General features: G+C 60.8%; 49 protein-coding genes and 1 pseudogene (1 of these 50 cut by a window edge). 22 read left to right on the plus strand and 28 right to left on the minus strand.

Annotated elements, in window-relative coordinates; genetic code table 11:
• The 4 genes from benB to AC1RDQ_RS21295 form a co-directional block, all read left to right on the plus strand.
• Positions 1–281: the 3' portion of a benzoate 1,2-dioxygenase small subunit gene (gene benB / locus AC1RDQ_RS21280; protein ID WP_102672557.1), read on the plus strand. It extends 208 nt beyond the left edge of the window; only the last 281 of its 489 coding nucleotides appear in the window; the start codon falls outside the window, past its left edge; it ends in the stop codon at positions 279–281.
• A gap of 10 nt (positions 282–291) precedes the next feature.
• Positions 292–1,305: a benzoate 1,2-dioxygenase electron transfer component BenC gene (benC, locus tag AC1RDQ_RS21285; RefSeq protein WP_492588035.1), complete on the plus strand. Its 1,014-nt coding sequence runs from the start codon at positions 292–294 to the stop codon at positions 1,303–1,305.
• 157 nt (positions 1,306–1,462) lie between these two features.
• Positions 1,463–2,236 carry a 1,6-dihydroxycyclohexa-2,4-diene-1-carboxylate dehydrogenase gene (locus AC1RDQ_RS21290; RefSeq protein WP_090454739.1) on the plus strand — a complete coding sequence of 258 codons (774 nt, stop codon included), beginning with the start codon at positions 1,463–1,465 and terminating at the stop codon, positions 2,234–2,236.
• Between the two features lie 42 nt (positions 2,237–2,278).
• Positions 2,279–2,977 carry an alpha/beta hydrolase gene (locus AC1RDQ_RS21295; RefSeq protein WP_057715465.1) on the plus strand — a complete coding sequence of 233 codons (699 nt, stop codon included), beginning with the start codon at positions 2,279–2,281 and terminating at the stop codon, positions 2,975–2,977.
• Between the two features lie 3 nt (positions 2,978–2,980).
• Here the strand turns inward: AC1RDQ_RS21295 and AC1RDQ_RS21300 are convergent, their stop codons facing one another.
• Positions 2,981–3,343: an NUDIX hydrolase gene (locus AC1RDQ_RS21300; protein ID WP_492588036.1), complete on the minus strand. Its 363-nt coding sequence runs from the start codon at positions 3,341–3,343 to the stop codon at positions 2,981–2,983.
• A 217-nt stretch (positions 3,344–3,560) separates the two neighbouring features.
• Here AC1RDQ_RS21300 and AC1RDQ_RS21305 point away from each other — a divergent pair, with 217 nt between their 5' ends.
• Complete coding sequence (locus AC1RDQ_RS21305; protein ID WP_057715463.1) at positions 3,561–3,749, plus strand: SPOR domain-containing protein; 189 nt, start codon at positions 3,561–3,563, stop codon at positions 3,747–3,749.
• A gap of 129 nt (positions 3,750–3,878) precedes the next feature.
• Here the strand turns inward: AC1RDQ_RS21305 and osmE are convergent, their stop codons facing one another.
• Positions 3,879–4,229, minus strand: coding sequence for an osmotically-inducible lipoprotein OsmE (gene osmE / locus AC1RDQ_RS21310; RefSeq protein WP_492588037.1), 351 nt, complete (start codon positions 4,227–4,229; stop codon positions 3,879–3,881).
• A 13-nt stretch (positions 4,230–4,242) separates the two neighbouring features.
• Complete coding sequence (locus tag AC1RDQ_RS21315) at positions 4,243–4,482, minus strand: hypothetical protein (protein ID WP_057715461.1); 240 nt, start codon at positions 4,480–4,482, stop codon at positions 4,243–4,245.
• 381 nt (positions 4,483–4,863) lie between these two features.
• On the opposite strand from AC1RDQ_RS21315, the gene AC1RDQ_RS21320 reads away from it, so the two are divergent.
• Complete coding sequence (locus tag AC1RDQ_RS21320; RefSeq protein ID WP_057715459.1) at positions 4,864–5,199, plus strand: hypothetical protein; 336 nt, start codon at positions 4,864–4,866, stop codon at positions 5,197–5,199.
• 94 nt (positions 5,200–5,293) lie between these two features.
• On the opposite strand, the gene AC1RDQ_RS21325 is transcribed toward AC1RDQ_RS21320, so the two are convergent.
• Entirely contained in the window at positions 5,294–5,854 is a 561-nt protein-coding gene (locus tag AC1RDQ_RS21325) for an RrF2 family transcriptional regulator (protein WP_090454745.1), read from the minus strand.
• Between the two features lie 313 nt (positions 5,855–6,167).
• Here AC1RDQ_RS21325 and AC1RDQ_RS21330 point away from each other — a divergent pair, with 313 nt between their 5' ends.
• From AC1RDQ_RS21330 to AC1RDQ_RS21345, 4 genes are all read left to right on the plus strand, one after another.
• Positions 6,168–7,370, plus strand: coding sequence for an NAD(P)/FAD-dependent oxidoreductase (locus AC1RDQ_RS21330; RefSeq protein WP_492588039.1), 1,203 nt, complete (start codon positions 6,168–6,170; stop codon positions 7,368–7,370).
• 138 nt (positions 7,371–7,508) lie between these two features.
• Positions 7,509–8,798 carry an NAD(P)/FAD-dependent oxidoreductase gene (locus tag AC1RDQ_RS21335; protein ID WP_492588040.1) on the plus strand — a complete coding sequence of 430 codons (1,290 nt, stop codon included), beginning with the start codon at positions 7,509–7,511 and terminating at the stop codon, positions 8,796–8,798.
• A gap of 25 nt (positions 8,799–8,823) precedes the next feature.
• The gene (locus AC1RDQ_RS21340) at positions 8,824–9,378 is read left to right on the plus strand and encodes a helix-turn-helix domain-containing protein (protein WP_008000492.1); all 555 of its coding nucleotides are present in this window, start codon (positions 8,824–8,826) and stop codon (positions 9,376–9,378) included.
• 20 nt (positions 9,379–9,398) lie between these two features.
• Complete coding sequence (locus AC1RDQ_RS21345; RefSeq protein ID WP_492588041.1) at positions 9,399–10,745, plus strand: glutamine synthetase family protein; 1,347 nt, start codon at positions 9,399–9,401, stop codon at positions 10,743–10,745.
• 183 nt (positions 10,746–10,928) lie between these two features.
• Here AC1RDQ_RS21345 and AC1RDQ_RS21350 read toward each other — a convergent pair whose 3' ends face one another.
• The 5 genes from AC1RDQ_RS21350 to AC1RDQ_RS21370 all read right to left on the minus strand — a co-directional run bounded on the left by AC1RDQ_RS21350 (position 10,929) and on the right by AC1RDQ_RS21370 (position 15,122).
• Complete coding sequence (locus AC1RDQ_RS21350) at positions 10,929–12,293, minus strand: purine-cytosine permease family protein (protein WP_492588042.1); 1,365 nt, start codon at positions 12,291–12,293, stop codon at positions 10,929–10,931.
• A gap of 5 nt (positions 12,294–12,298) precedes the next feature.
• The gene (locus AC1RDQ_RS21355) at positions 12,299–12,976 is read right to left on the minus strand and encodes a cysteine hydrolase family protein (protein WP_492588043.1); all 678 of its coding nucleotides are present in this window, start codon (positions 12,974–12,976) and stop codon (positions 12,299–12,301) included.
• Between the two features lie 90 nt (positions 12,977–13,066).
• A complete protein-coding gene (locus AC1RDQ_RS21360) occupies positions 13,067–13,216 on the minus strand; it encodes a hypothetical protein (protein WP_167362844.1) in 150 nt (49 codons plus the stop codon).
• 166 nt (positions 13,217–13,382) lie between these two features.
• Complete coding sequence (locus AC1RDQ_RS21365) at positions 13,383–14,426, minus strand: LLM class flavin-dependent oxidoreductase (protein WP_046043514.1); 1,044 nt, start codon at positions 14,424–14,426, stop codon at positions 13,383–13,385.
• A 210-nt stretch (positions 14,427–14,636) separates the two neighbouring features.
• A complete protein-coding gene (locus tag AC1RDQ_RS21370) occupies positions 14,637–15,122 on the minus strand; it encodes a flavin reductase family protein (protein WP_057715451.1) in 486 nt (161 codons plus the stop codon).
• Positions 15,123–15,445: 323 nt separating this feature from the next.
• Between AC1RDQ_RS21370 and AC1RDQ_RS21375 the strand changes: the two genes are divergently transcribed.
• Positions 15,446–16,852: a purine-cytosine permease family protein gene (locus AC1RDQ_RS21375; protein WP_492588044.1), complete on the plus strand. Its 1,407-nt coding sequence runs from the start codon at positions 15,446–15,448 to the stop codon at positions 16,850–16,852.
• A 69-nt stretch (positions 16,853–16,921) separates the two neighbouring features.
• On the opposite strand, the gene AC1RDQ_RS21380 is transcribed toward AC1RDQ_RS21375, so the two are convergent.
• The gene (locus AC1RDQ_RS21380; protein ID WP_429522048.1) at positions 16,922–17,542 is read right to left on the minus strand and encodes a glutathione S-transferase family protein; all 621 of its coding nucleotides are present in this window, start codon (positions 17,540–17,542) and stop codon (positions 16,922–16,924) included.
• Positions 17,543–17,871: 329 nt separating this feature from the next.
• Here AC1RDQ_RS21380 and AC1RDQ_RS21385 point away from each other — a divergent pair, with 329 nt between their 5' ends.
• Positions 17,872–19,197, plus strand: coding sequence for an OprD family porin (locus AC1RDQ_RS21385; RefSeq protein WP_492588045.1), 1,326 nt, complete (start codon positions 17,872–17,874; stop codon positions 19,195–19,197).
• Between the two features lie 81 nt (positions 19,198–19,278).
• On the opposite strand, the gene AC1RDQ_RS21390 is transcribed toward AC1RDQ_RS21385, so the two are convergent.
• Both AC1RDQ_RS21390 and AC1RDQ_RS21395 read right to left on the minus strand, forming a co-directional pair.
• Positions 19,279–20,610 carry an ATP-binding protein gene (locus AC1RDQ_RS21390; protein WP_057715447.1) on the minus strand — a complete coding sequence of 444 codons (1,332 nt, stop codon included), beginning with the start codon at positions 20,608–20,610 and terminating at the stop codon, positions 19,279–19,281.
• The gene (locus AC1RDQ_RS21395; protein ID WP_008023822.1) at positions 20,607–21,347 is read right to left on the minus strand and encodes a response regulator; all 741 of its coding nucleotides are present in this window, start codon (positions 21,345–21,347) and stop codon (positions 20,607–20,609) included. Before AC1RDQ_RS21395 ends, AC1RDQ_RS21390 begins: the two co-directional genes overlap by 4 nt.
• A 306-nt stretch (positions 21,348–21,653) precedes the next feature.
• Here AC1RDQ_RS21395 and AC1RDQ_RS21400 point away from each other — a divergent pair, with 306 nt between their 5' ends.
• The 3 genes from AC1RDQ_RS21400 (at position 21,654) to AC1RDQ_RS21410 (ending at position 23,583) form a co-directional block, all read left to right on the plus strand.
• Entirely contained in the window at positions 21,654–21,917 is a 264-nt protein-coding gene (locus tag AC1RDQ_RS21400; protein ID WP_057715446.1) for a DUF2790 domain-containing protein, read from the plus strand.
• A gap of 48 nt (positions 21,918–21,965) precedes the next feature.
• Positions 21,966–22,220: a hypothetical protein gene (locus tag AC1RDQ_RS21405; protein ID WP_090454765.1), complete on the plus strand. Its 255-nt coding sequence runs from the start codon at positions 21,966–21,968 to the stop codon at positions 22,218–22,220.
• 145 nt (positions 22,221–22,365) lie between these two features.
• Positions 22,366–23,583: a cytochrome c biogenesis protein DipZ gene (locus AC1RDQ_RS21410; protein WP_492588046.1), complete on the plus strand. Its 1,218-nt coding sequence runs from the start codon at positions 22,366–22,368 to the stop codon at positions 23,581–23,583.
• A gap of 9 nt (positions 23,584–23,592) precedes the next feature.
• On the opposite strand, the gene AC1RDQ_RS21415 is transcribed toward AC1RDQ_RS21410, so the two are convergent.
• Positions 23,593–24,585: an AraC family transcriptional regulator gene (locus tag AC1RDQ_RS21415; RefSeq protein WP_492588047.1), complete on the minus strand. Its 993-nt coding sequence runs from the start codon at positions 24,583–24,585 to the stop codon at positions 23,593–23,595.
• 178 nt (positions 24,586–24,763) lie between these two features.
• Here AC1RDQ_RS21415 and AC1RDQ_RS21420 point away from each other — a divergent pair, with 178 nt between their 5' ends.
• Together AC1RDQ_RS21420 and AC1RDQ_RS21425 are read left to right on the plus strand one after the other, a co-directional pair.
• Positions 24,764–25,033 carry a DUF4242 domain-containing protein gene (locus AC1RDQ_RS21420; protein ID WP_057715442.1) on the plus strand — a complete coding sequence of 90 codons (270 nt, stop codon included), beginning with the start codon at positions 24,764–24,766 and terminating at the stop codon, positions 25,031–25,033.
• 45 nt (positions 25,034–25,078) lie between these two features.
• Positions 25,079–25,891: a class I SAM-dependent methyltransferase gene (locus AC1RDQ_RS21425; protein WP_057715441.1), complete on the plus strand. Its 813-nt coding sequence runs from the start codon at positions 25,079–25,081 to the stop codon at positions 25,889–25,891.
• A 133-nt stretch (positions 25,892–26,024) separates the two neighbouring features.
• On the opposite strand, the gene AC1RDQ_RS21430 is transcribed toward AC1RDQ_RS21425, so the two are convergent.
• Positions 26,025–26,411 (minus strand): DUF488 domain-containing protein, encoded by a 387-nt coding sequence (locus AC1RDQ_RS21430; protein ID WP_489327422.1) that lies wholly within the window; start codon positions 26,409–26,411, stop codon positions 26,025–26,027.
• Between the two features lie 2 nt (positions 26,412–26,413).
• Positions 26,414–27,136, minus strand: a complete 723-nt coding sequence (gene pcsA, locus AC1RDQ_RS21435) for a phosphatidylcholine synthase (RefSeq protein WP_057715439.1) — start codon at positions 27,134–27,136, stop codon at positions 26,414–26,416.
• 257 nt (positions 27,137–27,393) lie between these two features.
• Between pcsA and AC1RDQ_RS21440 the strand changes: the two genes are divergently transcribed.
• Positions 27,394–28,125: a tellurite resistance TerB family protein gene (locus AC1RDQ_RS21440; RefSeq protein ID WP_492588048.1), complete on the plus strand. Its 732-nt coding sequence runs from the start codon at positions 27,394–27,396 to the stop codon at positions 28,123–28,125.
• Here AC1RDQ_RS21440 and AC1RDQ_RS21445 read toward each other — a convergent pair.
• Entirely contained in the window at positions 28,122–28,565 is a 444-nt protein-coding gene (locus AC1RDQ_RS21445; RefSeq protein WP_057715437.1) for a cupin domain-containing protein, read from the minus strand. The two genes, AC1RDQ_RS21440 and AC1RDQ_RS21445, sit on opposite strands and share 4 nt — an antisense overlap.
• Positions 28,566–28,728: 163 nt before the next feature.
• Here AC1RDQ_RS21445 and AC1RDQ_RS21450 point away from each other — a divergent pair.
• Positions 28,729–28,872: pseudogene (locus tag AC1RDQ_RS21450) on the plus strand (DNA polymerase ligase N-terminal domain-containing protein); the annotation flags it as partial.
• A 175-nt stretch (positions 28,873–29,047) separates the two neighbouring features.
• On the opposite strand, the gene AC1RDQ_RS21455 reads toward AC1RDQ_RS21450, so the two are convergent.
• From AC1RDQ_RS21455 to potE, 6 genes are all read right to left on the minus strand, one after another.
• Positions 29,048–29,722 carry a DUF3313 domain-containing protein gene (locus AC1RDQ_RS21455; RefSeq protein WP_057715435.1) on the minus strand — a complete coding sequence of 225 codons (675 nt, stop codon included), beginning with the start codon at positions 29,720–29,722 and terminating at the stop codon, positions 29,048–29,050.
• Positions 29,723–29,772: 50 nt separating this feature from the next.
• On the minus strand, positions 29,773–31,041 hold the full coding sequence (locus AC1RDQ_RS21460; protein WP_492588049.1) for an OmpP1/FadL family transporter: 1,269 nt from the start codon (positions 31,039–31,041) through the stop codon (positions 29,773–29,775).
• A gap of 377 nt (positions 31,042–31,418) precedes the next feature.
• On the minus strand, positions 31,419–31,958 hold the full coding sequence (locus AC1RDQ_RS21465; protein WP_057715431.1) for a hypothetical protein: 540 nt from the start codon (positions 31,956–31,958) through the stop codon (positions 31,419–31,421).
• Positions 31,958–32,359: a hypothetical protein gene (locus AC1RDQ_RS21470; protein ID WP_442100070.1), complete on the minus strand. Its 402-nt coding sequence runs from the start codon at positions 32,357–32,359 to the stop codon at positions 31,958–31,960. The genes AC1RDQ_RS21465 and AC1RDQ_RS21470 overlap by 1 nt, the downstream gene beginning before the upstream one ends.
• A 181-nt stretch (positions 32,360–32,540) precedes the next feature.
• Positions 32,541–34,826, minus strand: coding sequence for an Orn/Lys/Arg family decarboxylase (locus AC1RDQ_RS21475; RefSeq protein ID WP_057715430.1), 2,286 nt, complete (start codon positions 34,824–34,826; stop codon positions 32,541–32,543).
• Positions 34,827–34,842: 16 nt separating this feature from the next.
• Positions 34,843–36,228 carry a putrescine-ornithine antiporter gene (gene potE, locus AC1RDQ_RS21480; protein WP_090454781.1) on the minus strand — a complete coding sequence of 462 codons (1,386 nt, stop codon included), beginning with the start codon at positions 36,226–36,228 and terminating at the stop codon, positions 34,843–34,845.
• Positions 36,229–36,410: 182 nt separating this feature from the next.
• Between potE and AC1RDQ_RS21485 the strand changes: the two genes are divergently transcribed.
• Together AC1RDQ_RS21485 and AC1RDQ_RS21490 are read left to right on the plus strand one after the other, a co-directional pair.
• Positions 36,411–36,740 carry a hypothetical protein gene (locus AC1RDQ_RS21485; RefSeq protein ID WP_492588050.1) on the plus strand — a complete coding sequence of 110 codons (330 nt, stop codon included), beginning with the start codon at positions 36,411–36,413 and terminating at the stop codon, positions 36,738–36,740.
• Positions 36,741–36,862: 122 nt separating this feature from the next.
• Complete coding sequence (locus AC1RDQ_RS21490; RefSeq protein WP_046040328.1) at positions 36,863–37,279, plus strand: organic hydroperoxide resistance protein; 417 nt, start codon at positions 36,863–36,865, stop codon at positions 37,277–37,279.
• Between the two features lie 155 nt (positions 37,280–37,434).
• Here the strand turns inward: AC1RDQ_RS21490 and AC1RDQ_RS21495 are convergent, their stop codons facing one another.
• From AC1RDQ_RS21495 to AC1RDQ_RS21520, 6 genes are all read right to left on the minus strand, one after another.
• A complete protein-coding gene (locus AC1RDQ_RS21495; RefSeq protein ID WP_057715427.1) occupies positions 37,435–37,944 on the minus strand; it encodes a copper chaperone PCu(A)C in 510 nt (169 codons plus the stop codon).
• Position 37,945: 1 nt separating this feature from the next.
• A complete protein-coding gene (locus tag AC1RDQ_RS21500) occupies positions 37,946–38,551 on the minus strand; it encodes an SCO family protein (RefSeq protein ID WP_057715426.1) in 606 nt (201 codons plus the stop codon).
• A 328-nt stretch (positions 38,552–38,879) separates the two neighbouring features.
• Entirely contained in the window at positions 38,880–39,764 is an 885-nt protein-coding gene (locus tag AC1RDQ_RS21505) for a ChaN family lipoprotein (protein ID WP_057715425.1), read from the minus strand.
• A 52-nt stretch (positions 39,765–39,816) separates the two neighbouring features.
• Positions 39,817–40,584 carry a heme ABC transporter ATP-binding protein gene (locus tag AC1RDQ_RS21510; protein WP_492588051.1) on the minus strand — a complete coding sequence of 256 codons (768 nt, stop codon included), beginning with the start codon at positions 40,582–40,584 and terminating at the stop codon, positions 39,817–39,819.
• Positions 40,584–41,567, minus strand: coding sequence for a FecCD family ABC transporter permease (locus AC1RDQ_RS21515; protein ID WP_492588160.1), 984 nt, complete (start codon positions 41,565–41,567; stop codon positions 40,584–40,586). Before AC1RDQ_RS21515 ends, AC1RDQ_RS21510 begins: the two co-directional genes overlap by 1 nt.
• Positions 41,568–41,710: 143 nt before the next feature.
• Positions 41,711–41,896 carry a hypothetical protein gene (locus tag AC1RDQ_RS21520; protein ID WP_492588052.1) on the minus strand — a complete coding sequence of 62 codons (186 nt, stop codon included), beginning with the start codon at positions 41,894–41,896 and terminating at the stop codon, positions 41,711–41,713.
• A gap of 96 nt (positions 41,897–41,992) precedes the next feature.
• Here AC1RDQ_RS21520 and metE point away from each other — a divergent pair, with 96 nt between their 5' ends.
• Positions 41,993–44,281 (plus strand): 5-methyltetrahydropteroyltriglutamate--homocysteine S-methyltransferase, encoded by a 2,289-nt coding sequence (gene metE / locus AC1RDQ_RS21525; RefSeq protein ID WP_492588053.1) that lies wholly within the window; start codon positions 41,993–41,995, stop codon positions 44,279–44,281.
• Positions 44,282–45,124 lie beyond the last annotated feature (843 nt).

The raw sequence follows: 45,124 nt of genomic DNA on the forward strand, positions 1-45,124 counted from the left end.
GCGTCTTCCGCATCAAGACCGAGCGCTCCAGCGCCAGCGTGCCGGACACCCGCACCTCCCACAACATCAGCAACATCGAGCTGCTCGAACAGGCCGACGGACTGTGCAAGGTGCGCTTCAACTGGCACACCCTGAGTTTTCGCTACAAGACCGTCGACAGCTATTTCGGCAGCAGTTTCTACACCCTCGACGTGCGCGGTGAAAACCCGCTGATCCTGGCCAAGAAAGTGATTCTGAAGAACGATTACGTTCGCCAGGTCATCGATGTCTACCACTTGTGAGACTGCCGTCATGACCCATTCCATTGCGTTCAATTTTGAAGACGGCGTCACCCGGTTCATCGACGCCAACGTCGGCGAAACCGTGGCCGATGCCGCGTACCGCCAGGGCATCAACATCCCGCTGGACTGCCGCGACGGTGCTTGCGGAACCTGCAAGTGTTTTGCCGAAGCCGGCACCTACGATCTGGGCGAGGAGTACATCGAAGACGCCCTCAGTCCTGAAGAGGCCGCGCAGGGTTTTGTCCTGACCTGCCAGATGCGCGCCCAGAGCGATTGCGTGGTGCGGGTGCCGACGTCCTCCGAGGTTTGTCGCACCCGTCAGGCCAGCTACGACGCGACCATCAGTGCCGTGCGCCAACTGTCCGACAGCACTATCGCGCTGTCGATCAAGGGCGAATCCCTGAGCAAACTGGCGTTCCTGCCGGGGCAATACGTGAACCTGGGGATTCCCGGCAGCGAGCAGACCCGTGCCTATTCGTTCAGCTCGTTGCAGCGCGACGGTGAGGTCAGTTTCCTGATCCGCAACGTGCCGGGTGGCCTGATGAGCAGCTTCCTCACCGGCATGGCCAAGGCCGGCGACTGCATGAGCCTGGCCGGTCCCTTGGGCAGCTTCTACCTGCGCGACATCCGTCGGCCGTTGTTGCTGCTGGCCGGTGGCACCGGGCTGGCGCCGTTCACCGCGATGCTGGAGAAGATCGCCGAGCAGGGCAGCGATCACCCGCTGCATCTGATCTACGGCGTGACCCACGATTTCGACCTGGTGGAACTCGACCGCCTCGAAGCCTTTGCCGCGCGCATCCCCAACTTCACCTTCAGCGCCTGCGTCGCCAGCCCCGAGAGCCAACACCCGCTCAAGGGCTATGTGACCCAGCACATCGAGCCCAGGCATTTGAACGATGGCGACGTCGACGTCTACCTGTGCGGCCCGCCGCCGATGGTCGAAGCCGTCAGCCGGTACATTGGCGAGCAAGGCATCAAACCGGCGAATTTCTACTACGAAAAATTTGCTGCCAGCGCGGCGTGAGTCGCAGGCGATTTCCCTTGCTTGGTAAATACCCCCTGTGGGAGCGAGCTTGCTCGCGATAGCGGTCTGGCAGTCACCAGATATGTTGACTGGAAGGACCTCTTCGCGAGCAAGCTCGCTCCCACAGTTGAACGGCAACCTTCTTCATGAGGTACACATGAACAGATTTCACGAAAAAGTCGCCCTGATCACCGGTGCCGCCCAAGGTATCGGGCGGCGGGTGGCCGAGCGTATGGCCGCCGAAGGGGCGAAGCTGATCCTGGTGGATCGCTCCGACCTGGTGTTCGAAGTCCAGCAACAGTTGGCGCCAACCACCCAGGTACTGGCCCTGACCGCCGACCTTGAGCAATACGAGGAATGCAGTCGGGTGATGCAAACCGCCGTCGAGCGCTTCAGTCGCCTCGATGTGCTGGTCAATAACGTCGGCGGGACGATCTGGGCCAAGCCGTTCGAGCACTATGAAGCGTCACAGATCGAGGCCGAGGTTCGCCGTTCGCTGTTCCCGACCTTGTGGTGTTGCCATGCCGCGCTGCCGTTCATGTTGCAGCAGGGCAGCGGTGCGATCGTCAACGTTTCCTCCATCGCCACCCGCAGCCTCAACCGCGTGCCCTACGGTGCGGCAAAGGGTGGGGTCAATGCCTTGACCGCTTGTCTGGCGTTCGAAACCGCCGGTCGCGGCGTGCGAGTCAACGCCACGGCGCCTGGTGGCACCGAAGCACCGCCGCGACGCATACCCCGCAATGGTGCCGAGCAGAGTGAGCAGGAAAAACTCTGGTACCAGCAGATCGTCGACCAGACCCTCGACAGCAGTTTGATGAAACGCTACGGCACCCTGGATGAGCAGGCGGGGGCTATTCTGTTTCTGGCCAGCGACGACGCGTCCTATATCACCGGCATGGTCATGCCCGTGGGCGGAGGCGATCAGGGCTGAGGCGAACGACAGACAACCCCATCGGCAAACGGAGTCATGGTGATGAGTGATAAACCCACGATCGTGCTGGTCCATGGTTTTTGGGGCGGCGCTGCCCACTGGAACAAGGTCATCGTTAAATTGGTCAGCCGTGGTGACACGCGCATTCGTGCCGTCGAGTTGCCACTGACTTCGCTGGCCGATGATGCCGAGCGTACGCGCAAGATGGTCGCCCAGGTGCCCGGTCCGGTGCTGCTGGTGGGGCATTCCTATGGCGGCGCGGTGATCACCGAAGCGGGTGATTTGCCGAATGTGGTGGGCCTGGTGTACATCGCCGCGTTCGCACCGGACGCCGGTGAAAGCCCCGGTGGCATCACGCAAAGGCATCTGCCAGCGGCGGCGGCCAACCTGGCTCCCGACAGCGACGGATACCTGTGGGTCAAGCCTGAGCTCTACCACGAAAGCTTCTGTCAGGACCTGCCGGCGACCGAAGGGTTGGTCATGGGTATCACCCAGAAAGCGCCGCTGGCGAGTACCTTCGGTGACACGATTGGAACGGTGGCCTGGAAGAAAAAGCCATCGTGGTATCAGATTTCGACCGCAGACCGGATGATCGCGCCACAGAACCAGCAATGGATGGCCGCGCGACTCAACGCCCGGGAGATCCTGACCTTGAATGCCAGCCACGCGTCATTGGCGTCGATGCCCGCCGAAGTGGCGGCCTTGATCGACAGGGCTGCGACGGCGTTGGCCAAAGGCTAGGGCCTACAAGCGGCGCACAAAGGTGCTGGCAATATTGCGCATGGCGTCGCTGATGTTCAGGTTGTGTAGCGCATCAAGCGGGTGCCAGATGCAATCGGTGATTTCGTTCAGCGGCCGCAATTGCTCCAGATTCAGCACCGACACCTTGAATACGTGGTGTCGGGTGCCGCCCGATTCCAGTTCCAGCACGTATGTCAACTCGTCGACCCGCAGGCCGGTTTCCTCCAGCAGCTCGCGAACGGCGGCATCGGCTGCGCTTTCACCCTGTTCAAGCTTGCCGCCGGGCAGCGTCCAGCGTCCTCCTCGCTTGCGTACCAGCAGTACATGCCTTTCCTGCTCGAAGATGATCGTTGCGCGTACTTTCATTGATTACCTAATGGCCGGTTGAGATGGTGCAGGCATTGAAATGCAGCATTCGGGTCAGGGCCGATTGAGCACTTTACGAGTAATTCGAGGGGGCAATGCGAGGAAAAGTGCAATCGATTTCGGGAATTTCCATGGCGACGTCTGGTCGGTATTTTGGACAAGGGTGGGTGTAAGGTAGGCAAGTCAACCTGAGATCACTGCCCGAGAGGAGGTGACTATGAGCGTTCCGATGTTGAACAAGATGCACATGAATGGTTATGACGTACTCAGCGTGAACAACGGCCCCTGGCGGGTATGTACCCAGGGCGACCGGCTTGGCTCGTTTGCCAGTCGGGAAGAAGCGCTGGCATTTGCCGCATCGCTGCCCGGCTACAGGGCACGTGCTGCCAGGCCAGCGGGAAAATGAAGCCCCCTGTAGGAGCGAGCTTGCTCGCGATGGTCGCTAACGATAACGCGTGTTTCCTGGCTAAACCCGCCGCGCTTGAGTCCATCGCGAGCAAGCTCGCTCCTACAGCCTGCAAAATCCTTAAGGGCGCTAGTAGCCGCCGCCTCCGCTGGGGCGGGAGGGTTCCCTGGCCTTTTGCTGCGTGTGGCTCCACTCCGCGCAGGTCATGAAGCTCTTGTGGTCGACCATGCCGCGGCCGTCGAAACTGACGTTGTACGGCTGCTGATGGTCGGCATGAGTCAGTTTGTAGTCAAAGCACGTACCGGGTTCGACGCTACGATCGCTGACCGCCAGCGGCTGGCCGCCGATTTGCCGGACTTGCTCCTGGGTCATGCCGGTGTCGACTTTCGCGACCAGCGGCTGATCCTTGTAGATCGAGTTGGTGCTGCAGCCTGCCAACGCGGACAGTACGACGACCAGCGTGAATAGAGGTCTGTTCATGGCAGCGCTCCCGCTATTGAGCCTTGTTGCGGCTAATGACCTTGGCCTTCACTTCCTCGGCGTAGCCGGACAGTTTTTCTTCATCGCCCTGAAATAAAGAACACAGTCTTTGAACGGCTTGCGCGTCGACTTCGCTCCCGAGCAGGCGCAATTGCTGCTCGATGCGCAACAGCTCGACGGCCGACCAGCGCAAATCTGACGCAAGCCCTTGCAGATCGCGCCGAAGTTCTTGTTCCGATTTGTTAAGCCACATGATGACCTCCTGAACTTTGCACACCAAAATTTTAGACCTGTTTACCGCGCCGTATGTTGTGTTCGTCTGAGTCAGCGAGGTTTCCTTTGGTCGGGAAAACAACAGCGAACGAAAAAGTAAGCTGTCCTACTCAAGTGCTGATTGTTCCTGCGGGGGCGACGTAAAATGACCACAACCGATGATTTCAGGGCCATGGCCCAGAAATTGATCGCTGACCTGGAGGCGGCGACCAACCATGACGCCTGCGAAAGATGGATGGATTATCTGAATTCAAGGAACTAACCGGGGCAAGCGATATCAATGACAGTCGCTGAATCGTTGGGGATGGCTGTAGGGACGACGGCGAGCTACATTTTCTTATTTCAAATTAAAGGAAACAGCATGCGGATGTTGATGGGGGGAGTCGTGTTGGCATTGCTGGGCGGGTGCTCGTTGCCGGCTTCGTTGGTACCGGGTGAGCCGAATGTCAGCAAGCACAGCGAGAAGACGCCAAAAGAGTATGCGGCGTGCGTGTTGCCTGCCTGGCAAAAGGAAGTATCGAATACGACCCAGGTTTCGATATCCAACGGATTCCGCATCACCGCGCCCAGCGTGATCACGGCCGACGAAGTGCTGGATATCGTGAAGTACAAGGAAGGCAGCCGGGTTTCGCTGTATCAGGGGCCACCTTGGGCCAAGTCCGGCGACCTGCGCAAAATCGTGCGCGACTGTTTGTAAGCGCGGGAGGCTGAAAATCGGTCAGCGACCGATGTTCGCCTGAATCCAGAAAAAACCGGATGCCTGGCGCGCATCCGGTTTTTTTTTGTGTGGATCAGTCTGAAAGGTTGGTCGTCGGGATGATTTGCTCACTGGCCTGGGCCGCACTTTTGCGTTCCCGGCGCTCGTTCATCCAGCTTTCCACTTTGACGCCGAACTCTGGCGGGGCCTTGCGCCCGAATTTCCTGGCGATGTCGAGGATGGTTTGTTGCGCGAGGGCCTCTTCCATGCGTTTTTGCGCAACCATCATCGCGCCATTGATCGCGCACAGACCCTCCAGTGCCCATTCAGGCGGGGCACCGTCAAACACGGCGCAACGACCACGGATCTCCCGACAATCGAAAATCGACTTGCGGCCGTCGATGGCATTGACGATATCCAGCAAGGTGATTTCGTCAGCGGGCCGGGCCAGCTTGAAGCCACCGCGCACGCCTTCGGTGGCGACCACCAGTCTGGCCTTGGCCAGCTTGGTGAAGATTTTCGCCAGATAGTCCTGAGGGACGCCTTGCAGATCGGCAAGGTCGCGCACGCTCGCTTCGCGCGAGTCGCCGCCATTACCCACCAGAAAAAGCAGGCAGTGGATGCCGTATTCGACACCCGCGCTGTAAAGAGACATGCAAATCTCCGACTGAATTAGTCGCAAATTCTAACAGCCGAGAGCAAGCAAGGCAACGAATCCCTTCTCGTTGGATCTTTTTTCATGACAGCAAAACACTCCTGTGATGCGCTGAATACAGGGGGCTCAGGTCATGGGTCACGTTTTTCGGTGGCAGCCCTCGATAAAAACCTGTTGCGGGATTTAACTAGGATCAATACAGTCGTAGTTGCTCGGTCGCAGTGGCAGACGCTTATCTGGGTACAAGCCCGCGTCGGTCCTTAAACCGCTCAACGATTTTCAACACTTGGTCATTCCCCCCAGGAGTCAAAAAATGAAACAGCACATTCTGGTGATCGGCGCAGGTTTCGGTGGCATGTGGACCGCATTGAGTGCCACGCGCCTGTTCGACATTCACGGCCACAACGATGTTGAAGTGACCGTGCTGGCGCCTCAGGCCGAACTCCGTGTGCGTCCGCGCTTCTACGAACCGAATGCCCATCAACTGGCCGCGCCGATTGGCGATCTGTTTGATGCTGTAGGGGTCAGGTTCATCAAGGGCGCGGCGCAGACCATCAACGTCGAGCAAAAGCAGGTCGGCTATGTCGATGCCGCTGGGACCCGACAAGTCTGCAGCTACGACAAACTCGTTCTGGCTACCGGCAGTCGCCTGGCTTCGTCGAGCACTCCGGGCGTGGCCGAACATGCCTTCGATGTCGATCAGATCGAGCAGGCCGTTCGCCTGGAAAACCACCTCAAGGCGCTGGCCAGCCAGCCCGAAAGCAAGGCGCGCAACACGGTGGTGGTGGCCGGTGGCGGTTTCACCGGGATCGAAACGGCGACTGAAATGCCGACCCGTCTGCGGGCCATCTTCGGCGACCGTGCCGACATCAATGTGATCATCGTGGACCGCGGCGATAAAGTGGGCGGCTCGATGGGTGAGCAAATCGCCGAATCGATTGTTGAGGCCAGCGTGGCGACCGGCGTGCAATGGCACTTGAAAGCTTCGGTTGTGTCGGTCGATGCCGACGGCGTCACCCTGTCCGACGGGGCGCGCATCGATGCAAAAACCGTGGTCTGGACCACCGGCGTTCGCGCCAGCTCCCTGACCGAGCAGATTCCCGCCGAACGTGATCACCTGGGCCGTCTGCATGTTGACGCGCACCTGAAAGTCATTGGCCAGAACGACATCTTCGCTACCGGCGACGTCGCCTATGCGGCCAGTGACGAGATCGGTAACTACGCCTTGATGACCTGTCAGCATGCTATTTCGCTGGGCCGCCATGCCGGCAACAATGTCGCCGCGCAGCTTCTCGGTGTCGACCCGACGCCGTACAGCCAGCCGAAATACGTGACCTGCCTCGATCTGGGCGCTTGGGGCGCGGTGTACACCGAGGGTTGGGATCGTCAGGTCAAATTGGTCAAGCACGAAGCCAAGGCATTGAAGACTCAGATCAACACCCAGTGGATCTACCCACCGGCGGCTGATCGCGCCTCGGCGCTGGCTTCGGCGGATCCGATGATTCCCGTGGCCTGATTGATTCGAACGTCACGTCTGAATAAAAACATCCCGCTCGGGTTCGCCTGAGCGGGATTTTTTACGCGTTGATTGCTTGTGTGAAATTTACCGTGTATTTTTTCATGAAATTAAAAATACAAAATTTCACGAGGCCGTATGTTTCAGCAATCCACCCGGCATGTCGCCAGTTACTACGCCCATACCTGCGCCGATCGTCTGGTCAATCGAGCTGCACTGGAAGGTGAACAGGACACCGAAGTGCTGATCATCGGGGCCGGGTTCAGTGGATTGCACACGGCTTTGCGTCTGGCGCTGGCCGGCAAGCGCGTGACCTTGCTCGAAGCCAGCCGGGTGGCCTGGGCCGCGTCCGGGCGTAATGGCGGTCAGGCGATTCTCGGCTGGTCGTGCGACATGCCACCGCTGGAAGCGGCGCTGGGTTACGAACGGGCGCGGCGATTGTGGGACGGCATGCGCTGGGCCGCGCGGGAGCTGCGTGACTTGCCCGGCCGCCATGAGTTCGATTGTGACTACCGCGCGGGCCATCTCTGGACCTCGGTGATGCCCCGTCGGGTAGGCCTGCTGACCGAGTGGCAACACGAGGCCAGCCACAAGTGGGGCCACGACAAACTGCAATTTATCGAGCGCAGCGATTTGCCGCAGTGGGTTGCCAGCGAGCGTTATCAGGCCGGCCTGTTCGATCCCGAGGGCGGGCATTTGAATCCGCTGAAATTGGCCCTGGGCCTTGCGGATGCGATCGAGCGGGCCGGTGGCCGCATCCACGAGCAAAGCAAGGCGCTGAGCTATGGCGAGGAGGGCGACGGATTTGTGGTGACCACCGAGCGCGGTCGTATTCGCGCCGATGTGCTGGTGCTGGCGTGCAACGCTTACCTCGATCGACTCGACCCGCAACTGGCCAGTTGCGTGTTGCCGGTCGGGACCTATCAGGTCGCGACCGCGCCGCTGACGAAGGAGTTAGCCACCGCGCTGTTGCCGAGCAATGTGTGCGTGACCGACAACCAGTTCGTGCTCGATTATTTCCGCCGCACCCCGGATAACCGCCTGCTGTTCGGCGGCGGTTGCACTTACCTTGGCGGCATGCCCAAGGACATCGCCGCCGCGACCCGGCCGTTCCTGGAGCGCGTGTTCCCGCAACTCACCGGCGTCGACCTGGAGTTTGCCTGGGGCGGCCACATCGACCTGACCCTCAAGCGCACACCAGATATCGGCCGCCGTGGCGATCTGTACTGGATGCAGGGGTATTCCGGGCATGGCGTGCTGCCGACACTGGCTGCGGCGAGGGCGGTGTCCGACGCGGTACTCGGTCAGCCCGACGAGTTGTCCCTGTACCAAGGCCTGAACAACGGCAGTTTTCCCGGCGGCAAATACCTGGCCGCGCCGCTGGAAGCCATCGGCAAGGCCTGGTATCGACTGCGCGACAGCATTTGAAGCGACACTTTCTGGAAGCCTCTAGATGGACATGCAAGAAGAAATCTCGGCGCTGGCGATCCTGATCCAGGACCTGCGCAAACACAAGAAGTACACCCTGAAGGAACTGGCGGACAAAATCGGCCGCTCCGTGGGTTTTCTGTCCCAGGTCGAGCGCGGCCTGTCGCGCCCGACGGTGGCGGACCTGACCGCCATCAGCGAAACCCTGGGGGTGCCGACCACCTATTTCTACAGCCTGCCCAAACCCATGGCCTTGTCCTGGGTTACCCGCCCGGACGAGCGCCGCACGCTGTACTACGCCGATGGCATCACCGACATCCTCGTTTCGCCGAAAATGCGCGCGTCGTTCTCGATGCTCGAAAGCCAGCTCGAACCCGGTGCCAGCAGCGGTGACCGGCACATGAAGGACAGCTCCGAGCAGGGCGGTTATGTCCTGGAAGGGGAACTGACCCTGTGGCTCGACGACAACGAACCGGTGACCCTGCATCCCGGCGACAGCTTTCAACTGGCCAGCCATGCGCACTGCCGCTACGGCAACCTGTCCGACCAACTGACCCGCGTGCTTTGGGTTTACACCTGATAACAACAAGGAACAAAACGATGGATGCTGTGTGCTCTGAACTGCTGGCCGAGGTTCGCAACTTCCGCCACTGCAACCCCGAAGTGCGTTACGTCGACCTGATCTCCCTGGACATTCCGGGGCATTTCTACGGCAAGCGCTACCCGATCGAGATGCTGGAAAAAGTCGCTGCCGGCAGTGCATTGAAGCTGCCGCAGAACTGCGTGCTGCTCGGCACCCAGGGTGGGCTGTTCAAAATCGGCGATTACTGCTTCAACGATGGTGATCCGGACGCGCTGCGCCGTTTGGTGCCCGGCACGCTGAAACTGGTGAGCTGGGAAAAGCAGCCCTTGGGCCAGATGCTGATCACCTCCGACGGCACCGAAAAGCCCATCGAATTCGAACCCCGTGAAGTGCTGGCGCGGGTGCTGGACCGTCTGCACCGCAAAGGCATTTTCCCGGTGGTGGCCTTCGAGCTGGAGTTTTACCTGTTCGACAGCCGCTTGAAGGACGGCTTGCCGCAATTTCCCCGTGATGAGTTGACCGGCGATGCCGACGATCAGCCGAACATGCACATCGAACGCTTGTCGCGCTTCGCCCCGGTGCTCGATGAAATGGTCGAGACGGCACGAGCCCAGGGCGTCGATGCCACGGTGATCACCGCCGAACTCGGCCCGGGCCAGTTCGAAATCAACTTCGGCCATTGCGATGACGGCCTGCGCGCCGCCGACTGGGCGGCCCTGTTCTGCCGCAGCACCCGGGGCGTGGCGCTCAAGCACAACCTGCGCGCCAGCTTCATGGCCAAACCTTACTTGCAACACCCCGGCAGCGGCATGCACGTGCATGTCAGCCTGTATGACCATGCCGGCAACAACCTGCTGGCGGCGAACGGCCAGCGGGCGCTGCGCCATGCGGTGGCCGGTTGCCTGGATGTGTTGCCGCACTGCATGCCGATTTTTGCCCCGAACCACAATGCCATGCGCCGCCTGAGCGGCACGGTGAACGTCGCGTCCCGCGCCAGTTGGGGCTTCGAGGATCGCGATGCCTGCTTGCGGATTCCGGAGTCGGACATCAAAAACCTGCGCATTGAACATCGTCTGGCGGGCGCCGATGCCAACCCGTATCTGGCATTGGCGGCGATTCTGGTGGGGTTAGAGCAAGGCCTGGAAGGGGAGCGCGAGCCGATTGCACCGCTCAACGAAGACCGCGGCAGTGGCATCGATTTTCCATTGGAAATGCTCGAAGCGGTGCAGTCCATGCAACATCATGCAGCGCTGCGCGAAGGCTTGGGGGCAGAGTTTGTGGACGTCTATTGCGAGAACAAACGTCAGGATCATCTGGCATTTCTGCATGACATCAGCGCGCGGGAGTATCGCTGGTTTCTCTAGTCGCCCTTAGAAAATATGTGGATATTTAATGGGTTAGAGCGTTTAGTAACTGGATAGTGAATAAAAATATCTTGTTACAGGCCGAAATATTCCGTAATATCCGCGCCGCGTTCACCACCACGGTTTATGCATTTTTAAATCCCAGGCGTCCATCAGCTGCCTGGGATTTTTTTTGCCTGAAATTTAGTCGGCCGCTGACTCCATCATCGGCGCTCGCTTGCCGAGCTTCATCAGCCAGTAATAACTCAACGCCGGCACCAGCAACCCGACGATCCACGCCAGGTCCACCCCGTCCAGCGCCGTGGCCACAGGGCCGACATACAGCGTGGTGTTCATGAACGGAATTTCCAGGGCAATCGCCAGCAGGAAACTGCCGCAGGCAATCCGGTTGACCCGCCCGTAGATCCCGTTCAAGTCGAAGATGTCGTCAATTCGGTACTGGCCTTTGCGCAGGCAGTAGTAGTCCACCAGATTGATCGCCGTCCACGGGATCAGGAAGTAGCTCATGAAGAAGATGAAGTTGAGGAAGAAGCTGATGAAGTCGTCCTGACTGATGGTGCACAGGGCCGTGGCCAGCAGGCTGATCAGCAGCATGAACACACCGCGTACCCGCGGGGTCACCTTGAGCCGGGCGAAAGGTTCGATCACGGTGATGGTCGACATGAACGCGCCGTACAGGTTGAACACGTTGATCGACACCTGGCCGTAGACGATGAAGGCGAACAGCAGCACCGCGCCAGCGCCGAACAGACCGGCGACATGCCCGCCGACGTTGCTGGAAAAGTCGCCGATGCCGACGCTCAGGATCGCCCCGAGAATCATCATCCACGCGCCGCCGCTGACCGTGCCGGCGTAGCTGTACCAGAACACCTGGGCGGTGGGCGTGTTGCTCGGCAGGTAGCGCGAATAGTCGGCGACATAAGGTGCATAGGACAGTTGCCAGGTCACGGCAATGCTCACCGCCACCAGGAACTTCGACAGGGAGAAGCCTGTTGGCAGCCATTGTTCGGCCGGGATCGGCAACTGCAAGGCGAGCACCGTGGCGGCCACGAACACCACCAGCGACAGAATCGACAGCAGCTTCTGCAAGCGGTGAATCAACCGATAGCCATAGAGCGCGACGACGAAGCACAACGCGCCGATCAGGTAGATATTGCCGGACATCGGCAGTGGGCTGACGGACTCCAGCGCCTGGGCCGCGAGCAAGGTGTTGCTGACGAAGAAACCCAGGTAGATCAGCATCACGAACAGCAGCGGCAACACCGCCCCCAACACGCCGAATTGTGCCCGGCTCTGGATCATTTGCGGAATGCCCAGCTTCGGTCCCTGGGCCGAGTGGGAGGCCATGAAAATCGCCCCCAGCAACGAGCCGATGATGATCGCCAGCGCACTCCAGAACAGGTTGAGCCCCATCACCACCGGCAACACGCCGGATGCAATGGTGGTGATGTTCATGTTGGCGCCGAACCAGATGTAGAACAGCGAACCCGGTTTGCCGTGACGTTCGGTTTCGGGGATGAAATCGATGCTTCTTTTTTCGACTTGCATGGCGATCACTCCTGAGTCCGGACGAGGTGGGATTGCAGACGGGCGATGGTGCTTTGCAGCTCATGGGGCTGGTGGGCAAACAGGTCCGGCTGCTCGGGGATCAGGCTGATGTGATCGAGCTGTTGCAGGGCGCGCTGGCACTCAGTCGTGGTGAGGATTTCCAGCGCGTAGACCCAGTTGGCCATGATCAGCAGGGCCGAGTAATGCCCGGCCTCGGTGGTCGTGGTGCAGGCATCGCTGACCAGGCGCACGCGATAACCCAGGGCGAAGGCATCGAACACGCTGGTCAGCACGCAGACGTCGGTCAACACACCGCAGACGATCAGCGTGTCGACCGCCATTGCCTTGAGTCGGGCATCGAGGTCGGTGCGGTGGAAGGCACTGTAACGGCCCTTGTCGATGATCAATTCACCGGGCTGCGGCGTCAGCGACTCGATGATTTCCACTTGGCGGGTACCGGCGCGGTAACTGCCGGGGCCACCGTCGGTGGCCAGAGGTTCGCCGTGGGGCAGGTCACTGCCGTCGGCCTGATTGATGTGGCGGGTATAGATGACAGGCATCCGCTGATGGCGGGCGGTATCGAGCAGGGTGGCGGTATTGGTAGCCACTGTGTCGAAGTTTTCCAGGACGAAGCCGTCCTCCTGCTGCATGTCGATGATCAACAGCGCGTTGTTATTGTTCATTGGGCAAACCTGATCAAGACGAAACACGATGCACCGTACGCGCCATGCAATGGCGAGACGCGGGGTGCGTGATTGGCTGTTCGGGTGGGCTCAGTGAACTATTTGCCAGAAACCGTTCTGCTTGGCCGAAACGCTGGCGCGCAGGCGCTTGAAATGCAGGTGCGAAGCGGTCCATTCACCGCGCAGGTAAGCCCGCGCGGCGCCGGAGGGAAGGGCGAGTGATGGGAGGTGACCAGTCATCATTGGAATCGACCCATGTAGGAGCGAGCCTGCTCGCGAAAAACTCTAGACAACGCGGTGTTTCAGATGGCCCGCGTTATCGTTGGCGTCCATCGCGAGCAAGCTCGCTCCCACAGTTGAGGTGTGCTGCCCCCCGGCTTCGCGTCCGGGGAGCAGGGCGGCGCAATCAGCGGAACGCTGGCACCACGTGCTTGATGAACAGCTCCAGGGATTTTTTCTTTTCCGCGTGGGGCAGGCTGTTATCGCACCAGAAGCTGAATTCGTCGACCCCCAGTTCCTGGTAGTACTTGATGCGCGGAATGATTTCTTCCGGGGTACCGATCATGGCGGTCTTGTGCAGGCTTTCCAGTTCGAACTCAGGGCGACCGGCGAATTTCTCTTCCGGGCTCGGTGCGAGGAAGCCGTTGACCGGGGTGGTCTTGTTGCCGAACCAGGCATCGAAGGTGCGATAGAACCTGGAGATTGCCTTGGCCCCGACTTCCCAGCCTTGAGGATCGTCGGCGGTGTGCACGTGGGTGTGACGCAGTACCATCAGTTGCGGTCGCGGCACGCCGGGGTTGTTGTCGAGCGCGGCCTGGAATTTGTTCTTCAGGTCGAGGACTTCCTCGTCGCCTTTCATCAACGGCGTGACCATGACGTTGCAACCGTTGGCCACGGCGAAGTTGTGCGAGTCCGGGTCGCGGGCGGCGATCCACATCGGCGGGTTCGGCTGCTGGATCGGCTTGGGTACGCTGGTGGAGGTCGGGAATTTCCAGATGTCGCCGTCATGGGCGTAGTCACCGTTCCACAATGCCCGCACCACCGGAACCATTTCCCGCAACGCCTGGCCGCCGGAGGAGGCCGGCATGCCGCCGGCCATGCGGTCGAACTCGATCTGGTAGGCGCCACGGGCCAGGCCGACTTCCATGCGTCCGTTGCTGATCACATCGAGCAACGCGCATTCACCGGCCACCCGCAGCGGATGCCAGAACGGCGCGATGATGGTGCCGGCGCCCAGGTGAATGGTGGTGGTCTTGCCCGCCAGGTAAGCCAGCAGCGGCATCGGGCTTGGCGAGATGGTGTATTCCATGGAGTGGTGTTCACCGATCCACACGGTGCTGAAACCACCGGCCTCGGCCATCAGCGTCAGTTCGGTCAGGTCTTCGAACAACTGGCGGTGGCTGACGCTCTCGTCCCAACGTTCCATGTGTACGAACAGGGAAAACTTCATGACGCTTACCTCGGATCTATTGTTGTCGGCCAGTCGATCGCTGGCCTGTTGATTATTGGTATACCATAATACGAAATCTGTGCAAATGTTTCTCACTGGTCAGTGAGCAACCTGTGGGAGCGAGCTTGCTCGCGAAAGCGGTCTGCCGGGCCATGTGGATGTGACTGACAAACCGTCTTCGCGAGCAGGCTCGCTCCCACAAGGCGGAGATCAGGCCAGAACGGGCAACGCGCCCATCTTGCCGTGGCAATACACCAGTGGCCCGCTGCTCTGGCGGGGCACGATCAGGTTTTTCACCGCGCCGACCATGATGGCGTGGTCACCGCCTTCATATTCGCGCCACAGCTCACATTCGATGACCGCCGTGGCATTGGCCAGAATCGGGTTGCCCAGCTCGCTCAACGTCCACTCGATCCCCTGGGCCTTGTCCTTGCCTTTGCGCGCGAAGGCATAGGCTTCGCTTTGCTGGCCGCCGGAAAGCACGTGGATGGCAAAACGTTTGTTCTTGATCAGGACCGGGTAGGAGTCGGAGCTGTAATTGGGGCAGAACAGCACCAGAGCCGGGTCCATCGACAACGAACTGAAGGCGCTGGCGGTCAGGCCAACGATTTGCCCGTCGTCATCCAGGGTGGTGATCACGGTCACTCCGGACGGGAACGAACCCATGACTTGTTTGTAGATGGCGGCATCGATCATTGGACGGTCCTCGGGTGGTGTGACGCGTTTTTATGTGTTTATAGGTCTGATGGTATACCGTAATACATCGATTGCAAGGTCTTTTTAGGTGAACCGATAAACGTAAGGCTTTCGTCTGGAACCCAATGATTGCTGGGCTTTAAGCTAGCAAACGCTGGCGTGGATCGGGCAGGATGCCGGCTCAGATGCTTGTTCAAAGACCGGATCAGCCTTGTTTAAAGCTTGGAATACCATAATATGGTCCGCATCTGAGGGGCGGCCAGAGAGTCCCCCCGGTTTGGCTTCATACAAAGATAAGAACAGACAAACTCGAGTTCATGCACATGTCCCAGATGTCCCGGCAAGACCCGTTGATCGAGAACCATACGGTCGACTACGTTCCACTCGCAGAGCGCCACGGGAAGGCCCGCGATCTCTTCACCCTGTGGTTCAGCACCAACATCGCGCCACTGCCCATCGTCACCGGCGCCATGGTGGTCCAGGTGTTCCACCTCGACCTGTTCTGGGGGTTGCTGGCGATAGCCCTCGGGCACATGGTCGGCGGTGTAGTGATTGCGCTGGCGTCGGCCCAGGGACCGTGCATGGGCATCCCGCAGATGGTGCAGAGCCGTGGTCAGTTCGGCCGCTATGGCGCGCTGCTGATCGTGTTCTTCGCGGCATTGATCTACATCGGTTTCTTCATTTCCAACATCGTGCTGGCAGGCAAATCGATTGTCGGCATTGCGCCGTCGGTTCCGGTGCCGGCCAGCATTCTCATCGGCGCCTTAAGCGCCACGGCCATCGGGGTGATCGGTTATCGCTTCATCCATACCCTGAACCGCATCGGCACCTGGGTGATGGGCGGTGCCTTGCTCGCCGGTTTCCTCTATATCTTCGCCCATGATCTGCCGGCGGACTTCTTCACTCGCGGCGGGTTCAACCTGTCCGGCTGGCTGGCCACGGTGTCGCTGGGCATCATCTGGCAGATCAGCTTCTCGCCGTATGTGTCGGACTACTCGCGTTACCTGCCTGCGGATATTGGGATCGCCAAGCCATTCTGGGCCACGTATCTGGGGGCGACCCTGGGCACGATCCTGTCGTTCACCTTCGGCGCCGTGGCGGTACTGGCGACCCCGGAAGGCACCGAGGCGATGGCGGCGGTCAAGCAGTCCACCGGTTGGCTGGGGCCGATCCTGATGGTGTTGTTCCTGCTCAACATCATCAGCCACAACGCCTTGAATCTGTATGGCGCAGTGCTGTCGATCATCACCTCGATCCAGACCTTCGCCAGCCAATGGACGCCCAGCATCAAGGTGCGCGTGGTGTTGTCGGGCATCGTGCTGGCGGGTTGCTGCGTGGTGGCGCTGGGTGCCTCGGCGAATTTCATTTCGCAATTCATCGGCCTGATTCTGGCGCTGTTGCTGGTGCTGGTGCCGTGGGCCTCGATCAACCTGATCGACTTTTACCTGATCAAGCGTCGTCGCTATGACATCGCCTCGATCTTCCGGGCCGACGGCGGTATCTACGGTCGCTTCAACCTGCATGCGATCATTGCCTACTTCATCGGCATCATCGTGCAACTGCCATTCGCCAATACTTCACTGTACGTCGGACCGTATGCCAATCTGGTGGAGGGCGCGGACCTGTCGTGGCTGGTGGGGCTGGTGGTGACGTGCCCGTTGTATTACTGCCTCGCTACGCGAAGCCAGTCGCAGGAAAGCCGTTCGGCGAAGTTCGGCTACACCGACTGAGGCAAAGTCGTTTCGTGTTCGTCAGAAAATGCCCGGCGACATGGGGGCATTTTTGTTTTCGGTGAACGTTCAGGAATGGTTGAACACATTCAGGCCACGTTGAACCGCCGGCCTGGCTTCGACTGTGTCGAACCAGCGTGATAGCTGAGGCAGTTGCTTCCAGTCCAGCCGATCACGGAATGCCGTGGCAATGGTGAAGGCCGAAATGTCGGCCATGGAGAACTGCGCTCCGGCCATGAAGTCGTCCGTCAGAAAGCTTTCCGAGTAGGTGAGCTGTTCAATCACCCGCAGATCGATGATCGCCGCCGCCTTGGCCTGCCCCGCCTGGTGCAGAAAAAAGGCGGCATGGCTGGGGGCGATGACATCGGTCACGAAAAAGAAATAGCGGTCGATTACCCGGGTGCGATCAGGTCCTGGCTGCGCCGGGGCCAGCCTTCCGGGCGCAATGGAATCGGCGTACTGGATGATGGCGTTGGACTGGTTGATGACCAGCACCGGAGTTGTCCCGTGATCGATCAGGGTCGGCACTTTCCCGGCCGGGTTAAGCGCCAGGAAGGCCGGGCCACGGTGTTCCTGTGCATACAGGTCGAGCCTGCGTGCCGTATAGGCGATGCCCGACTCTTCCAGGGCAATCGCGGCCCTCAGGCTGTTGCCGGTGTTCGCGCCGTAAAGTTCGATTTGATCGTTCATGGGGCATTGCTCTTGTAGTGACATACCAGCAGTCACCGATCGCTGCCGATGAAGTCAGTATGATGAAAATCCGCCGCACCGATATTCAAAAACAGTGATCGTCCATACCCCTGTGCGACAAGGCTTATCCCTGTACGAAAACTACTTTCACCGCGTTTGATAATAGCCTCTCGAAGTGTTTTAAGAGTTTCACAAGCCAGTCAGTCAACCCTCACCTCGAACGTCCGATGACTCATGTCACTCATCGAGCGCTGATGCGTGGGCGGTAATCGGGTCCTGTCTGGCGGTGAAACCTTCAAATAACGATAAGAAACACCCAGGAGCCCCCTATGTTCAAACGAGCGATTCCCACTGCAGTCCTGCTGGCCACCAGTTCGGTGTGCGCACAGGCTGCCGATACCGCAGGCCATGGTTTTCTGGAAGACAGCAAGGCCAGCCTGTCGATGCGCACCCTGTACTTCAACAGCGACAATCGCGATGGCAGCGCCGCCCCCTCGAAAACCGAAGAGGCGGCCCAGGGTTTCGTGTTGCGCTATGAGTCCGGGTTTACGCAGGGCGCGGTGGGGTTCGGGCTCGACGCCCAGGCGTTGCTCGGCATCACGCTGGACAGCGGAGCAGGGCGCCACGTCGGTAGCGGCATGATTCCCTCTGATGGCGACGGCGCGGCCGATGCCTGGAGCAGCTTCGGCCCTACGGCGAAAATGCGCGTGGCCAAGACTGAATTTCGCTACGGCACCTTGCTGCCGAAATTGCCGATCCTTCTGGCGAACGATGCCCGTGTGTTGCCGCAATCGTTTACCGGCGCGCAGGTCACCTCGAACGACATCGATGGCCTGACGTTGACCGGCGGTGTGCTGGAGCACGCGGTAGGGCGCGCCTCGACGGACCGCACAGGTCTGTCGGTCGCCGGCAGCACGCGGGACAGCAACAAGTTCTACTACGCCGGCGGTGACTACAACCTCGCCAGGAACCTGAAGACCCAGTATTACTTCGCGCAACTGGAAGACTTCTACAACCAGAACTTCCTCGGCCTGACGCACATCCTGTTCATCGACAGCGCAAGCTCGCTCACCACCGACCTGCGTTACTTCCGTACCACGTCGAGCGGTGCCAACAGCTCTGCCTCCGGCCGCGCGCAAGGCTATCGGGTATCGGGCTACACCGACGACAACGATGGTGAAATCGACAACAGCACCTGGGCCGCGATGGTCACCTACAGCCACGGTGGTCACGCAGTGTCGGTGGGGCATCAACGTGTGGGCGATGGCAGCAACTTCGTCCAGCCCAACCAGGGCAGCCTGGTGGACAAGGGAGCGGGCGGCGGCAGTGTCTACCTGCCCACCGACAAGATGATCCAGAACTTTGCCCGGGCCGGCGAGCAGACGAATTTCGGCCAATACACCTACGACTTCGCGCCCTTGGGCGTGCCGGGCCTGAAAGCCTCGATCGTGTATCTGAAGGGGACGGACATCAAGGCGCAAAACGCCAGTGACCAGTCCGAGTGGGAGCGCGACATGACCCTGGACTACGTGTTGCAATCGGGTACGTTCAAGGGGGTGGGGTTCACACTGCGTAACGCCAAGTCCAATACCGATGCCGGGCGCAACGTGGATCAGAACCGGTTCATCATCAATTACACCTTGTCGTTGTTGTAATCACGGCGCCCCCCCTGTGTGCGGGCTTGCCCGCGAAGGCGGCCTGACAGCCGACCATTTTCTACGGTTGGTCCGGCATTCTCACCCCTGAGCCAAACCCTTCTGCCCCGGCAATCGCAACTCCGCACACAACCCGCCCCCTTCGCGATTGCTCAAGGTCAAGGAGCCTCCAATCGCGACCGCCAGTTGCTGGGCGATCGCCAGCCCCAGCCCGGTGCCGCCGGTGCTGCGGTTGCGGGAATTCTCAACGCGGTAGAACGGTTCCATCACTTGCTTGAGTTCTTCCTCGGCGATCCCCGGACCACGGTCGAGGATCTTGATCGAGAGGTTGCCATCGGCCTGCTTTTGCACCCGCAACTCGGCGGCACCGGCAAACTTCAATGCGTTGTCCGTCAGGTTGACCAGCACCCGGCGCAAGGCGTGGGGGCGTGTGTCGATGACGGCGGCACTCTTGCCGCTGAGCTGAACATCCTTGCCCACGTCCTGATAGTCGAACACCAGGCTGTCGAGGAACGAGTCGAGGTCGGTGCGGCGGCTTTCTTCGGTGGCACCGTGGATGCTGCGGGCGTAGGCCACGCCTTCGCGCACCAGGTGTTCCATTTCGCCCAGGTCGTTCCACAGTTTGTCTTTTTCGCTGGAGTCGTCCATGAACTCGGCGCGCAGTTTCATGCGGGTGATCGGGGTTTGCAGATCGTGGGAGATTGCCGCGAGCAATTGCATGCGTTCCTTCAGGTACGCCGCGATGCGTGCCTGCATCGCGTTGAAGGCCTTGGCGGCGTGGGCGACTTCGGTCGGGCCTTTTTCGTCCAGGAGTACGGGATGGGCGTTGGGGTCCAGGGTTTCGACCGCACCGGCGAGGCGGGCGAGGGGGCGGATGGCGATTCTGACCGCCAGCCAGGAGCAGGCCAGCATCAGCGCCAGTTGCCCGAGCAACACGATGGGCAGCCAGGGCGACAACGGCACCATCGCCGGGCGGACGTCGATGGTCAGCGGGCTGCCATCGGCCAGGTTCAAGTGCACCTGGAAATGTTTTTTCGGCCCGGGGATGTCGGTAAAGGTCATCGGGTAATCGTGGCCGATGGCGTCTTTGATCGAGGCAATGGCAATGGGCGCATCGGGCATGTCGGTGCGGATGGGCGTGCCCGGCGACCCCTCATTGAGCATGTAACTGTAATTGCGCCGCTCCAGTTGTTTGAGCCAGGCGGCTCGCTCATCGGCGGGCAAGCGGTCGAGGATGGCAACGGACGTGGAAACGTCGGTTTCCAGGTTGCCGAGCATGGTGTTTTTCGAGGACTCGTAGCGTTCGTAGTACTGCGCGCCGAAGGACAGCGCCTGGGCGAGGATCAGGCCGATCAGGAATATCAGCGACAGCCGCGAGGCCAGGGTCCGCGGCCAATGCAGCGCCAGGGTCATGATTGATCGCCCAGGATTTCCACCGGCAGGGAAAACACATAGCCTTCGCTGCGCACGGTCTTGATGTAGGCCGGTTCGCGAGCGTCGTCGAGCAAGCGCTGGCGCAGACGACTGACCAAAAGATCGATGGAACGGTCGAACAGGTCGGCGTCGCGGCCCTGGGTCAGATTGAGCAATTGATCGCGGTTGAGCACCCGTTGTGGATGGTCGAGAAACACCCGCAGCAATCGATATTCAGCACCGCTCAGGGCCACCATGGTGCCGTCTGCATCGAGCAGGTGACGGGCCGAGGTGTCCAGGCGCCAGCGCCCAAAGGCCAACAGGCGGCTGGCTTCGGTCACCACCAGGTTCGGTGGCAGCATGCGGGTGCGTCGCAGCACCGCGTTGATCCGCGCCAGCAGTTCACGGGCAGCGAATGGCTTGACCAGATAGTCGTCGGCACCCATTTCCAGGCCGAGGATGCGATCGGTTTCATCGTTGCGGGCGGTGAGCATCAGCACTGGCGTGGCCTTGTGCTTGCCGGCGCGCAGTTCGCGGCAGAGCAGCAGGCCATCGTCACCCGGCATCATGATGTCCAGCACGATCAGGTCCACCGGGGTGGTTTCCAGAAAGGCGCGCATTTGCCGTCCATCCGCCACGACCGTGGTGCGCAGGCCGTTCTTCTTCAGGTAGTTGCCAACCAGTTCGCGGATTTCGCGGTCATCGTCAACGATGAGGATGTGATCAACGTGATCCATTGGGCCAAACCTCTGGTGAATGGGGAATGCCACACAGTCTATCGAGCCTGGGCGGGCTCGCCTGCCGCCCTTTGTATTGCAGTGTATCCGGCTTGCCTGCGGATACACACGAAGGCAAAAAAGCCGATTTCCAGCGGTTTTGTATTGCTTTGTATCCAGGCACCGTTCTGATACGTACCGATTGATTCTCGCCGATTCCCGACACAGACGAGATACCTCGCAGGCTTTTAATAGGTTCCATCGAGGCAAACCAGAGCGCCTCGGCCCAACGAACAGTTGACCTGTTGAAACCTTGAGGAGTCCGCCATGAACACCAAAGCCATCTACGCAGCCTGCCTGTTTGCCGCACTGAACATCTGCACCTTGTCGGCCCGTGCCGAAGCCGATGTCGCTCCCAGAACCTACACCTATGGCACCCAACTGGATATCAGGAAAGTGGTGTCGCTGACCGAGGACACTACGCCTTCCTGCGGCGTGGTGAATGCGCGGCTGACGTACCTCGACTCCCAGTCAAAAACCCAGGTGCTGGATTACAGCAAATTCGCCGACAACTGCAATTCGGAAAACTGAGTGTCGCGATCAACCCCCGCCAAATCCATTTGCAACTGGAAGGACATCATGAACAACGTTACCCGCTACTTGACCGCCATCGTCTTTTCCGCCGCCGGTGCGGCGGCCCATGCCAACGCCGCTGTCGAGCAAAGCGCCTGCGCCAGCAACACCTGCTTCCAGCTCACGCCGGTGGCAGAGAAGGGCACCCAGGGCTTCCTGGCGCAAGACGGTTCCAGCCGCACGCCGCAGGGGCAGATGCTCGCCGAGAACGGTTCCAGCCGCACGCCTCAGGGGCAGTTGCTGGATGAGCAGACGGCTTGAGAACACCCCGATCCACTGTGGGAGCGAGCTTGCTCGCGATAGCGATGGTTCAGTCAACGATGTGTCGCCTGACCGGACGCCATCGCGAGCAGGCTCGCTCCTACAGTGGTGATGTGTTGCCCTCTAATTTGCATTAGGTGATCCCATGTTACTCATCGCTTTCCTGGGCGGCATATTGACCGTCCTCAGCCCGTGCATCCTGCCGGTCGTGCCATTCCTGTTTGCCGGGGCCGACCGTACACGCTCCTCGATCCTGCTGACCCTCGGCGGCATGGTCCTGACCTTTGCCCTGGTCTCCAGCCTGGCCGTGGTCAGCAGTGAGTGGGTGATACAGGCCAGCAACACCGGCCGCCACGTGGCGCTGGCGGTGATGGTGCTATTCGCCCTGTCGCTGATCTCCGCCCGGGTCGGTGACTGGCTGGCCCGTCCCTTCGTGCTGCTGGGCAATCGCATCGACCCGGACTCGCGCAAGATGTCCGGGCCGTTGGCTTCGATCATGATCGGTGTCGCCACCGGGCTGCTCTGGGCACCCTGCGCGGGGCCGATCCTCGGCGTGATTCTCACCAGCGCCATGCTGCAAGGTGCGAACGCCGGCACCAGTCTGTTGCTGGTGGCCTATGGCGCGGGCAGTGCGCTGTCCCTGGGCACCTTGATCTTTGCCGGGCGCGGCCTGGTCAATCGCTTGAAACCGTCGATTCCCGTCACCGGCTGGTTGCGCCGTGGCGCCGGGGTTGCGGTGCTCGCCGGTGCGGCGGTGATTGCAACGGGGGCCAATGACCTGTTGCTGGCCAACACCTCATCGGAAGGTGTCAACAGTGTGGAGAAAGGCGTGCTGGAAGCCGTGCCGAAAGTCGTCGATTACCTGGTCAGCAAGGTCAAGGCAGACAGCACCATGGGCGATGCCCAAGGCGCCATGCCCTCGCTGTCCGGCGCGGTGGAATGGCTCAACTCGCCGGCACTGAGCAACGAAGCCCTGAAAGGCAAGGTTGTGCTGGTGGACTTCTGGACCTTCGACTGCATCAACTGCAAGCACACCCTGCCGTACGTGAAGGAATGGGCGAAGAAATACGAAAAGGACGGACTGGTGGTGATCGGCGTGCACACGCCTGAATACGGCTTTGAGCGCATCATCGACAACGTCAGGGCCAAGGTGAAGGAATACGGCATCACCTACCCGGTGGCGATCGACAACAACTACGCGATCTGGCGCAACTTCGACAACCAGTACTGGCCCGCGCACTACCTGATCGATGCCAAGGGGCAGGTGCGTTACACCCACTTCGGCGAAGGTAGTTACGACACTCAGGAAAAAATGATTCAGCAGTTGCTGGAGGAGGCCAAGACCGGCGCGCCAGCGGCGTAACTTGCTCGATCAATGGCTCATGGGTCTTGCCCCGTGGGCCATGGTTTTTTTCTCCTGTCCGCGCCGCCACGCCGCCGGTGGCGCACCGAACTCGCGACGGAAGGCGCGGCTGAAAGCGGTATCGGTCTGGTATCCCACTTCTTCGGCGATGCGCGTCAATGAGCTGTTGCTGCTGCGTAACAGATTGGCGGCGAGCAACATGCGCCATTGCGTCAGGTACTGCATCGGCGACACCCCCACCAGTTGCTGGAAGCGTTCGGCCAACACCGATCTTGAGGTGCTGGCAGTGCGCGCCAGTTCGTCCAGCGTCCAGGCGTGGCAGGGTTTTTTGTGCAAGGCGTTGAGGGCGGCGCCGACGATGCGGTCGCGCACACCGGCCAGCCAGCCGGTGCGGCCTTCGCCTTGTTCGTTCATGTACAGGCGCAACACTTCGATGAACAGCACTTCGGCCAGTTTGGCCAATACCCCTTCGCCGCCAGGGCGGGGCGAGCGGGCTTCGGCGAGGGCATAGCGCACGGAGGATTCCAGCCAGATACCGGCATCCGAACCGCGCACATTGACCCGCACCACCGCCGGCAAGCCCTTGAGCAATATGCCCGCCAGGCGCGTGTCGCACGCCAGATAACCGCACACCAACCGGGTGACCGCGCCACCCCCGCCATAACTCAACTGCCGGGGCCGGCGCGCCAGCACGGCATCCAGTCGCGCACCCGTGGCGGGGGGCAATCCAGGGCGTGAGCACATGCGATGGGCGTCGCCCTGGGGGAAGATCACCACATCGCCTGCACTCAGATGCAGCGGCGGGTCATCGCCCAGTTCAACGTAGCACTCACCTTCGGTTATCAGGTGAAAGATCACTACCCGTTCTGCATCGGGCTCCAGAAACGGCGCGGCGGTGTCGGCGCTGGGCGACTGGTAGCACCAGGGCGCGGTGAACCGGGCGTTGATAAAGATCGCGCCGACCAGATGCACGACGCGCAGGGTCTGCGACAGAGCGTCCATTGGGGGTTTCCCGTGGAAGGATTCCTGATTGTGAGCGCCTCGGCGCGCAACGTGGAATCTCCGGACGATCGGGCAGGGTTGGGCGACGATCGGACAGGACGCCAGCGCCCGTCAGGGCGATAGTTTGATCACAGGGTGAGTGCCGCCCTGCCATCAAGAACAATAAAGAGAGGTTGCCATGCCTAAGTTCGTCATTGAACGTGAGATCCAGGGCGCCGGAGCATTATCGGATAGGGATTTGAAAGCCGCTTCGCAAAAGTCCTGCCGGGCGTTGCGTGAGTTGCCTGAGGTGCAGTGGCTGCAGAGCTATGTCACCGGTGACAAGCTCTACTGCGTGTACATCTCGCCGAACGAAGAGCAGATCAGGGAGCACGCTCGGGTGAGCGGGTTTCCCGCCAATCGCATTTCCCAGGTCATGAACATCATCGATCCGACAACGGCGGAGTGAATGCCCGCCAGGCCCGACTCGTGTTTCAACCCAGAGACCTTCTCCATGAGTACACCTATTGATCTGACTGCCTTGAAAAACCGCCAGATGGCCTCCTGGGCCAGCGGCGACTACGCCGTGATCGGCACCACCCTGCAGATCGTCGGCGAGCAACTGGCCGAAGCCTGTGACCTGTTGTGCGATGAGCGCGTGCTCGACGTTGCCGCCGGTAACGGCAACGCAACCCTCGCGGCTGCGCGCCGTGGCTGCCAGGTGACGTCCACCGACTATGTCGCCGCCTTGCTCGAACGCGGCGAAGAACGGGCCCGGGCAGAACGGCTGAATGTCTCCTTCCAGGTCGCCGATGCCGAAGCCTTGCCCTTTGCCGACGGCAGCTTTGATGCCGTGCTATCGACCTTCGGTGTGATGTTCACGCCGGACCAGCCCAAAGCCGCCGCGGAACTGGCACGGGTTTGTCGCCCGGGCGGGCGGATTGGCTTGGCCAACTGGACGCCGGAAGGTTTCGTCGGCCAGATGTTCAAGACCCTTGGCCAGCACCTGCCACCCCCTCCGGGTGCCAATCCGCCCTCACGCTGGGGCACCGAAGCCTGGCTGCACGAGCATTTCGACGAACGTGAATTCCTGCTCCAGGTGACGCGTCGCACGTTCAATTTCCGCTATCGCTCGGCGGCGCATTTCATCGATACCTTCCGCCAGTGGTACGGGCCGGTGCACAAGGCCTTCGCCGCTCTGCCCGAGGATGGCGCCAAGGCCCTGGAGACCGACTTGACCGAGCTGATCAACCGGTTGAACCGGGCGGGCAACAAATCGCTGGTGGTGCCGAGTGAATACCTGGAGGTGGTGATCACGCGGCGTTGAATGACAACCCTGTAAAAAACTGTGGGAGCGAGCTTGCTCGCGATAGCGGTCTTCCAGTCACAGATGCTGTGGCTGACCCACCGCCTTCGCGAGCAAGCCCGCTCCCACAGGGGTTGTGTGGTGGTCATGGCATCTAAATCACTACGGCCCCACGCGCCTCCAGCAACTCGCGCAACACCGACCGATGGCAATGCGCTTCATCCTCGCAATAACAGCCAACGGCCAGGGACGTCTGATGGGACAACGCGGCCAGCAGATCCAGCAACTGACTGGCAGCGGGCTGGCTCATCTCGGCCTTGAACTTGCGCCGGAACACCTCCCAGGCCTTGGCATCTTGCGCAGCCTTGGCCTCGGCCACCAACTGCGCACTGGGCGACAGCAGCGGCTGCCAGACATCATAAAAGTCCCGACGGGCGAATTCGGCTTTCGGTACGCCACGGGGAGGGCGGCGTACCGTGCCCAGGCGCAATCCTTCATCGGGTCGACGGGGTGAGCCGAGTTGAACGATATGGACCGCCATGGCTACTTGAGCCTCGATTCGTCGAACCACTCCAGCGCCGTGCGCCACAGGCAGATGCCCAGGAAGTACGCCGACATCAGCAGCCACAGCCCCATCACCCACGGGTTGATCAGCGGATGGTTGAGCACCAGTGACAGGCTGCACAGCAACCAGATGGCCGTCACCGCAATGTTGATCGGCATGAACCGGCGCACGCGAAACGGGTGCAGGAATTTCATCCGGGTCACGGTCAGCAGGGCCAGGCCAATGACTGTAATGAAGGTGATCCACGGCGACGGGGCGATGATGTAAAGGCACAGGGCAACCACGTTCCAGGCGGCGGGGAAGCCCTGGAAGTAGTTGTCCTTGCTCTTCATGTTGACGTTGCAGAAGCAGAACAGCGACGACACCAGAATCAGCGACACGCTCAGCAGCAAGGTGTAGTCCGGCAACGGGATATAGCGATAGATGAACAGTGCCGGGATAAACACGTACGTCAGGTAGTCGATCACCAGGTCGAGGATCGAGCCATCGAAGCTCGGCAACACCGACTGCACGTTGACCTTGCGTGCCAGCGCACCGTCCAGACCGTCAACGATCAGGGCGACACCCAGCCACAGCAGGCAATGGGTCGGCTGGTTTTCCAGCAGGGACAGGGTGGCGAGGAAAGCGGTGACCACGCCAGTGGCGGTAAAACCATGGGCGCCCCATGCTTTGAGCCTGGCGATGTACAGGGTTGAAATCACAGGGGCGTTCTCCAGTGAATGAAGCAAGCCAGTTGTCACCTCGTGTACGGGGTGGTGGCAAACCGGGTCGGGTTGCAGGTATCGACCGGGTATCCGGGAATAAGGTTCACCACTCATGAATCTTAGCTGCGCCGCAAGAAAATACCCCGGACGAATCCGGGAAAGCGCGGGCGGGTCAGCCCAACGGTGCTGGCACATTCGCCTGCGGGGGCTATCGTTGCCTGACTGGATAAACGCCCTTCAAGAGGACAAACGTCATGAACACCAGCGATCTGCTCGAACAATTACTGCGCGCCGGCCAGGGCTCGATGGCGCGACAGGGTGGCGGTGGCGCATCGGCCCAGGGCGGGCTCGGCGACCTGGGTGGATTGCTCGGCGGTTTGTTGGGCGGGGGTGCCGGTACCAGTGCTGGCGGCGGTGGCGCAGGGTTGGGCGGTTTGCTCGGTGGTTTGCTTGGCGGCGGTTCGCCGATGGGCGGTACTCCGCAAAGTCGCTCCGCTGGCGGCACCAATTATGCGGCGCTGGCGTCCCTGGGCATGATGGCGTTCCAGGCGTACCAGGCCTGGCAGCGCAGTCAGGCCTCGGCGCCGCAGGAAGCGCCACGGACCGTGGACTTGCTGGCCGGCCCGGAGGCCGAGGAGCACAGCCATGCGATCCTGCGGGCATTGATTGCCGCGGCCAAGGCCGATGGCCGCATCGATGCCGCCGAGAAACAGATGATCAGCACTGAAATCGGCCGTCACACCGACGATCCGCAATTGCAGCAATGGCTGGACGACGAGGTCGCCAAGCCACTGGATGCCTATGACGTCGCGCAGTCGGCCACGGACCCGGGCATGGCCTCGGAGATGTACCTGGCCAGCGTCATGCTGGTGGACGACCAGCAGGACGCCGAGCGCAACTATCTGGATGAACTGGCCGCAGCGTTGCAGATCGACCCGCAGTTGCAAGTCCACCTGGAGCAGCAGGCCAAGGGCGGTGCGGTCTAAATCGCCTTGGGCAGCAGAAACGTCACCCCGAAGCTTTCGGCTATCTGCAAGATCCGCGGCAGGTCCTCGGGTACCTTGAGTTGATCCAGCGCCGTAAAGAACTGCCCACCGCGTGGATCGGACACCACACCGATCATTGTCGCAGTGGGGCTGACGTTCTTGTAGGCATGAATCGAACCGCTGGGGATATGCACGTAGCCACCGGCCAGGACGGTGGTGGCTTTGCCTTCGACGGTCACTTCCACCTGACCTTCAACGACGTAAAACGCTTCGTCCCAGGGATGAAAGTGTGGCGGTGGCCCGCCTCCTTGTATGCCTTTCTGGATGTGCATCTCGAACGGTTTGCTCAGATCCCCGCCGGCCAGGACGGTGATCGTTTCACCCACGACGTTGACCGGCCCCGGGGGATTTCCGGCTTCGATGATGTGAACCCTGCGCATGGCTGCTCTCCGGGGGATGAGACTGCACCGGCGAAGTATAGGCCCCGAAGCGCCAGCCGGGTGGCGCGCCCATGGCCCGTCTGTCCGGGCATTTTCAACGCCGATTGAATTACTGCGCCACTCGTGTGCTCTGCCTGGTTAGAAGACGTTTGCATTCAACGTCCTGGCGCGAAGCATACCCGAGGGGCATTACCGCGTGGGCGAGGTGATCGTCTGGGACCGGGGCATCTGGACTCCCCAGGACGGTCTCGCCAAAGCCTGGGCCAAGGGTCGACTCAAGTTCGAGTTGCAGGGGGAGAAGCTCGGCGTGGACATGCACAAAACCCGGCAAGCGATCACTGCCGAGATGCGCCGGCGGGTGGGGATGAAAAAGTGAACTGTGCCGATAGGAGCTGCTGAAGGCTGCGACCTTTTCATGGTTTCAATAACCTGAAGATCAAAGGATCGCAGCCTGCGGCAGCTCCTACGCGAGCAACCTGTTCTTACTTGAGGAACGCCTGGAAGTCGGTACCCAGTTTGTCGATCGCCGCCTTGAAGTCCTTGGCGGTAATCTTCTGGCTTTCGTTTTTCAGTTCGGTGCCGAACACCTTGCGCACCACTTTGGCTACGGTCTGGTTGCTCTTGGCGTCGACGAACTCGGCTTCGATGAACAGGGTGGTTTCCTGGTCACGGTGACCGGTGGCTGCCTGGGTTGCCCCGACTACGGCCGCGATGGGCACCACTTCATACCACTTCATGCCTTCGTTCTCGGCGTTCACCCCGGTAATCGCCGCGCGCATGATCAGGGGGCGCGAACCCGCCGGTGCGGAAGAGGTGTTGGTCACTACGCGGTATTTCTGGCCTAGCGTAGCCTTGGCCTTGCTGGTCATGTAGTTCTGAATGTCGGTCAGTGTCTGCTGGTTGACACGCTCATCGGGTTTGGGGGCCGGGTAGAGCTCCAGTTTGTTGAACACCACGGTGTCATAGGCATTCGGGTTCCACGCAGGGCTGACCCAACGCATCGCGGTGCCGCCGCTCGGCGTTTCGACTTCCTGCAGGTTGTTGTAGTTGGACAGGAAGCCTGAATATTGCTCCTTCTCAGTCACTTTCGAGGTGCAGCCGCCTAGCAACAGACTGGCCAGCGTAGCGCCGACGAGCAGTTTTCGGGACAGATTCATAGTGGTGTTTACTCCTTGGTTTAAATCGTCATTCTTTCGTTTACAAGACATCAGAATCGCCAGGTCATGTTTCCGTTTATAGCCTGAATCCAGGCATTGTCGAATTGACCGGAGATTCGATTGCCCGATACGGACTTGGCCTGGTCCACCGGCATGTCGCCGAGCCAGACCATGGCCCAACTGACGTTGACATCGGTGTTCTCGTTCAGAGCATAGGTGGCTCCTGTCGCAATGCGCCAGGATTCACTCATCGGCACGACCACGCTGCGGTTGCTGTCCGAGACGGCGCTACTGTCGTAGGCCACACCGACGTTCCACAACCACTGCTCGGTGGCCTGGTATTGCGCGCCAAGGGAGAGGTGCCAGGTGTCCTTGAAGCCGGCGTCGACTGTTGTCGATTGCGCTCCAAACGCCGTGGTGTCGACCTCTACGGCGATGTCGCCGAACTCGGACCAGTCCTGCCAGTTGGCCGAGGCGAGCAACGCCCATTGCCGGTCCAGTTGCTGGAAAAGGCTCAGGGTGACGGTTTGCGGCACCTTCATGTCCAGTTCGGTATCGGTGTTGTTGACGCGCTCGAGCAGGCGGCCGTCGCCCTTGACGTCCAGCCGGTCCTTGAAGTCCAGGTCGACCTGGCTGGTGTAGGTCAGGCCGATGCGCGTGCCGGGTTGTGGGGCGTAGATCACGCCCACGTTGGCGCCATAGCCCCAGGTGTTGTCCCGGTACTTGTATTGGCCGTCAGAGCGGTCAGTGAAGCCGAAAGGGGAGCGGTCGATGGCGGTGTCTGCCTTTAACATGCCGTACATGGCCTTGATGCCCAGGCCGACCGACCACTGCTCATTGAAGCGATAAGCCACGCTCGGTACCAGCGACAGGCCGAGCAGGCTGGAGTTCTGCGCAAAGTAGCGGCCGGACCAGTCGTTGTCGTAATTGACCGCCAGGCCAAAATCGCCGTACTGGCCGAAACCGACGCTCCAGTGCTCGTCGAGTTCATGGCTGATGAAGAAGCTGCCACCGGGAATCGGATCGAGGGCGTTGCCACTGCCGCTGCCCGGGGTGTTGGTGCCGGAGTCGCGGTCGAAGCTCAGGTCGCCGTACAGAACCTGCAAGCCGGCGGTGATTTGCGTGCCTGGCAGATAGCTCATGCCCGCAGGGTTGCTGGCGATGGTCGAGGGGCCTTGGGCACGGGCGGCGGCACCGGCGTTGGCCAGACCGGCGTTATCGGTGCCGATTTCATAGAGCATGATGCCGCCGGCCCAGGCTTGCTGGCAGCACAGGGCAAGTAGCGCAGAGGTGGGCAGGGCTGCTGTTTTTATCGGCATTGGAACCCCTCGGCAATTGTCCATTTCGAATACGGGTGGACTGCACCGGCTACCCGTGGATTCGGTTGTTATTTGGCCTTGTCAGCGGCCAGGGTCAGGCCAGGTGACGCCATCGCAGACAGCAAATCGCAAACTTCGAGGAGAAGGTTGTCCGGTTCCTGTCGAGCTCCTGCGTTCTTGCGTGAGTACATCGAGACGAGCCCCCAACCGTCATTGAATTTCGTTACCCCCGCCAAGAGCGTAGGTTTGAATGGCGGAATATCCAGTACTGGATAATCAGAAAGTTGGTGTTTCAGGCGAGTTGCACCGAAATCGCAAAATCTCCCAAGGAAGGCATAGCAGTGTCCCGCGATTCATGAGTGACCACCGATCCTGTTTCACCAGCGAAACATGGGCAGCGGGCGCAGCGGCGAGCGAATGAATTGACGGGCTGAAAGCTTCATCAGCATCGAGTGAAAGCCGTGATCGGGAAAGGTCGCCTGCACGGTTTTGATGAAGCTGCGGGGCAGGCCGAAACGCACCAGGCCCAGGGACACATCCACCAGATCGGCCTGGCGGAAGGGTTCGACGCTGGCAGCGTAGGCGCCGCGATACCGGCGCAGTTTGTGATGCTCAAGTATCAATGCGCTGACTTCATCCTTCAGTTCTGCTCGTTGCTGGTTGTCGAGGTACTCGGTGGCCAGGGCAATGGACGGCGGCAGGTAGTCGAGGGTGTCATCGGTCCAGATGCCCAGGTCATGAAACGCCGCCGCGATTTGGACGGCGGCCGGGGGCAGGCCATCGGCACCGCTGAGGGCTCCATGGAAATTCAGCACCCGGTAAATGTGGTTGCGGTAGCCCTGCAGGTCGGCCCCGATGGCCAGGGCGAACGAGGTGAGAATCTCGTCGGTGAGGGGGAGTTCGAGAAGAAGCTTCATCAGGCGTCACGCAACAGGTCGTTGGCATTGAGCAGTTCGTAGGCGATCTCCGGGCGCTTTTCCATGGCCCGGCGAATGGCGGCGGGGATGTTGGCGCGGGTCTTGCGGCACAGCCCCGGCAGTTCGCCAATCTGGATGCCGATGCCGCGCATCGTGCGCACTTCGTTGAAACCGGGAGCGATGTCCACGCGGATGCCCAACTGTTCGAACATGCGCCGTTGCAGGTGCTCCAGATCGCTGAGGCTCTGCAGGTTCTCCAGGCGTTCGATCAGGCGTTTTTCTTCGTTGCGGGTCAGAAACAGAATGCGCAGGTCCGCCCCTGGTGTTTCCAGCAACGGGTCACGCCCGCAGTCGCAGGCGCCGGGCGGGCAGGGTGAGCGGATCGCAGCGGTGGTGGTCATGGGGATCAATCATAGAGCGCTGTGATCGAGTTTGCCCATAGGGATTTGGTGTGAAGGCGATCTAAAAATGTGGGAGCGGGCTTGCTCGCGAAGTCGTCCTGTCAATCGACAATTGCGTCGACTGACACTACGCCTTCGCGAGCAAGCCCGCTCCCACAGGGGGGCAGTGAGCCAGCTTGTCTTACTTCAGTACCAGCATCCGGTAAACGCCATCTTCGACTTCGATCCCGTGGGTGTCATGGGTGAAGCCGGGGAAGGATTTGTCGAAGGCTTCCAGTGCCTTGAGATACGCCAGCAACGGACCGTCCGCAGGCCCTGCGTTCTCACCCGGCATGAGCAGCGGGATGCCTGGTGGATACGGCACGATACCGGTCGCGGCAAGGCGTCCGGCGGCCTCGTTGAGCGTCACCAGCTCGATGTCGTTACGCACCAGTTTTTCGTAGGCCTCCACCGGGCTGAACTCGGCTTTTGGCAGGGTGCCGAAGGCCTGGGACATGTTGGCGGTGGTCTTGTGTTTCTTCATGGCGGCGAAGATTTCGTCGGCCAGATCCTTCAGGCCCATGCCGGCATAGCGATGCTGGTTGGCGTTGTACAGGTCGGGCAGGCACAGCTCGAGCTCGGCGTTGTCGTCGTAGTCACGCTTGAAGTCGAGCAGGGCGTTGAGCAGCGTGCCCCACTTGCCTTTGGTGATGCCGATGGAGAACAGGAACAGGATGGTGAAATCGGTGGTTTTCTCGACCACGATACCCTGACGGCCCAGGTACGCCGTGACCACGCAAGCGGGGATACCGGAGGCGAGCAGGCTGCCGTCGTCGCCCATGCCCGGGCTGAGCACCGAGACCTTGATCGGGTCGAGCATGCAGTAGCCGTCTTCGATGTCGCCGAAACCGTGCCATACCGCGTTCGGGTGCAGGACCCAGCAGTTCGGATCGGTTTTCAGCGTAGCCGGGTCGACCTCATGGAACGGCACGGCCGCTGCGCCAACCTGTACGGTCGGCGGCTGCCAGCAGGTGAAGAACCAGTCGTTCTTGCCCACCATCTCGTTGTGCATGCGCGAGAGAACCTGGCGGAAGCTGATGGCTTCTTCAATCGACTCGTTGGTGAGGATCTGCCCGCTCGGTGCTTCCATCATCGCCGAGCTGACGTCGCAGGACGCCATGATCGCGTAATTTGGCGAGGTCGAGGCGTGCATCATGTACGACTCGTTGAAACGCGCATGTTCGATCGGGTTACGCCCGTCACGCACGTGGATCATCGAGGCCTGGGACAGGGCAGCCAGCAATTTGTGGGTCGACTGGGTGGCGAACACGGTCGGCTTGGACTTGTCGTGATCGGCCGGGTTGCCGTGCATGGCATGGCGTCCGCTGTACAGCGGGTTGAAGCGCGCATAACCGTACCAGGCTTCGTCGAAGTGCAGACGGTCCACGCTTTCGCCCAGCAGTTCTTCGACCCGGGTGACGTTGTAGGTCAGGCCGTCGTAGGTGGAGTTGGTGACAATGGCGTGCACTGGCGTCGGGTCGATGCCTTGCTTGACCAGCGGGTTGTTGGCGATGGCGGCTTTCACGCCTTCGGCGCTCAGGGTCTGCGGCAGGATCGGGCCGATGATGCCGTAGCGGTTGCGGGTCGGCACCAGGTAGGTCGGAATCGCCCCGGACAGGGTCATCGCGTGCTCGGCGGACTTGTGGCAATTGCGGTCGCACAGGGCGATCTGGTTGCGCGTGACGCTGGCCATGAGGATGACGCGGTTGGACATCGACGAGCCGTTGGTCACGTAATACGTGCGGTGGGCGCCGAAGACCTTGGCGGCATAGCGTTCACCCTGGCCGATAGGGCCACTGTGATCGAGCAGCGAACCGAGTTCGCCAACCGAGATCGACAGGTCGGAACGCAGCAGGTTCTCCCCGAAGAACTCGTAGAAGGCCCGGCCTGCGGTGCTCTTCAGGAAAGCCGTGCCGCCGGCATGGCCTGGGGTGTGCCACGAGTATTCATAGTTGCGGGCAAACTTCACCAGCGCGCCGAACATCGGCGGCAGGGCGGCCTGGCGATAGCGTTCGATGGCCGCCAGGATGCGCCCGCTGAGGAACCGGGAGGTGTCCTCGGGCAGCCAGATGAAGTCGTCGGCGTGTTGCATGACCAGCAACGGAATGCTCGACGCGGTGGTGCGGTCGCTGATCAGGAACACCGGCACCCGGGTATTGCGCTCGCGCAGTTTGACCAGCAATTTGGTGCAGTCGGCGTGGCCTTCGCTGGTGTCCATTTCCCACCGGATGAGCACGCATTGAATGGCAGGGTCCGAGCGCAGGATCGAGGCGGCATCGGTGAGGCTTTCCGAGGCCAGTACGCTGACACCACGTCCCTCTACGTCGTGGACCAGTTGATCCAGGGCGCGGCCAAACACCGTTCGCTTGTCCGGCGGACTGCTGACCAGTAGCGCCAGCATGCCCAGCGAGTGTTTATATTCCGTCATGATTGATCCTCCAGAGTTAATTCAGGTTGTTGACCGGCACTGGCTCGGCAGTGAGGTGCTGCGCGCTGACGGTTTGTGTCGGTACGCTGTTGTTGAGCGCTTCGAGGCGGATCAGGCGGTTGTTGACGAAGCCGAACAGGGTGTAACCAACGATGGTGGCCACGCCGCCCAGCATCAGCGCCTGTTCACCGGAGCTGTACAGCGCCAGGTAGCTGTAGGCCGCTGCGATCAAAGCAATGATGTTGGTCGCCAGCGCCTTGCTTTCCGGCACGTTGGAGACTTTCTGCATGGTCATCAGCGCGGCCATGGACAGGATGTAAGGCACCAGGTTGGTGACCACCGCGAGGTTGACGAGGGTGTCGAACTGCTTGCTCAAGTCGGGGCTGATGGTGAGCAGGGCCAGCGCGGTCTGTGCCGCCAGCAGCACCAGCATGCCGACAATCGGCGTTCCCGCTTTGTTGCCCTTGGCAAAGATCGGCAGGAAGTAACCGGTGTCCGCCGAGCTTTTGTACACCTGGGCGATGGTGAACTGCCAACCCAGCAGCGAACCGATGCAGGCGAGCACCATGGCCGCCATCACGATGTCGCCGACCATCGGGGTGAACATCTTGGCGAACACCAGGCCGAACGGCGCAGTGGACGCGGCCAGTTCTTCGTTGCCGACGATACCGAAGATGACGTTGGTGGAGACGATGTAGATCACCGCTGCACCCAGGGTGCCGCCCAGCACGGCAATCGGTACGTTGCGCTCAGGGTTTTCCACCGCGTCGGTGTTGGCGCAAGCCGATTCAAGGCCAAGGAAGGCCCACAGGGTAATTGCCACCGAGGCGCCTGCCGCTTCGAACCAGCCTTTGTCGTGGGGGTTCCAGCCAGCGGCGTATACGCTGCTGTCGAACCAGAACCAGCCCACCGTTGAGACCAGCACCACCGGTGCAATCACACCCCAGACCGTCACCGCGCCGATACGGCCGGTAATGCTGGCGCCGCCAAAGTTGGCGAAGGTGGTGATCCACAACAGGGCAATAGTGGCCAGGCCTACTTGCAGTGAGTCGAGTTCTATCCCGAACAACACCTGGATATAACCGACCGCTGTAATACTGATCGCCACGTTGGCTATCAACAGCGAGAGGCCGTAGGTGTAGTTGGTGATGTAGTTACCTGCTTTACCGAAGGTGTATTCGGCATAACCGCCCATGCCGCCGGTCTTGCGGCTGAGCATCCCGCATCGCGCAAAGGCGTACGCCAGAGCGAGGGAGCCGGTGGCCGTTATCAGCCAGGAGAGGATCGAAATTGCACCGACTTCCGCGAGTTTCGTCGGTAGCAGCACAATGCCTGAGCCCAACATGTTGACCGCGGTCAACATTGTCAGTTGCCCCACACTCATTTTCTTTGCGACTGACATTCCGTTGCCTCACTTAGTTGGCGATTGAGAGTCTTAGCTATAGCAAAGGATTGAAAACTCGCAAGAAATAACGTCACACATCTCGTTTTCGCACTAATTTGCAAAAAAGGCACGATGCTGGCCCCCAAGTTTAAAAATCCTCAGCAAAATTAGTTCATTTTCAGCTAGTTAAACAGGTCAAGATGCGCAAGACATGGATCTCGTTAGTGCCGTTAGTTATCGCGGGTGTAGCCCATTCGGCTCAAGCCAAAGAACTGGCCACCCAGGATCAATACATGTGCAGTTGGGGGGCGGGAACCGCCGCAAGGGCACAGGAGCTCAAGCTTTCAGGCGTTTCTCTGTACGCCGCACGCCAAAAAATCCAGGTCTACAAGTTTGCAAAATCCTGGATGCGCATGATGGCACTTGGCATTACAGAGCAAACTTATGACAGTCCGTCGCGATTCAAACCGACTGCTGTACGCCAGAGCTTTTATGAGGACTGCGTCAGGTACAAGTTGGCGCGTAAATAAAGTAGAAGGGGGCGCTGGTCGGATCGACCGCGAGGCGGGGCTGCGACGACTATATTGATTGACCATCCCAGCGACCCGATGGGGTGAAAACCGGTTTTTTACAACTCAATCAGGAGGTCATCATGAGCCAGATCGATAAAGTGTTGTACACCGCCCAAACCCACACCACCGGCGGGCGTGACGGCGCGTCCCGCAGCTCCGACGGAATCCTCGATGTGAAGCTGTCGTCCCCGGGCGCGGGTGGCGGCGGAACCAATCCGGAGCAACTGTTCGCTGCCGGGTGGTCCGCCTGTTTCATCGGCGCCATGCAAGTTGCAGCCAGGGAAATGAAAGTGGCGTTGCCCAAGGATGTGGCCGTCGATGCCGAGGTTGATTTGGGCACCAATGAAGGCGGCTATCTGCTGCAGGCGCGGCTCAATGTCAGCCTGCCGGGGCTGGACCGTGAAACCGCACAAAAAATCGTCGACACCGGGCACCAGTATTGCCCGTACTCGAAAGCCACGCGCAACAACATCAACGTGGTGCTCAAGCTTGTTTGAGTTGACGTGAAAGGACTCGTATTCACTGAAGATCAAACTGTGGGAGCGAGCTTGCTCGCGATGGCGGAGTGTCAGGCGACATCGATGTCGAATGTTCCTGCCTCATCGCGAGCAAGCTCGCTCCCACAGGCTCTGTGTTTTAACTAACGGAGCAATCAATTCATCTTGCTGTGATCATGCATCATCTTGCTGTGATCCATGGTGTTAATCGCCTTGGCAACGGCTTCAATCTGAATCGACTCTTTCTCGCCCTTGGCGTCTTCCACGGTCAGGGTCAGTGGCACCTTGTCGCCTTCGTTGATCTGACCTGTGAGATTCATCAGCATGATGTGATAGCCGTTGGGATTGAAGCTCACCGGCTTGCCGGCTGGCAGCGCAACGGACGGCACCTGCTGCATTTTCATCACGTCGTCTTTCATGCTCATTTCATGAATCTGCACTAGCTTGGCAACCGGCGTTTGCACGCTCAACAACTTGCTGTCGCTGCTGGCGGTGACGGTCATGAAGGCGCCGCTCGACGGCTGGCCGGCCACGGTGGCGCGGACCCAGGCGTCGTCGACCCGGGTTTGTGCCGATACCTGAAAGGCCAGGCCGACCAGGGACAAGCCCAGTGCCAGTTGCTTGCAACTTTGCACGAAGCGTTTTTTAGCTTGCGGGGCATTCATTTCAGCAAACCTCCATCACGGTGAGCAGGTCTTCTGCGCACTCTTTGGCCGTCAGGGACGCGGACAGCCCCAGGCGCAGATTGCCCCGGGAGTCGAAGACAAAACTGGTCGCGGTATGGGAGAGGGTATAGGTATCGCCGCTCGGGACCTTCTCAAAGAACACGCCGAATTCCTTGGCGGTGGCGGCGGTTTCTTCAAGCGTGCCGTACAGGGCTTCGAAACTCGGGTCGAACGCCTTGACGTACTGGTCCAGCAACTCTGGCGTGTCGCGTTCAGGGTCCAGGGTGATGAAGATAACCTGCAGCCTTTCGCCATCGCGCCCCATCAGCTTCTTGGCCTGCGCGGCGCGGGCCAGGGTGGTCGGGCACACGGCCGGGCACTGGGTGAAACCGAAGAATACCATCGGCATCAGGCCGCGATAGCTGCCCAGCATCCTGGTTTCGCCTTCAGGGTTCTTGAGCTTGAAGTTACGCCCCATGATCTTGTCGCTGAGGTCCTTGCCGTAGTTGAACGACAGCTTGCTGCTGTCGTCGCAACCGGCGAGCAGGCCCAGGCTCAACAGGCCCATGCCTTGCAGGACAGTCCGGCGGGTATACAAAGTACTCATGAAAAAAGCATCCTGTTGAACAGGCTGAAATGACAGCGTGATGACTGTACAGACGAAAAAATCGCGGGGATGTTAACAAACTGTGCCGGTGTCGGAGGGGCGGATACGACCATTGGACCGACGCACAGGCGTGACATAGTGTCGCGCCGGCAGGCAGACACCTGTGGCGAGGGGGCTTGCCCCCGTTGGACTACGAAGTAGTCCCAATCCAGGCAATGCGGTTTGTCTGAGTAACCGCGATTGCAGGGTTCAGGGTCGCTGCGCGACCCAACGGGGGCAAGCCCCCTCGCCACAGGCAAGCCCCCTCGCCACAATGTTTCGGTCGGGTTCAGCGACGCAGTTGCGCGCAATGATCCTGTTCCGGTTGCGCGGCGGTGTACCACACGTAATCCGCATTCTCGGCGGTCACGGTCTTGCCCGCTTCGGCCAGGATCAGCACCGCATTCCCTTCACCGGCACCGAGGTCTTTCAGGTGCAGTGGCACCCCCAGATCCTTGCGCACGTGGAAGGCACCGGCCAGCAGCAACGCCGGCGTCGGTGCGGCTATCAGGCGCTGGGCCATGCGCCGGTCACGCTGTTGTTGCACGGCGAGCATTGCCGGCATCTGCGCTTCGGGCAGCAGGCCGCAATGGGATTGGCGGATGTCATCCAGCAAGGTCGCCCGCACCTGTTGGGTGGTGGACGCTTGCCCCGTAAGTACCGGGCGCTGTTTGTAGATCTGCATGATCTGCGCGCGGTCCAGGTTCGCCGCCAGCAGCGGATACGGTTGCCGCAGCGCGTAGGTGACGAGTGCGCCATAAACACTCCAGTCCCAATTGGCCTGCCAGGCCAGCGCCGTGAACGCATCGGCCGGTGGTTGGCCCGCGCGGGTCACGGCTTGCGCGGCATCGACCCTGGCCTGTTGATCGGGGTTGAGCATCTCCATCAGCAGGCTGCCCTGGGGGCGTTGTGTCGCCAGTTCGCGCAGCAGCCACAATTGCAGGGCGTGGTGGTCCGGGTTGTCGTGCTGTTCACCGACCAATACCCGAGGCACAACGGCCAGGCGTTGGACAAGTTCTTGCGGCGTCAGCGTACGGCCCGTGGCGAGTTCACGGATGACTCCGAGGTCGGCGTGATCACGGCCGTGCGGGGCTATCGGCGCCGGCAGTGGTGTGACCTGATGGATTTGGCAGGCAGCCAACAGGCTGAATGCACAGAGCAACAGAAAGCGCATCGGTTTTCCTTATTGGACAGGTGCCCCCTCGATGACAGAAGAGGGAGCGGCATCAGCGCGCGATGATCAGCGGGTGGCCGCGTTCCGGGTGCTGGTGAATCAGCACTTGTAGTCCATACACCGCCGCCAGCGTTTCGGTGGTCAGCACGTCTGCCGGTGGACCGTAGGCGTGGGGCAGGCCCTGATGCAACAACAGTAGTTGATCGCAGTAACGGGCAGCCAGATTGAGGTCGTGCAGAATCACCAGCACGGCAACCCCGCGCTCGGCGAAGTCACGCACGGCCTGCAAAATGGTGTGCTGATGCAGCGGATCGAGCATCGACGTCGGTTCATCGAGCAGCAGGGTTTGCCCCTCGGCACCCGGCCAGAGCTGAGCGAGCACCCGCGCCAGATGCACACGCTGGCGTTCACCGCCGGACAGGGCCAGGTAGCTGCGTCCGGCAAGATGAAGCGCATCGGCGGCTTTGAGCGCCTCGGCGACGATTTCGGCATCGCGCACGCGGCCGCTGGCGTGAGGCAAGCGACCCATGCCGACGATTTCATTGACCGAAAACGCAAAGCTCAGGCTCGAACTCTGCGGCAGCACGGCCAGGCGCTTGGCCCGTTCCTGTCCCGGCCAGTCGGCGAGTGGACGCTCGTCGAGGCTGACCCTGCCTTCACTGGTCGCCAGCTCACCACACAAAGCGGCGAGCAGGGTGCTTTTGCCGGCGCCGTTCGGCCCCAGCACACCCAGCACTTCCCCGGGGCGCAACTCGATATCGATGTTGGTCAGCACCGTGCGCTTGCCACGGCGTACCAGCAGGTTGTTTGCCCGCAGCATCAGGAGCGTCCTCGCACCAGCAGATAAAGAAAGAACGGAGCGCCGATCAGTGCAGTCACGATACCGATTGGCAATTCGGCTGGCGCCAACAACAAACGCGCCGCCAGATCGGCCAGCAATAGCAGGCTGGCACCGGCCAGCAACGACGCGGGCAGCAACACCCGGTGATCCGGGCCGACCAGCAGGCGCATCAGATGCGGCACCACCAGGCCGATGAAACCGATCAGCCCGGCCGCCGCGACTGCCGCGCCGACGCCGAGCGCCGTGCACAACACGAGCTCAAGCTTGATCCGCTCGATGTCAAAACCCAGGTGACGGGCCTCCGATTCACCCAGCAGCAATGCATTGAGCGCCGCCGCCCTGCGGGGCAACCACAACGCCACGCCCAGGGTGACGATCAGCAACGGCCACAAGCGCGGGTAACTGGCACCGTTGAGGCTGCCCAGGTTCCAGAACGTCAGGGTGCGCAAGGTGGCATCGTCGGCCAGGTAGGTGAACAGCCCGACCCCGGCACCGGCCATGGCCGTCATCGCCACGCCCGCCAAGAGCATGGTGGCAACGTCGGTTTGCCCGTTGCGGCGACCGAAGCGATACACCACCGCCGTGACGATCAAGCCCCCGACGAAGGCGCTCACCGACAGCAAGTAGGGTTCGATCACAGGCGGCAAGCCACCGAGCAGGCTGCCGCCGACGATGGCAAGGGCGGCACCGAGCGCAGCACCGCCGGACACACCGACCAGACCCGGATCGGCCAAGGGATTGCGGAACAACCCCTGCATTGCCACGCCGGACAACGCCAGTACCGACCCCACGGCGATGCCGAGCAAGCTGCGTGGCAGGCGAATCTGCCCGAGGATCAACTCCGCCTGCTGCGTGTCACCACCGTCAAGTGGCAACCCGAGCAGACGCATCCCGCCCAGCAAGGTATCGCCCAGGGGCAGGCTGACCGGTCCGAGGGCCAGGGACAGCCAGAACACCAGCACCAGCAACAGCAGCAAAAAGATCAACGTCGGACGCGGCCGAAAAATGGCCGTCATGAGCAGATCCCGGCGGTCTGTGCTTTGGCGTCCGGGCAGGGCGTCGTGGCACAGGCCGGCAGTGATTTGATACGCATCGGGACTATTCCTTAGCCGATCATAGGGTGGGGGCGGGTATCGAAACTTTCGTAGCGGGTGATGATGCCATCGACGCGCGGCTTACGCACACGCCACGGTTCGGTCATGCCAGAGGTTTTCAGGCGCAGGTTGGACATCGGGGCGGCGCCTTGAACCAGATGTCCATCCAGCACCAGATGCGCAGTGCTTCGGATCATGAGAAGAACTTGTGATCATCACGATTAAAATGAGTTTGTCTCACTCGCTGACACTGTCGACAATGGCTCCCATCGAACGCATTGGAGTTATTTGACATGGCTGTGGCCCATTCCCTTGGTTTTCCGCGCATTGGTCGCGACCGCGAACTGAAAAAGGCTCAAGAGGCGTTCTGGAAGGGCGAACTCGACGAAGCCGGTCTGCGCACCGTGGGCCGCGACCTGCGCAAGACCCACTGGGACTTGCAGAAAAAGGCCGGCATCGAGTTGCTGCCGGTCGGCGACTTCGCCTGGTACGACCAGGTCCTGACCCACTCGTTGATGTTCGGTGTGATCCCTGAGCGATTCCGCCCGCACGATGGCAAGGCCAGCCTGCAAACCTTGTTCGGCATGGCGCGCGGTGTGAGCGACAGCTGCTGCGGCGGCGCGCATGCCCAGGAAATGACCAAGTGGTTCGACACCAACTATCACTACCTTGTCCCTGAGTTCAGCGCCGATCAGCAGTTCCAGCTCGGCTGGGACCAGTTGTTCGAAGAAGTCGAGGAAGCTCGCGCACTGGGGCACAACGTCAAGCCGGTGATCATCGGCCCGCTGACTTACCTGTGGCTGGGCAAGGCCAAGGGCGTCGAATTCGACAAGCTGGAGCTGCTGGATCGTCTGTTGCCGTTGTACGGCCAGATCTTCCAGCGCCTGGCGGCACAGGGCGTCGAGTGGGTGCAAATCGACGAGCCGATCCTGGTGCTCGACCTGCCGCAGGACTGGAAAAACGCCTTTGAGCGGGCCTACAACCTGATTCAGCGTGACCCGTTGAAGAAACTGGTCGCCACGTACTTCGGTGGGCTGGAAGAAAACCTGGGCCTGGCCGCCAATCTGCCGGTGGACGGCCTGCACATCGATCTGGTGCGTGCGCCTGAGCAGTACCCGACCATCCTCGATCGTCTGCCGGCCTATAAAGTGCTGTCGCTGGGCCTGGTCAACGGCCGTAACGTCTGGCGCTGCGACCTGGAAAACGCGTTGGCCACCTTGCAACATGCTCATGAGCGTCTGGGTGATCGGCTGTGGGTCGCGCCATCCTGCTCGCTGCTGCACAGCCCGGTTGATCTGGGGCGTGAAGACAAACTCGATGCCGAACTGAAAAGCTGGCTGGCGTTTGCCGTGCAGAAGTGTGAAGAAGTCGCGGTGCTGGCTCAGGCCGTCAACGAGCCGGAAGCGCCGAAGGTGCTTGAAGCGCTGACCCAAAGCCGCGCCGTACAGGCTAGCCGTACTGCGTCGCCACGCATCCACAAACCGGCCGTGCAGGCGCGTGTGGCCGCCATCACTGTCAAGGACAGCCAGCGTCATTCGCTGTTTGCCCGGCGCATCGAGAAACAGCGCGCCGGCCTGAACCTGCCGCTGTTCCCGACCACCACCATCGGTTCGTTCCCGCAAACCGCGTCGATCCGTCTGGCTCGCCAGTCGTTCAAGCAAGGCAAGCTGACCGAAGCCGAATACACCGAAGCGATGCACAGTGAGATCCGTCACGCCGTGCAAGTGCAGGAAAACCTGGGCCTGGACGTGCTGGTGCACGGTGAAGCCGAGCGTAACGACATGGTCGAATACTTCGCCGAGCAACTTGACGGCTATGTGTTCACCCGTTTCGGCTGGGTCCAGAGCTACGGCTCGCGTTGCGTGAAACCGGCGGTGATCTTCGGTGACCTGAGCCGTCCGAAAGCCATGACCGTGGAGTGGATCCGCTACGCCCAGGGCCTCACCGACAAGGTGATGAAGGGCATGCTGACCGGTCCCGTGACCATGCTGATGTGGTCGTTCCCCCGCGAAGACGTGACCCGCGAAGTGCAGGCTCGTCAACTGGCCCTGGCGATCCGTGATGAAGTGGTGGACCTGGAAGCCGCCGGGATCAAGATCGTGCAGATCGACGAAGCCGCATTCCGCGAAGGCCTGCCGTTGCGCCAGGCGCAGTGGCAGCACTACCTGGACTGGGCGACCGAAGTGTTCCGCCTGTGCGCCTCCGGTGTGCGCGACGAAACCCAGATCCACACCCACATGTGCTACAGCGAGTTCAACGATGTGATCGAGTCCATCGCCGCCATGGATGCCGACGTGATCACCATCGAAACCTCGCGCTCGGACATGGAACTGCTGGACGCGTTCGAAGCCTTCGCCTACCCGAACGAAATCGGCCCGGGCGTGTATGACATCCACTCGCCAAGGGTGCCGGACTCCTCGGAAATGGCCAACCTGCTGCGCAAGGCCGCCAAGCGTATTCCCGCCGACCGCCTGTGGGTCAACCCGGACTGCGGCCTGAAGACCCGCGGTTGGCCGGAAACCGAAGCGGCGCTGGTGCACATGGTCAACGCTGCGCGTCAGCTGCGTAAAGAGTGGGCCTGACGCTGTATTGGGTGCACCACTGAAACCTGTGGCCTCATCGCGAGCAAGCTCGCTCCCACAGTGATTGGGGTGGTTCGCAGATTTTGCGTACAGCCACTGAACCTGTGGGAGCGAGCTTGCTCGCGATGGCGGAATGTCAGGCGAAATCGATGTTGAATGTGCCGGCCTCTTCGCGGGCAAGCCCGCTCCCACAGTGATTTGGGTGGTTCGCAGATGTTGCGTACAGCCGCTGAACCTGTAGGAGCGAGCTTGCTCGCGATGGCGGAATGTCAGGCGAAATCGATGTTGAATGTGCCGGCCTCATCGCGAGCAAGCTCGCTCCCACAGTGATTTGTGTGGTTCGCAGATGTTGCGTACAGCCACTGAACCTGTAGGAGCGAGCTTGCTCGCGATGGCGGAATGTCAGGCGAAATCGATGTTGAATGTGCCGGCCTCTTCGCGGGCAAGCCCACAGGGATTTGGGTGATTCGCAGATGTTGCGTACAGCCACTGAACCTGTGGGAGCGAGCCTGCTCGCAGAGGCGGAATGTCAGGCGAAATCGATGTTGAATGTGCCGGCCTCATCGCGAGCAAGCTCGCTCCCACAGTGATTTGTGTGGTTCGCAGATGTTGCGTACAGCCGCAGAACCTGTGGGAGCGAGCTTGCTCGCGATGACGGCATGTCAGGCGAAATCGATGTTGAATATGCCGGCCTCTTCGCGGGCAAGCCTGCTCCCACAGGGATTTGGGTGATTCGCAGATGTTGCGTACAGCCGCAGAACCTGTGGGAGCGAGCTTGCTCGCGATGGCGGAATGTCAGGCGAAATCGATGTTGAATGTGCCGGCCTCTTCGCGGGCAAGCCC

It is taken from the genome of Pseudomonas sp. GW823-FHT02E01, assembly GCF_058797535.1.

What these genes read in the sequence shown, in the direction of transcription:
- AC1RDQ_RS21495 (WP_057715427.1), bottom strand. Translation starts at nt 37,944, where the DNA reads ATGAATGCCCCGCAAGCTAAAAAACGCTTCGTGCAAAGTTGCAAGCAA.
- AC1RDQ_RS21465 (WP_057715431.1), bottom strand. Translation starts at nt 31,958, where the DNA reads ATGAAGCTTCTTCTCGAACTCCCCCTCACCGACGAGATTCTCACCTCG.
- AC1RDQ_RS21470 (WP_442100070.1), bottom strand. Translation starts at nt 32,359, where the DNA reads ATGACCACCACCGCTGCGATCCGCTCACCCTGCCCGCCCGGCGCCTGC.
- AC1RDQ_RS21330 (WP_492588039.1), top strand. Translation starts at nt 6,168, where the DNA reads ATGAAACAGCACATTCTGGTGATCGGCGCAGGTTTCGGTGGCATGTGG.
- AC1RDQ_RS21290 (WP_090454739.1), top strand. Translation starts at nt 1,463, where the DNA reads ATGAACAGATTTCACGAAAAAGTCGCCCTGATCACCGGTGCCGCCCAA.
- AC1RDQ_RS21300 (WP_492588036.1), bottom strand. Translation starts at nt 3,343, where the DNA reads ATGAAAGTACGCGCAACGATCATCTTCGAGCAGGAAAGGCATGTACTG.
- AC1RDQ_RS21395 (WP_008023822.1), bottom strand. Translation starts at nt 21,347, where the DNA reads ATGGATCACGTTGATCACATCCTCATCGTTGACGATGACCGCGAAATC.
- AC1RDQ_RS21510 (WP_492588051.1), bottom strand. Translation starts at nt 40,584, where the DNA reads ATGCTGCGGGCAAACAACCTGCTGGTACGCCGTGGCAAGCGCACGGTG.
- AC1RDQ_RS21420 (WP_057715442.1), top strand. Translation starts at nt 24,764, where the DNA reads ATGCCTAAGTTCGTCATTGAACGTGAGATCCAGGGCGCCGGAGCATTA.
- AC1RDQ_RS21375 (WP_492588044.1), top strand. Translation starts at nt 15,446, where the DNA reads ATGTCCCAGATGTCCCGGCAAGACCCGTTGATCGAGAACCATACGGTC.
- AC1RDQ_RS21345 (WP_492588041.1), top strand. Translation starts at nt 9,399, where the DNA reads ATGGATGCTGTGTGCTCTGAACTGCTGGCCGAGGTTCGCAACTTCCGC.
- AC1RDQ_RS21340 (WP_008000492.1), top strand. Translation starts at nt 8,824, where the DNA reads ATGGACATGCAAGAAGAAATCTCGGCGCTGGCGATCCTGATCCAGGAC.
- AC1RDQ_RS21315 (WP_057715461.1), bottom strand. Translation starts at nt 4,482, where the DNA reads ATGTGGCTTAACAAATCGGAACAAGAACTTCGGCGCGATCTGCAAGGG.
- AC1RDQ_RS21350 (WP_492588042.1), bottom strand. Translation starts at nt 12,293, where the DNA reads ATGCAAGTCGAAAAAAGAAGCATCGATTTCATCCCCGAAACCGAACGT.
- AC1RDQ_RS21460 (WP_492588049.1), bottom strand. Translation starts at nt 31,041, where the DNA reads ATGCCGATAAAAACAGCAGCCCTGCCCACCTCTGCGCTACTTGCCCTG.
- benC (WP_492588035.1), top strand. Translation starts at nt 292, where the DNA reads ATGACCCATTCCATTGCGTTCAATTTTGAAGACGGCGTCACCCGGTTC.
- AC1RDQ_RS21355 (WP_492588043.1), bottom strand. Translation starts at nt 12,976, where the DNA reads ATGAACAATAACAACGCGCTGTTGATCATCGACATGCAGCAGGAGGAC.
- AC1RDQ_RS21485 (WP_492588050.1), top strand. Translation starts at nt 36,411, where the DNA reads ATGCGCAAGACATGGATCTCGTTAGTGCCGTTAGTTATCGCGGGTGTA.
- AC1RDQ_RS21325 (WP_090454745.1), bottom strand. Translation starts at nt 5,854, where the DNA reads ATGTCTCTTTACAGCGCGGGTGTCGAATACGGCATCCACTGCCTGCTT.
- potE (WP_090454781.1), bottom strand. Translation starts at nt 36,228, where the DNA reads ATGTCAGTCGCAAAGAAAATGAGTGTGGGGCAACTGACAATGTTGACC.
- AC1RDQ_RS21410 (WP_492588046.1), top strand. Translation starts at nt 22,366, where the DNA reads ATGTTACTCATCGCTTTCCTGGGCGGCATATTGACCGTCCTCAGCCCG.
- AC1RDQ_RS21305 (WP_057715463.1), top strand. Translation starts at nt 3,561, where the DNA reads ATGAGCGTTCCGATGTTGAACAAGATGCACATGAATGGTTATGACGTA.
- osmE (WP_492588037.1), bottom strand. Translation starts at nt 4,229, where the DNA reads ATGAACAGACCTCTATTCACGCTGGTCGTCGTACTGTCCGCGTTGGCA.
- AC1RDQ_RS21490 (WP_046040328.1), top strand. Translation starts at nt 36,863, where the DNA reads ATGAGCCAGATCGATAAAGTGTTGTACACCGCCCAAACCCACACCACC.
- AC1RDQ_RS21385 (WP_492588045.1), top strand. Translation starts at nt 17,872, where the DNA reads ATGTTCAAACGAGCGATTCCCACTGCAGTCCTGCTGGCCACCAGTTCG.
- metE (WP_492588053.1), top strand. Translation starts at nt 41,993, where the DNA reads ATGGCTGTGGCCCATTCCCTTGGTTTTCCGCGCATTGGTCGCGACCGC.
- AC1RDQ_RS21400 (WP_057715446.1), top strand. Translation starts at nt 21,654, where the DNA reads ATGAACACCAAAGCCATCTACGCAGCCTGCCTGTTTGCCGCACTGAAC.
- AC1RDQ_RS21335 (WP_492588040.1), top strand. Translation starts at nt 7,509, where the DNA reads ATGTTTCAGCAATCCACCCGGCATGTCGCCAGTTACTACGCCCATACC.
- AC1RDQ_RS21475 (WP_057715430.1), bottom strand. Translation starts at nt 34,826, where the DNA reads ATGACGGAATATAAACACTCGCTGGGCATGCTGGCGCTACTGGTCAGC.
- AC1RDQ_RS21365 (WP_046043514.1), bottom strand. Translation starts at nt 14,426, where the DNA reads ATGAAGTTTTCCCTGTTCGTACACATGGAACGTTGGGACGAGAGCGTC.
- AC1RDQ_RS21500 (WP_057715426.1), bottom strand. Translation starts at nt 38,551, where the DNA reads ATGAGTACTTTGTATACCCGCCGGACTGTCCTGCAAGGCATGGGCCTG.
- AC1RDQ_RS21430 (WP_489327422.1), bottom strand. Translation starts at nt 26,411, where the DNA reads ATGGCGGTCCATATCGTTCAACTCGGCTCACCCCGTCGACCCGATGAA.
- AC1RDQ_RS21295 (WP_057715465.1), top strand. Translation starts at nt 2,279, where the DNA reads ATGAGTGATAAACCCACGATCGTGCTGGTCCATGGTTTTTGGGGCGGC.
- AC1RDQ_RS21445 (WP_057715437.1), bottom strand. Translation starts at nt 28,565, where the DNA reads ATGCGCAGGGTTCACATCATCGAAGCCGGAAATCCCCCGGGGCCGGTC.
- AC1RDQ_RS21440 (WP_492588048.1), top strand. Translation starts at nt 27,394, where the DNA reads ATGAACACCAGCGATCTGCTCGAACAATTACTGCGCGCCGGCCAGGGC.
- AC1RDQ_RS21505 (WP_057715425.1), bottom strand. Translation starts at nt 39,764, where the DNA reads ATGCGCTTTCTGTTGCTCTGTGCATTCAGCCTGTTGGCTGCCTGCCAA.
- AC1RDQ_RS21405 (WP_090454765.1), top strand. Translation starts at nt 21,966, where the DNA reads ATGAACAACGTTACCCGCTACTTGACCGCCATCGTCTTTTCCGCCGCC.
- AC1RDQ_RS21455 (WP_057715435.1), bottom strand. Translation starts at nt 29,722, where the DNA reads ATGAATCTGTCCCGAAAACTGCTCGTCGGCGCTACGCTGGCCAGTCTG.
- AC1RDQ_RS21415 (WP_492588047.1), bottom strand. Translation starts at nt 24,585, where the DNA reads ATGGACGCTCTGTCGCAGACCCTGCGCGTCGTGCATCTGGTCGGCGCG.
- AC1RDQ_RS21425 (WP_057715441.1), top strand. Translation starts at nt 25,079, where the DNA reads ATGAGTACACCTATTGATCTGACTGCCTTGAAAAACCGCCAGATGGCC.
- AC1RDQ_RS21380 (WP_429522048.1), bottom strand. Translation starts at nt 17,542, where the DNA reads ATGAACGATCAAATCGAACTTTACGGCGCGAACACCGGCAACAGCCTG.
- AC1RDQ_RS21390 (WP_057715447.1), bottom strand. Translation starts at nt 20,610, where the DNA reads ATGACCCTGGCGCTGCATTGGCCGCGGACCCTGGCCTCGCGGCTGTCG.
- AC1RDQ_RS21320 (WP_057715459.1), top strand. Translation starts at nt 4,864, where the DNA reads ATGCGGATGTTGATGGGGGGAGTCGTGTTGGCATTGCTGGGCGGGTGC.
- AC1RDQ_RS21370 (WP_057715451.1), bottom strand. Translation starts at nt 15,122, where the DNA reads ATGATCGATGCCGCCATCTACAAACAAGTCATGGGTTCGTTCCCGTCC.
- AC1RDQ_RS21360 (WP_167362844.1), bottom strand. Translation starts at nt 13,216, where the DNA reads ATGACTGGTCACCTCCCATCACTCGCCCTTCCCTCCGGCGCCGCGCGG.
- AC1RDQ_RS21520 (WP_492588052.1), bottom strand. Translation starts at nt 41,896, where the DNA reads ATGATCCGAAGCACTGCGCATCTGGTGCTGGATGGACATCTGGTTCAA.